This window comes from Polaromonas sp. P1_E11, assembly GCF_056405995.1.
Map to the genome: position 1 here is coordinate 1073894 of NZ_JBFUBA010000002.1, position 56721 is coordinate 1130614.

Genomic DNA, 56721 nt, shown 5'->3' on the forward strand with positions numbered 1-56721 from the left:
AAGCGCGCCGGCTCCGCACAGGACACCGTCCAGAGGTCCAGGCCGCTCCCCGCGAGCGACTCCTTCAGTTCTGCACCCTTGGCGTCGTCAATATTGATGACCGCCGCCTTGAGACCCGGGCAGCCGAACAGCGCGGCCTTGGCCTCCCAGTAGGCTTGCATGGAAGCGTGGTAGTCGAGGTGGTCCTGCGTGAAATTGGTAAAAATCGCAACTTCAATGGCGGTCGCGTCCAGGCGGTGTTCGACCACGCCGATGGAGGAGGCCTCCAGCGCGCAGGCGACAAAGCCCTGGTCAACGAAGCGCCGAAGCTCCTGTTGCAACAGCACCGGGTCGGGCGTCGTCAGGCCGTTGGAAACCATGGCACCAGGCTCACCTATGCCCAGCGTGCCAATGACGCCGCATTTGTGACCCAGCCGGCCCAGAGCCTGCGCCAGCCACCAGGCGGTGGAGGTCTTGCCGTTAGTGCCGGTCACAGCGGAAACCCGCAACTGCCGGCTAGGTTGGTTGAAGTAGACGGCGGCGATAGGCCCGGTCGCGGCCTTGAGACCGGCGTATTCGGCAATCTTTTCGTCATGGAAACCGAAGGCGGCCGCGCCTTCCTGCTCGACCAGACAGGCAGCAGCACCCGCATTCAATGCGCTGCCCACAAACTTGCGCCCGTCGGTCGCGGCACCGGGCCAGGCGATAAAGCCGTCGCCCGGAGTCAGCCTGCGGCTGTCCGTGTGCAAGCTGCCGCTCACGCGCTCACGCAGCCAGCCGGCGGCTTGTTCAGGGGTGTGGAGCTGTGCGCTCAAAACGACTCCTCCACGGCCTGGGTGGTGATTTGGGGCTTGACGCTCATGTCAGGCTGCACGCCCATCATGCGAAGCGTTTGCTGCACCACCTCGCTGAAGACAGGTGCAGCGGCCACGCCACCAAAGTAATTGCCGTCACTGGGCTCATCGATCATTACGCCAACGATGATGCGCGGGGCCTCGATAGGCGCCATGCCTGTAAACCATGCGCGGTATTTGTTGGTGGCATAACCTTTGCCGACCTGCTTGTGCGCCGTTCCCGATTTGCCGCCTACCGAATAACCCACCGTTTGCGCCAACGGGCCAGTACCACCGGGTGCGGCGGCCATTTGCAGCATCCGGCGAACGGCATGCGCGTTCTCTGCGGAAAAGACCTGTACACCCACGGCGGGCTCGCTGCTTTTGAGCATGGTGGCGGGAATGATCTGGCCGTCATGCGCGAAGGCAGTGTAGGAGTGCGCCATCTGGAACAGCGAGGCCGACAGCCCGTAACCATAGGCCATGGTCGCCTGCTCGACAGGTCGCCAGGTCTTCCAGGGCCGCACACGTCCGGTAACCGCGCCTGGGAACTGGATCTGCGGCTTTTGCCCATAACCCAGTGCCATGTAGGTCTCCCACATTTCCTGCGGACTCATCTTTTGTGCGATCTTCAGCGCGCCGACGTTGCTGGATTTCTGGATGACGCCTTCAACCGTCAGCGTGCCGTAGTTGTGCGTATCGCTGATGGTGAAGCCGCCAATGTTGTAGCGGCCGGGCCCGGTTTCGATGATGGTTTGCGGCTTGATGCGTCCGGCCTCGAGCGCCATGGCGACCGTGATCGGCTTCATGGTGGAGCCGGGCTCGAATGTGTCGGTCAGGGCACGGTTGCGCAGCTGTTCACCGGTCAGGTTTTTCCGCTTGTCGGGCACGTAGCTGGGATAGTTCGCCAGGGCCAACACCTCGCCGGTCGTAGAGTCCAGCACAACGACGCTGCCGGCCTTCGCCTTGCGCGCGATGACCGCGTCACGCAACTTCTGGTACGCGAAGAATTGCACCTTGCTGTCAATACTGAGCTGAATGTCTTTGCCTTCGACCGGATGCACCTGCTCGCCGACATCTTCGACGACGCGGCCCAGGCGGTCCTTGATCACGCGGCGTGATCCCGCCTTTCCGGCCAGGTCCTTGTTGAAGGTCAGCTCAATGCCTTCCTGGCCACGATCCTCGACATTGGTAAAACCCACCACATGGGCCACAGTTTCACCTTCCGGATACTGGCGCTTGTATTCCTTGCGTTGGTAAATTCCCTTAATGCCCAACGCGTGAATTTTTTGCGCAACAGGCTCATCAACCTGGCGCTTGATCCAGACAAAGGTCTTGTCCTCTTCGCCCAACTTTTTGTTGAGTTCAGCCAATGGCATTTCCAGCAGTCTGGCCAGTTCCGCCAGTTGCGTCTTGCTCGCCTCGACATCTTCCGGAATGGCCCAGATGCTGGGCGCCGGCACGCTGGAAGCGAGGATCAATCCGTTGCGGTCAAGGATGCGGCCGCGATTGGCAGGCAGCTCCAGCGTACGCGCAAATCGCACTTCGCCCTGGCGCTGGAAAAACTCATTGCCGAAAATCTGGATGTAAGCAGCCCGCCCCGCCAGCCCGGCAAAAGCCAGCGCTACGCCGGCCACAATGAATTTACTGCGCCAGACGGGCGTTTTGCTGGCCAGCAAAGGGCTCGACGAGTAAAGCACGCTGCGGCTCATGGCTTGACACCCCCCGGTGCCGACGCCGGTGCCACAGGCTCGTCCTTGTAGGTCACGTATTGCGTGATGGCAGGCGTCACCGTGCGCATCTGCAGGCGCTCTTTGGCCAGCTTCTCCACTTTCAGGGGGGTAGCCTGCGCGCGCTTTTCCACCTGCAGGCGCTCGTTGTCTGTTTCGATTTTCCGGCTCTCCGCTGCCGCTTTTTCAAGCTCGACATAAAGGCGGCGCGATTCGTATTGGGTGCGTACAAGATATAGCGCGCTGGCCAACACTGCGAGCAGCAGCACAATGTTCAGTCTGGCCATGATATGACCCCCACGCTTGTCGCTTCGCGTACTGCGCTGCCCCCCGAGGGGGCCGCTGCGCCTGCGGCCCGGCAAAGCCGGTTCCGCGGCCCCGGCTGGCATGAAATGCCTGTCGCCCTTTGTAGGCCCCCCACGTTTGTCGCTTCGCGTACTACGGGGTTCATGCCGTCACCTCGGTGCGCTCAGCCACGCGCATCACGGCGCTGCGCGAGCGTGGGTTGCCGTCGACCTCTTCTGCGCTGGGCTTGGTGCGGCCAAGCGCCTTGAGCTGCATGGCCTTGGGTTCGGCGAAAGGCGCGCGACGGTCGAACACCTCGCGCGAATGTGCGGCGATGAACTGCTTGACGATGCGGTCTTCGAGCGAATGAAAACTGATCACCACCAGACGGCCTCCCGGTTGGAGAACTTTCAGCGACGCAGCTAGCGCCTGTTGCAGCTCTTCAAGCTCGGCGTTGATGAAAATCCGAAGAGCCTGAAATGTGCGCGTTGCAGGGTCCTTGCCCGGCTCGCGGGTTTTGACCGCGCCAGCCACGACTTCGGCCAGCTCAGCGGTGGTTCGAAGAGGGCCCCGTTCCTGTCGGCGACGATCAATCGCCTTTGCAATCTGTTGAGCAAACCGTTCTTCGCCATATTCACGAATCACCTCCGCCATGGTTTCTATGGATGCATCCAACAGCCACTCGGCCACGCTCTGGCCACGCGTGGTGTCCATGCGCATGTCCAAAGGCCCCTCTTGCCGAAAAGAAAAACCGCGCACCGGGTTGTCGATCTGCGGTGAACTCACACCCAGATCCATCAGCACGCCAGCCGCGCTGGCGACGGGCAACTGACCCAAATGCATGAAACCCTCGTGACGGATGGAAAACCGCGGGTCGGTGATGGTGTGCGCCTCGGCAATGGCGTCGAGATCCTTGTCGAAGGCGGTAAGCCGTCCTTGGGGTGAGAGCTGCGACAGCAACAACCGCGAATGCCCGCCGCGCCCGAAGGTCGCGTCGACGTAGTGGCCGTCCGGGTTGACAAGAAGCGCCGCTATGGCTTCGTTCAACAAGACGGTGCGGTGTGTCCATGTGCCGTTCACCGTCTTCTTTCAGAACGAAAAGTCTCTGAAGACATCGGGCATCTCGCCCTTCATTTGCTCGGCCTCCTGGGCTGCATAGGTGGCGGCGTCCCAAAGCTCAAAATAACCACCCATGCCCAGCAGCACCGTATCTTTGCTGATGCCGGCAGCCACGCGCAATTCGGGCGACACCAGCACACGGCCGGTGGCGTCCATGTCGACGTCCATCGCGTTGCCGAGGAAGATGCGCTTCCACCATTGCGCCTGCATCGGCAACGAAGCGATGCGGTCACGGAATTTTTCCCACTCGTTGCGGGGAAAAATCATGAGACACCCGTGCGGATGTTTGGTGATGGTGAGTTGGCCGGAAGCGGTGGCGCTCAGCACGTCACGATGCCTGGTAGGCACGGAGAGCCTACCCTTGGTATCGAGAACTAACGATGAAGCGCCTTGAAACACTGCTACAAATCCTTGAAAAACACTTTTCACCACTAAATTGCACTTTTCCCCACTTTAGCAGGAAACCATTTGCAAACAAGGGATTTGAAACAAATTTTTTCAATGAAATCAAGGACTTAGGAGTATCTTCGGATCTAGCGCCTATATTAAAAAGTGTTCTAAATTAAGCACTTAGGCGGCGCACTGAAAGTATTGCTTTAAGCGCCGGCAACTGAGCGCCCGTCAAAACGGGAAAAGTGGGACTATTTCCATCCATTCGAACGCTCAGCGACCTGTTTTTACACAGTGCAAGCATGGCATGGCTATAAAAAATATAGCAGGTAACGGCCCCCACATAACAAGAATGGGCGTGACCGCAGGAATGGCGTGTTTTTTGAAGGATACGGTGCAGAAAGTACAGGGGAAGACCTGGCGGGCCAATCCCGGCATAGACGCCGAATGGCATGACAACACTACCCAAATCGGCCAGTAGAAAGGCCGCGAGGTCAGTCGATGCGGACGGTGACCCTTGCGTGCTCAGTGATGCCGATCACATTGAAGAACGCTGCAACGAGGCGGTTGACTTCCGTGAATTGCACTGACCGGTTTTCTTCTTCGCGGGCTGACACCCAGTTCAGCAGCGTTCCCGCGGCCGAAAAATCCACGCGAATGAGCTTGGCACAGGAGATCAGCATCATGTCTGCGCCCATAAGCTTGACTTCCAGTTTGTCCAGCACCGCTATCGCATCACCCTGGATCTGGCCTGACAGTTCGACCGACAGCACATTGCTCATCTGTGAACTCGGTGCATCCATTTGGGTGTCTCCATCAATGGCGCTCAGACTGGAGGACACGGAATCACGGTACACGTCGCCAATGATGGCCGACCCATCCGTGACGCCGCCCTGCGCATCGATCGGTTTGTATTCGCAACGTGCACTGTCCCAGGCTGGCGGGGAGACCTCGTAGGTGACGCAAAAGTCGAGTGCGGCCAATTCAAAGTCGTCGGGGCGATGCGTTACACGCAGCGCCTCCATGCGCAAAAGCCACCATTGCTGGGCGGTATCGCGGCTGCCTGAAGGGGTGGCGTTCTGCAGCACCTTCTGCAACTGCGTATCACCCATGAAACGCAGCTGAACAGGCTGGGTCGCCCACCCGCTGAAGACTTTGTACAAAGGCTCGACAGCATCAGGCTCGATGGTTTTGAGGTTGTTCCAGTTCAGGCGCCATGGCATGGGCGCCTTGGCGGTGGCCGCCTTGAGGGCTGCCACGGTCTGTATACCCAATACAGAGGGACAGACCCAATCAACAGCGGGGCCATTGGCATTGGTGGCAGCCTTGCCCGGCGCAGGAACGCTGAGCATTTTCACCATGTCAGGCATGGAGAACCACTGCGGTGCCGAACGGTCAAACCGCTCGACAAACTGGATGGCTGCCGTTTCAAACTTATCCTGCTGGGCCGTGGCCCGGTACAGGTCAAACAAGGTCAGCCAGGTATCCGGGTGGCCCGCGCGTACGGCGCCGGGCGCAAGAATTTCCAGCAGGCCGGCTTCGGCACCCGCATCGTCGCCATTGGCAAACCGGATAGCGGCCTCCTCCAGCTCTGCGTCATGGGCAACCACTTCCTCCACGTCCACCGCAGTGAGCTTGGAAGGAGAAAAGCCGGATGAACCGCCGCCGCTATCGTAACTGCCGCCGATACCCGCCAGGCCGCCAATGGCAGGAGGTTTGGCAGGAGGTTGGGGAGGAGGCGCAGACCGGGCTGCAGCCAGCGCAACAGACAGGGAATCGGGCTGGGTCTGGGAGGGCTCGTGAGCGGCTTCCCGGGCCGCCTGCTGCTCGGCTGCCAACCTGGCGGCGTTCAACTGCTGCAAACCTGCCGGCGCCGTGGCCCTGTATGCGGTGGGCAATGCATTGTCCAGCATGGGGGGCGCCTGAGTGGAAGGGCTTTGCAAGGGCGCGTGCACCGAGTTGTCCGGCATGCCGCCATTCTTGGTTTTCCACCACTGCATGGACATCTGCGCTTCGATCTCGTCGATCTTCTTGAGCGTGGTGGCCCTGTCGTCGGGCTTGGAAGGCATGCTGCTCTGGAAGAAGGAGGGCCGGCCACCGGGGTCCTGGCCCACACCCACCATGGCTTCACGCTTGCGCATCTTGCGCAGCATGTCGAATTCGCGCTTGCGCACGAAGTCGTTTTGCCGCTTGCGCTCAATCATTTCCTTGAGCAATTGCTTGCTCATGGCTTCGTCGCGGTCTGTTTGCGCGCCGTCCAGATCCGACCAGTTCGTGGCCGGATTCCGGACGAACTTCACCATCTTGGAGAGCAAGCCTGAAGCGGTATCTTCTTTGGACATGGCAGGACGATTAAATAAACTTCAACCGGTAATCTGGGATCAATCGCCAAACATCTTCTGTTTGAGTTCCCGGCGTTGCTGCGCTTCCAGGGACAAATTGGCCGTGGGGCGGGCGATCAGCCTGCCTACTCCGATGGGTTCGCCGGTTTCATCGCAATAACCGTAGTCGCCGGAGTCGATGCGGGCAATCGACTGTTCGATCTTCTTGAGCAGCTTGCGTTCCCGGTCACGGGTGCGCAATTCAAGGGCGTGTTCTTCTTCAATCGTAGCGCGGTCCGCCGGGTCGGGCACCACAACGGTGTCTTCCCGCAGATGCTCGGTGGTTTCACCGGCGCTGTTGTGGATGTCCTGCTTGAGCACCGACAGCTTGTGGCGAAAGAAAGCCAGCTGCTTTTCGTTCATGTACTCGGAGTCCGGCATCGCCTTGACTTCGTCGTCGGTCAGTTGCTCGGCGGATTTGGTCTTCCAGTTGTTGGCGAGCTTGGGGTCTTTTTTGGCCGCCGCCTGGGGTGGCGGCGCGATCACGCGTTCGGTCATTGTGGAGTAACTGGCTTTGGCTGCGTCAGGCGCATGGGTTGGCACCATGGGTGCGGGAGGGGGTGACTGGGTGGCTACGCGGGCGGAGCTGCGCCTGCCGGGTTTCAGTGGAGGCGGGGCTATCAGCCCGGCCCTGACCGGTGCCGGGGCGGGTACCACCACGGCGGCGGGGGCCGGCTTGGTGCTGCCTGCAGGTTTTACGGCCGGTTTTGCAACGGGCTTGGCAGCTGATTTTGCAACAGGCTTTGCCGCAGGTTTTGGGGGAGATTTGAGCACGGGCTTGACGGGTTTGGCGACGGCCTTTGCTTTGGGCAAGGGCTTGGCAGCGGTTTTCTTGACAGCTGCGGTGGCAGGCTTTTTCGTGGAAGCAGCCTTGACAGCCGGCTTGGCGGCTTTTTTGGCAACGGGTTTGGGTGCCGGCTTGGCTTTGACAACAGGTTTGGCCGCTTTCTTCACAGCTTTGGCGGCGGGCTTTGGCGCCGGCTTGGCTTTCGATGCGGGCTTGGCGGCCGGTTTGGCAGGTGTCTTGGTCTTTTTTGCTTGGGCGTTCACAATGTGTCTCCTCTGGGAAGCAGCCCCGGAATGGCCCATGGCCCCCCGCGGCGGCTTCCTGGCCAAACCGCTACAGCGCAGTTCAACCCTACCTGTTGCCAGATTTCCTGGTTTGTCTGCCGCCTGCCAGCCTCGAAAACCACAACTGGGTGGGTTTCAATCCGCTTTGTAGCCGATTTTGTGCCTGGCTGGCCTCCCGAATTGATTTTCCGGGTATTTTGGTCGGCGCGCGATTGTAGCGGCTGCGCAGCCTGCCGTAGCACCCTTGGAACAAATCGTTGGAGAATCGAGACAAACATGGAGCCCTCCGCCTTTTACAGGCCACAGGCGGACAGCCTACCTCAAACCAGGCATTGCTCCAGGCCCTGCAGAAAAATATCTTTGGGCAAATCGATGCCGATGAAGACCATCTTGCTGTTTTTCTTCTCGCCCTCGGCCCAGGCGGGTCCAAGGTCGCTGCCCATGAGCTGGTGCACTCCCTGGAAAATCACCTTGCGGTCGGTGCCTTCCATATTCAGCACGCCCTTGTAGCGCAACATGCGCGGGCCGTAAATGTTGACGACCGCACCCAGGAAGTCCTCCAGCTTGGCGGGGCTGAAGGGCTTGTCGGACCGGAACACAAAGCTCTTGACGTCATCGTCGTGGTGGTGATGGTGGCCATGGCCCTCATGCCCGTCTTTGGCGTCGTGGGCATGTGAGGGGTGATCACAGTGCTCCCCGTGCTCATGGTCATGATCGTGGTCATGCCCGGCATGGTCATCCTCCTTGAGGAAGTCGGGGTCGATGTCCAGCTTGGCATTGAGGTTGAAGCCGCGCAGGTCAAACACGTCCTTGATGGCAACTTCCCCGAAATGCACCGCTTTCTGGGGCGCGCGCGGATTCATGTGCTTCAGGCGGTGCATCAGCGCGTCCACTTCGTCCTTGGCCACCAGGTCCGTTTTGCTGATGAATATCTGGTCGGCAAACCCGACCTGGCGGCGCGCCTCCTGGCGGTCGTTGAGCTGGATCGCGGCATGTTTGGCGTCGACCAGGGTCAGGATCGAGTCGAGCAGGTACTGCTCGGCAATTTCCTCGTCCATGAAAAACGTCTGCGCCACCGGCCCCGGGTCGGCCAGCCCGGTGGTTTCAATGACCACGCGCTCAAAGTCCAGCAGGCCCTTGCGCTTTTTGGCGGCCAGCAACTGCAGTGTTTCGCGCAGGTCTTCGCGGATCGAGCAGCAGATGCAGCCGTTGTTCATCTGGATGATGTTTTCTTCGGTGTCATTGACCAGGATTTCGTTGTCGATGTTTTCTTCACCGAACTCGTTCTCGATAACAGCGATTTTCTGGCCGTGCGCCTCGGTCAGCACGCGCTTGAGCAGCGTGGTTTTGCCGGAGCCCAGGAAGCCGGTGAGGATGGTGACGGGGATCAAGCTCATGGTGTTACCTAAAAACAGGAATTGCAGGGGTAGCGCGAAGGGCGAAGCAGGTCGCAGCCACACAGGTGGGGGAGTTTAGCGGCGGGTTCAAGCCGGCCGCGCCGCCGGACTGAATACCACCTTGGCCAGCAGTTACTTTACAGGTTGTGTCAAGCAGAGGGGCCCAAAACCCAGCGCAGGCCGGTAATTTCCGCCCCGTATTTGCTATCTTTTTAGTAGCTTCTTGCGCCCGTCTTTATTGGCCTGCAGCCACTATTTATACAAAAAAATCAACCACCCACCCGTTTCACCAGCACGAGCCCCTTCAGGTACTCGCCTTCCGGGAAGGCCACCGTCATGGGATGGTCGGGTGCGCCGCCCATGCGCTCGGAAATGAAAGCGTCCACCCCTGCATCGATGCCGGCCGAGGCCACGATCTTGTGGAACAGATCGGCGCTGACCCCACCCGAACACGAGTAGGTAAACAGCACGCCGCCGGGCGCCAGAATCGACAACGCCAGCCGGTTGATGTCCTTGTAGGCACGGGCGGCACGCTCGGCATGCGTCACCGTGGGCGCGAATTTGGGCGGGTCCAGCACGATGGCGTCGAACATCCGGCCTTCCTTCTGGTACTGGCGCAGCGAGGCATTGACATCGGCATCCAGCAAGGTAGTGCGGCTGGCGTCAAAGCCGTTCAGTGCCACATTGGCCCGGGCCCGCTCGATCGCCGGGCCGGACGAATCGATGGACGTGACGTGCCCGGCACCGCCGGCCAGCGCGGCCACGGTGAAGCCGCCGGTATAGCAATAACAGTTGAGCACCTGGCCGAACTGCAGGCGGCGCGTGTAGGCGGCAAACTTCTGCCGGCTGTCGCGCTGGTCCAGGTAAAAGCCGGTTTTGTGGCCTTCGGCCACGTCCAGGCTGAGCTTCCAGTCGTGTTCAATGATGGTGATGCCGGTTTCGCCCGAGCCGGCCAGCCAGCCGGTCACTTCGGGCAAACCTTCCAGGGCCCGCGAACTCGCATCGGAGCGCTCATAAAGGCGCGTGAGGCCGGTTTGGGCCAGCAGGGCTTCGACAATCACGCTTTTCCATTTTTCCGCGCCGCAGCTGGAAAACTGCGCCACCAGCGTGTCTGCATAGCGGTCCACCACCAGGCCGGGCAGGCCGTCGGATTCGCCGTGAATGAGCCGCCGCCCGTCGCTCTGGATGTCAAACAGCTCCCGTGCCTTCAGGGCCTGGGCGATGCGCGCTGAAAAGAAGGCCGCGTCGATGCGCTGGGCTTCGTCAAAGCTCCAGACCCGGGCCCGGATCCTGGAGGCCGGGCTGAACGCCGCCCAGCCCAAAAATTCGCCGGCATGGCTTTCCACCCGCACAGTCTCGCCCGCGTCACCGCCCCCCTTGGCGATGGCGCCGTCAAAAATCCAGGGATGGCGCCGCAGCAATGAGCGCTCCTTGCCGTCCCGCAGTCGAATTATTTTCATGGCGCTATTGTCGCGGCTGATGGTATCGCCCCCTCCTGAGCACCGGACGTCCACCCGGGCAAATGACCCGACTGACAGCGATTTGACAGCTCGGTGTAATTTTCGTGAAAGTTTTGCGACAATCGCAGGTTAATGTTTTTGACCTCATTTTCGCGGCGATGGAAGAAACACGGGCCGCTGGCAAGCCCGGCGATTCGCACGCCCATTGCGGCCCGTGCCCTGTTGCTGGGGCTGGTTATCAGCCTGTTCATGGGCTCGCTGCTGGCGCTGACCAGCCTGGATGCACGGTCGCGCACCATACTGGATCTGGACACCCAGACAGAACCTGTCGCACTGCAGGACTGGGGCGACTACTGGATAGACACGACCGGCCAGTTCACTCCCGAGCAGGTTGCCGCCACCCCCGACCTCCCCTGGAAGCCAACACACGGCAATGCGATCTACCCGGTGACCAGCGGTCAGGCCATGTGGGTGCGCTTTAACGTGCCACCGGCGCCGGACGCAGAGCGCTGGTACCTTGAGGTTCCGTACCCGTCCATCGACCGGGCTTCGCTGTATACCCTGGACGGTGTCGGCCGCTGGAACGAGCAGCGCGCCGGCGACCTGGTGGCGGTAGACAAATGGCCGGTGCCGCACCGCCATCCCCTGCTACCCATCGCGCTGTCGGCCGAGGTACCCACCCATTACCTTTTGCGCCTGGAGAACGGCCATGCGTTCAGCGCGCCGCTGCAGTTCATCAGCGAAGGGCACCTGAGCCACTCAGAACAACGTGTTTCCCTGATCCTGGGCATCTTCTTCGGGCTGACGGGGCTGGCGGCGCTGATCTCGGCGCTGGGCGCCATTTCACTGCGCGACACCGCGTACGGTTACTACGCCCTCTGCGTGACCTTGATGGGCCTGACACAGGCGACCGTCACCGGCATCGCGGGCTTGCACCTGTGGCCGGCGTGGCCGGGGTGGAGCGACATTTCGACATCCGTGCTGCCCATGCTGGCGGTGTCGGCCACCCTGCTGTTCATTTCCGCGGTGGTGGCCCTGCCCGAACGCTCATTGCGCCTGCATTGGCTGATGGTGGGCCAGGCCGCGCTGGGCGTGCTGGCGGCTGTGGTGCTGGCGCTGGTGCCCTCTGCATCGCGCATGGGGCTGTTCATCCCCATCGTGCTGCTGCTGGAATTCAGCAGCGTGCTGGTCATGGGCTGGGCCTGGCGCCGCGGCGACCGGTTTGCGCCCTGGCTGATACTGGCGTATGTGCCGGTGCTGGCCGCCGCCGGATGGACCATGGCCCGCAATGCCGAACTGGTGCCCATCGGTTTTCTGACGCAGCACGGCATGCAGCTGGGCGTGGCGCTGCATTTGCCCATCGCCATGCTGGTATTGATGCTGCGCAGCCAGCACCGGCGCGAAAACATCCGCCGCATCCAGGGCCTGGACCGGGTAGACCCGGCCACCGGCCTGATCAACGGCCACGTGTTTGCCGAGCGCCTGATCCGCATGATTGCGCGTTCCGAACGGCTGCGCCACCAAAGCGCGGTGATGATCATCGACCTGGTCAACTCCGAGCAGATCCAGCGCGACTTCGGGCGCAAGGCCGCCGAAGAATTGCCGCTGCACGTGGCTGAGCGCCTTTTGTCCACCGCACGCGAGATCGACAGCGCCGCGCGGCTGTCGGAGCGGCGCTTCGGCATGCTGGTCGAAGGCCCCTTCAATGCCGAAGACGCCGGCACGCTCGGGCCGCGCATCGTGGCGCGCTGCCTCATGCCCTACAAAGGCCTGCACGTGGACTGCGTCGCACAGGTGCATGTCGCGTACGCCCTGGTGCCCTACCAGGGCTCCAACGCCCAGGGCCTGCTGACCCAGCTTGAAGAGCGCCTGGCCGCTGCCCCGGCCGACAGCAAGCGGGCCGTATTCATGCTCGGGGACGTGCCGCCGGCACGTCCGGCAAGGCGCGACCGCCCCAGTCCGGCCTGAGCACCGCCTGGGCACCAAGTGCTGGTGCCATGCTCAGGCTTTGTCTTTAGCGTCTTTGTCCGCCTTCACCAGGCTTCCTGGCGACGCCGGCGCGCCCGCGCCGGCCTTTCCGGCTTTCGACAGGGCCCGCGGGTGCGCCGCGTCATACACCTTGGCCAGGTGCTGGAAATCCAGCCGGGTATAGACCTGCGTGGTCGTGATGTTGGCATGGCCCAGCAGCTCCTGAACCGCACGCAAATCACCGCTGGACTGCAGCACATGGCTGGCAAAGGAGTGGCGCAGCATGTGCGGGTGCACCGGCGTGGCCAGCCCCGCTTTGAGCGAGCGCTGCTTCAGCCGCACCCGTATGTGCTGTGGCGTCAGGCGGGTGCCGCGCTGGTTGATAAAAAGCGCATGGTCTTCACGCGCCCAGCCGGCCCGCGCGGCAAGCCACTGCTGCAGCGATTGCAGCGCAGCCCGGCCGACCGGCACGCTGCGCCTTTTGGACCCCTTGCCCAGCACATAAGCTTCGGCCGCATCCGTGTCGATCCAGCCGCGCGCGTGCGCACTGGCCTTCACATCCAGGCCCACCAGCTCGCCGATACGCAGGCCGCAGCCGTACAGCAGTTCGGTGATGCATTGGTCGCGCAGCTCCAGCAGCGGGTCGCCATCGGCGGCGTCGGCCTGGTAGCCCGCCAGCTGCACGGCCTCATCCACGCTCAATGCCTTGGGCAAGGGCTTGGCGGCTTTGGGCGCCCGCACGTCCTGCACGGGGTTGCCGCTGATCAGGCCTTCGCGGCCCAGCCAGGTGTAAAAGCCGCGCCAGCCTGAGAGGATCAGAGCAATGCCCCGGCCGCTGCGCCCCGCACCATGCATTTGCGCCACCCAGCGCCGCATGTGAACGTTTTGTACCGCCACAAGCGCCACCCTGGCCTGGTGCGCATTGGCTTCAAGCTTTTGCAGGTCGAGCGCGTAGAGCTCCACGGTGCGCTGGGCCAGGCGCTTTTCCACCCGCACATGCTCCAGGTAACGCTCGACCAGCGGATCGGAAGGCGGCGGCACCGGCTGCCCACTGCCGGATTCAGAAGCGGAAGGCGGCGTTTGTGGTGTTTGCGTCATGGCCGTGGTGCATGGCCCCGGTGCCTATTCGGTCGTGACCGGCTGGGGCCGCAACCGCGTCAGCGCCGCGCCGGCCAGCTCACCCAGGCGCTCCAGGAAATCCGTGCCCATGCCGCTGTGAAAGCGTTCCGGGTCGGGCGAGGCCAGCACGAGCAGGCCCGAGACTTCCGCGCCCGCTGCGGCGCGCAGCGGTATCAGCGCGATCGACAACGCCACTGCGGGCTCGGGCAGCCAGTTGACCGCTTCGAAGCCCGAATTGACGCCGCAGTAGGGTGCGCTCAATGACGATGCAAAGGTTTTGGCGTCCTCGCTCACATCGGTCGCAAAGCTTTCATCCGAAAAAATCCCGTTCACGTCCCAGACCTTGATGGCGGCCTGCGGGATCAGGAATTCGCCGGTGATGCCCTCGACGATGGCGCCCGGCAGGTCGCGCGCCTGGGTCGCCTGCAGCAGCTTGCGTGTCCAGCGCTGCATCTTGTCGGCAATGGCCACGTTGTCCTGCCCGTGGCGGATCATGTCGACCATCCGGGTTTCGAGCCCCTTGATCTTTTCGCGCAGCATCAAGGCCTGGCGTTCCTGCAGGCTGACGGCACGGTTGCCATGTCCGCTGGACAGTTGCACCGAAGCCAGCAGTTCGGCGTGGCGCTCGAAGAAGTCGGGCGTGTTGGCCAGGAAGTTGGCGATGTCGTCTTCGGTGATGGGGTGTTCGGTTGGATTCATGCAGGCATTGTCCTCAGTTTTGTGGCGGGCGCAAAGGCGCAGGGTGCCCGCGTTACATCCGCTTTCGTCGAAAGGCGGTTTTCAAATCCCGTCAGGGATTTCGATTTCGGACTCGAATACAGTCGTAGCCGGGCCGGTCATCATGACAGGCGCATCCAGTTGGCCCGGCCATTCAATGGTGAGCTGTCCGCCCCGCGTCATCACATCGACCCGCGCATCCAGCAGGCCCCAGCGTATGCCCGCCACCACTGCCGCGCAGGCGCCCGTGCCGCAGGCCAGCGTCTCGCCCGCGCCGCGCTCAAAGACCCGCAGGCGGATCTGGCTGCGCGAGACCACCTGCATGAAGCCGGCGTTCACACGGCGCGGAAAACGCACGTGGTTTTCAATCAGCGGACCGGTTTGCAGCACCGGCGCAGCGTCCACGTCGTCCACCAGTTGCACCGCATGCGGGTTGCCCATCGACAAGGCCGCTATCAAAAGAGGAGCTGCTTGCGCCCGTCCATCAAGCGCTAGCGGCCATTTTTGCCATGAGCCCTGGACCACGGGCGTGAGGCCCGACGCATCAAAAGGAATCCGTACGGGGTCAAACACCGGTGCACCCATGTCGACCGTGACACGCCCATCGGCCTGCATGCGCGGCTCGATGATGCCGCTCAGGGTCTTGACCCTCACGACGTCCTTTGTCGTCAGCCCCTTCTCGCGCACAAAGCGCACAAAGCAGCGCGCCCCGTTGCCGCACTGCTCAACTTCGCCGCCGTCGGCGTTGTGGATCACGTACTCGAAGTCGATGCCCTCCCCCGCATTCGCAGGCGGCGGCCGCACCGAGAGAATCTGGTCGGCGCCCACGCCGAAGTGGCGGTCGGCCAGGAAACGGTATTGCGCGGTGGAAAGGCCCAGCGGGGCGCGGGTTTCGTCGAGCATGACAAAGTCATTGCCCGCGCCCTGCATTTTGGTGAATCGGATTCGCATGGGGGAATTATCTGCGGTGCGAAGCCGGCGCTTAAAGAGGTGAATCGGCCATTTCGCACCCACCGGCCGTTGTTTTGAAGGAATTCGGGGCAATACGCTTGGTTTGCCCTGGCATTGCAGAGCAGAAAACCCTCCAAAGCCCGCCGGCAACGCCCGCGCAGCCCCGAAGCCATAATTTGCGGATGCCACGTCCTTCCCAACTGCTCCATCCTTCGCGCGAACCCGCGCCTGTACGCCCGGCGGCCACCGTGCTGTTGCTGCGCGACACCCCGCACGGCATCGAAGTCCTGATGACACGGCGCTCCATGACCGCCAGTTTTGCGCCGGGGGCCTATGTTTTCCCCGGCGGCGGCATCGACCCGGCCGATGCCCTGGCGCAGGCACAGTCCACGCGGCGGGCCACGCAAAGCGACTTGCACCTGACACAGGCCATCGCGGCCATCCGCGAAAGTTTTGAGGAACTCGGCGTGCTGCTGGCACGCCATGCCGACGGCAGTTATGCCACGACCGCCGACATCGCTTCGCTGGACCGCAAGGCGCCCTTTGCCGCGCAATGCCGGGAGCGCGGCTTGACGCTGGCGGGCGACGAGGTGTTTGTGCTGGCGCACTGGGTCACCGACCGCGACCTGCCGCGGCGTTTTGACGTGCCCTTCCTGGTCGCGCGCATGCCCGAGGGCCAGAGCCCGGTGGCCGACGAGGCAGAGCAGTTTGAGCCGGTCTGGGTGCGGCCGGCCGAGGCGCTGGCGCGGCACGCGGCGGGAGGATTTTTCATCATCTTCCCCACCATACGCACGCTGGAAAGGCTGCAGCACTACCCCGACGTGGCCTCGGTGCTGGCGGCCTGCGCGTCCGAAGTCCCGCTCTGGACCTCCTGCCCGCGTGCCGGGCTGCTGGCCGGCAGGGAGGCACGCTATATGGAACACGAAGCGCCCTATGGTGAGCTGGCGCTGACCTGCCCGGACGGGCAGATCGTGCACGCACTCGACTGGCAGACATCACAGCCCGTGGCGCTGCTCCACAACGTGATGCGCCTGACGGCGCCCAACCCCGGCGTGATGACCGGGCCGGGCACCAACAGCTACCTGGTCGGCGACCCAGGCAGCGGCTACATCGCCATCGACCCCGGCCCGGCCGATCACGAGCACCTGCAACGCCTCTGGCGGGCGGCCGGCGGCGACATCCGCATGATTGTGTGCACCCACTCGCACCCCGACCATTCACCCGGCGCCAAACCGCTGCAGGCCATGTGCAGCGTTGCGCCGCCGATTCTGGGCCTGCCCTCGGCACCCACGGCGCGCGCCGCCAGCGCCTTCTCGCCAGACCGGTCGCTATCAAATCAGGAGCTGCTCGCGCTCGCCAGCAAAGGGCTGGAAGGAGAAATTACCCATACCCTGAAGGTGCTGCACACACCCGGCCATGCCGCCAACCATGTGTGCCTGGTGCTGGTAGAAGACGGCCTGCTGTTCAGCGGCGACCACATCCTCAACGGCAGCACCACGGTCATTGACCCGCCCGACGGCGACATGAGTGCCTACCTGGATTCACTGGATGCGCTGAGCGCCGCCTGCGATGAACACCAGATCGGCTTCATTGCCCCGGCGCATGGTTACGTACTGGCGGACGCAAAGAATGCGATTGCCCGGCTCAAGGCGCATCGCCTGCAGCGCGAAGCCAAGATCATGCGCGTGATGCAGGCCCACCCGGAAGGCACGATCGACGACTGGGTCGCAGGCGCCTACGACGACGTGGACCCGCGTATCTGGCCGGTGGCCAAACGCTCGCTGCTGGCGCATGTGGACCGCGTGCGTGAGCTGGGCCTTGTCCATTAACGATTTCTGCACACGCGCCGGGCATCGCTATTGATTTGCAGCCCACCACTGAGTACCCGCACTACTGTGGCGTGAAAGTTGCTAAACCTTGGACCGTACGTAAGGGTATATACCGGCGTCAAGGCCATGAACAGTCACCAAGGCTACTGAAAGGGGCTGTTTGACCCAGGGCCGCGGTTTATACTTTTTGTTCGTATGCCGGAGGCCGTGCCTGACCGCATGGCTTGACGGGCATCACCATCATTTCAACCTTTTTGAGGGACTTCATGTCTTCCTACTCCATCTCAACGCGACGTTTCCTGCAAACCGCCGGCACCCTGGTCGCCGGTATCGTTCTGGCCGCCTGCAGCAAGACCGAGCCGCCGGCACCCGCAGCCAGCGCACCCGCTCCTGCCGCCTCGGCACCCGCACCCGCAGCCAAGGTGTACGTCGTCGGCACGGACGCCGCGTATGTACCTTTTGAATCCCAGAACGACAAAGGCGAGATCGTCGGTTTCGACATCGAAGTCGTCAAGGCCGTGGCACAGAAGGCCGGCATCGAAGTCAAGTTCCTGAACACGCCATGGGAAGGCATCTTTAACTCCCTGAACCAGGGCGACCGCGACCTGCTGGTCTCGGCCATCACGATCACGGCCGAGCGCAAGCAGACCATGGATTTTTCGTCCCCTTACTTTGACGCGCAGCAACTGATCGCCGTGAAGAAGGATTCGAAGATCGCCAAGTTCAATGACCTCAAGAAACTCAAGGTTGGCGTTCAGAACGGCACGACGGGTGACGAAGTCATCACCAAGCTGCAAGGCAAGGACAGCGCCAACATCAAGCGCTTTGAGGCAACACCACTGGCACTGAAAGAGCTGGAAGCCGGCGGCGTGGACGCCGTGGTCGCCGACAACGGCGTGGTGGAACACTACGTCAACAACAACACCGGCTCGAAGTTCAAGACCATCGCCGACGCCAGCTTTGCACCCGAGCAATACGGCCTGGCCGTGAAAAAGGGCAACGCCGAGCTGCTCGCAAAACTGAACAAGGGCCTGGCAGATATCAAGGCCGACGGCACCTACGACAAGATTTTCGCCCAGTACTTCGGTAAGGCGCCAGCCGCGGCTGCAGGCACCGCACCGGCACCGGCTGCCGCCGCGTCTCCCGCCAAATAAGGCAGTGCACGCAGGGCCGGCAAGGCCCAAAGACAAAGCCCCGTTCATCACTGAACGGGGCTTTTTTTATAAGTGTGAAGCCCGCCGATAAGCCGGATTCTGTGCACCGGGCCCCTTGGAGAAAGCCCGGCGTGACCGCCATTAATCTGGGCCGGGGGTCGCCCCCGCGGCTCAATGCTACCTACCCGCCAGCTCTGCGGAACCACATCAACGCTGGCCTACTTGGTATTGCTGCGCGTAGAGATTGCCCGTTTCACCCGGCCCGGGGTTGCCCCAGGGCCGACTCGTCTCTGTTGCTCTGATCCTCACCTCACGGTGGAGAGGTGTTACCTCCTACGCTGTCCTGTGCAGTCCGGACGTTCCTCCAGTGCCTGGTTTCCCAGATTGCACCAGCGGCGGTCTGGCGTGCTTCACGGGGCCCATTATCCGCCAGGCCTTTAAAATGCGGGTTGCTTGATCAACACGAGCCCCTTTTCATGATTCGCCTGACCGAACTCAAGCTTCCGCTGGACCACGCGGAAAGCGCCCTGCCCGCCCTGGTGGCCCAGACACTGGGCGTTGCCGCAGCCGCCCTGCAGAACGTCCACATCCACAAGCGCAGCTTTGACGCCCGCAAGGCAGAGCTGCTCAAGGTCTACATCGTCGATGTCACGCTGGCCGATGCAGCCCAGGAAGGCGCGCTGCTGGCGAAATTTTCCGGCAACCCGCACATCTTTCCCACGCCCGACATGGCCTACCGCACCGTAGGCCAGGCGCCTGCGGCCCTTCCGCTGCGACCGGTCGTCGTCGGCTTCGGCCCCTGCGGCATGTTCGCAGCCTTGCTGCTGGCGCAGATGGGCTTCAAGCCCATCGTGCTGGAGCGCGGCAAGACGGTGCGCCAGCGCACCCGCGACACCTGGGGCCTGTGGCGCAAGAACGTGCTCAACCCGGAATCGAACGTGCAGTTCGGCGAAGGCGGCGCCGGCACTTTTTCCGACGGCAAACTCTACAGCCAGATCAAGGACCCGCGCCACCTGGGCCGCAAGGTGATGAACGAATTCGTGAAAGCCGGCGCGCCCGCCGACATCCTGTTCGAAGCGCATCCGCACATCGGCACCTTCAAGCTGGTGAAGGTGGTCGAGAACATGCGCGCGCAGATCGTCGCCCTGGGCGGCGAGATCCGCTTCGAGCAGCGCGTGACCGACGTGCTCATCGAGGACGGCCCGCAAGGCAAACAGCTGCGCGGCCTCACGGTGCTGGACCAGGCCACGGGCCAGAGCCACGAGATGCGTGCCGACCAGGTGGTGATGGCGCTGGGCCACAGCTCGCGCGACACCTTTGCCATGCTGTATGCGCGCGGTGTGTACATCGAAGCAAAACCGTTTTCCATCGGCTTTCGGGTCGAGCATCCGCAGGGCATCATCGACCGTGCGCGCTGGGGCCGCCATGCTGGCCACCCCTCACTGGGCGCGGCGGAATACAAGCTGGTGCACCACGCCAGCAACGGCCGCTCGGTCTACAGTTTTTGCATGTGCCCGGGCGGCACGGTGGTAGCCGCCACCTCGGAGCCCGGTCGCGTGGTGACCAACGGCATGAGCCAGTATTCACGCAACGAGCGCAACGCCAATGCCGGCATCGTGGTGGGCATAGACCCGCGCGACTACCCCGGTTTCGAGGCGGGCGACGCGCTGGCCGGTATCGCGCTGCAGCGCCAGCTTGAATCGCACGCGTTTGTGCTGGGCGGCAGCAATTACCAGGCGCCGGCGCAGCTGGTGGGCGACTTCGTGGCGGGCCGCCCCTCGACCGCGCTGGGCAGCATCACTCCGTCCTACAAGCCGGGCGTGACCATCGGCGACCTGTCGTCTGCCCTGCCTGCGTATGCGATCGAGGCCATGCGCGAAGCCTTTCCAGTATTCGGCAAAAAGATCAAGGGCTTTGACACCCACGATGCGGTGTTGACCGGCGTGGAAACGCGCACTTCCTCACCGATCCGCATCAGCCGTGGGGAAGACCTGCAAAGTGTTAACGTGCGCGGCCTCTACCCGGCCGGCGAAGGCGCCAGCTACGCCGGCGGCATTTTGTCGGCCGGCGTGGATGGCATCAAGGTTGCGGAGGCCCTGGCGCGCAGCGTGCTGCAGGATACCGAACAACAGCGGATGGCCGCGTGATGGGCCAGGACTTTCACTACTACGAGCCCGCCAAAGGCCATGGCCTGCCGCACGATCCCTTCAACGCCATGGTGGGGCCACGCCCCATTGGCTGGATTTCGTCGCAGGACGCGAAGGGGCAGCTCAACCTGGCGCCCTACAGTTTTTTCAATGCCTTCAACTACACGCCGCCCATCATCGGTTTCGCCAGCATTGGCGCCAAAGACAGCCTGCACAACATCCGCGAGACCGGCGAGTTCGGCTGGAACCTGGCGACGCGGCCGCTGGCCGAGGCCATGAACCGCTCCTGCGCGATGGTGCCGCCCGAGGTCAACGAGTTCGAACTGGCCGGCCTCACGCCCGCGGCCTCGCAACGCATTGCCGTGCCGCGCGTACAGGAAAGCCCGGTTTCTTTTGAGTGCAAGTTGACCCAAATCCTGCAGCTGCAAGGCGCCAATGGCGTGCCGGTGTCCACGTGGCTGGTCCTGGGCGAAGTCGTCGGCGTGTACATTGCAAGGCATCTGCTCAAAGACGGCATTTACGACACGGCGGCTGCCGAGCCGATTCTTCGCGGCGGTGGCCCGGCCGATTATTTCGCCGTCACCCCCGACAACCTCTTTCGCATGTTCAGGCCCCGCTGAGCTTTATGAACACCCCGCCACACCCTCTTTTTTACCCACACACATGACCGAAACCACCACACCCTCCCCGCGCGCCAAACGCCCCCGCCCTCCGCAGCGCCCGGCCAGCCCGCAGCAGCAGCGCCCACGCGAAGTCCATCCCGTGCTGGAAAAGCTGTTCGAGCTCTACCCAAAAATGTTCGGCGCACAGTTCCTGCCGCTCAAGCTGGGCGCTTTCCAGGACTTGCTTGCGGAAAACCCCGAAGCTTTCAAGCGCGACGAACTGAAAGTGGCGCTGGGCCTGCATGCCCGTTCCACGCGTTACCTCGAATGCGTGGCGGCCGGCCACCCGCGCCACAACCTGCAGGGCGAGCCCGTCGAGCCTGTAGCGCCCGAGCATGTGCACCACGCGATCATGGAGGTGTTCCGGCGGCGCCAGGCGCGTTCAAAGGAAGACCTGCGTCCCACAGTGCGTATGCGCCTCATCGAGGCCATTGAAGCATCCGGCTTGAGCCGCGAAGAGTACGCAGAACGCACCCGCACGCAGGATGAGGTGTCGAACACCTTGCTGGACGAGGCTTTTGCGGAGATGGCGGTGCAAACCGCCAAACGTGAGGCACTGATGCGTGCCTTTGAGGCCAGCGGGAAAACGGCGGCAGAATTTGCCGAGATGTACGGCCTGGACCCGTCGGAAGTAGCACAAGCCATGGAGCGGGTACAGCGAAGCCGCCAGGCCTGAGACTCCCCGCTGCAGCCTCAGTCGATCAGCAGATCAATAGAGCGAGCGGCCAAAACGCTCAAATCGGGGTTGCCACTTCTCCAGGATGTCCGCCGACACCAGGATCCGTTCCGCACGCCCGATCAGCAGGTTGCGCGGCACCAGCCCGATGTAGCGCGAATCTGCGCTGTTGTCGCGGTTGTCACCCAGCATCAGGTACTGGTCGGGCGGAATCGTCATGGGGCCCCAGTTGTCCCTGGCCGCCACACCGGTGAGCCACTGGATCTGGTGCTGCCCGGCGGGGGTGCCCGCAGGCGCCGTTTCCCTGACATGGGTTGCCAGCAGGACACCTGCCGGGCCGACCGGCTCCAGCACGCTGTCAAGCGGCTCATAACGCGCGGCCTGCCCGTTGATCACAAGGGCCTTGGCCTTCATTTCCACCACGTCACCCGGCAGCGCCACCAGGCGTTTGATCAGGCGCACACCATCGACTGGGGATGAAAAAGTGACAATGTCGCCGCGCTTCGGATCGGCGGTTTGCGCCAGCACGGTGTCCGTCAGCGGAACCTTGACGTTGTAGGCCAGGCGGTTGACGAAGACGACGTCGCCTTCAAGCAGGTTGGGCCGCATGGAGCCCGAGGGAATGGGGTTCCAGTCCGCGATCGCGGTGCGAAACAAGCCAAACAACAACAGTAACACCAGAAAACTGCGGTTCTGCCTGATCCAGTCTTTCATGCCTGCACTCCTGTGAAGAAAACGTGAAGAAAAAAGGGCGCCCTGTGCGGGGCGCCCTTTGATATTTCAAGCCTGGCTGTTCTGCAATGCTGCGATGCGCTCTTCTATCGGTGGGTGCGTGGCAAACAGCTTGCCGATGCTGCCGGTGATGCCCATGGCTTCCACGGCCTTGGGCAATTCGCCGGGCTGCATGCCGCCCAGGCGGGCCAGCGCGTTCATCATGGGCTGGCGGCGGCCCATCAGCTGTGCGGCGCCGGCATCGGCACGGAACTCGCGCTGGCGCGAGAACCAGGCCACGACAATGGCGGCGGCAAAACCGAGCACGATGTCCAGCACGATGGTGCTGACGTAGTAGCCGATACCGGGGCCGGAATTGCTGTCGCTGCCGCGGCGCAAAAAGCTGTCGACGGCGTAGCCGATCACACGCGAGAGGAAAACCACAAAGGTGTTCATCACGCCCTGGATCAGCGTCATGGTGACCATGTCGCCATTGGCCACGTGGGCGATCTCGTGGCCCAGCACGGCTTCGATTTCTTCCTTGGTCATGCCCTGCAGCAGGCCGGTGGACACGGCCACCAGCGACGAGTTCTTGAACGCGCCGGTGGCAAAGGCATTGGGTGCGCCTTCAAAAATGCCGACTTCGGGCATGCCGATCTGGGCCTTGTCGGCCAGCTTGCGCACGGTCTCGACGATCCAGGCCTCGTCGGCATTTTGGGGCGACTCAATCACCCGCACCCCGGCGCTCCATTTGGCGACGGGTTTGCTGATCAGCAGCGAGATAAAGGCGCCGCCGAAGCCCATGATCAGCGCAAAGCCGAGCAGCGCGGTCAGGTTCAGCCCGTTGGCCGTGAGGAAGCGGTTGACGCCAAGCAGGCTGGCGACAATGCCCAGCACCACCACAACAGCGAGGTTGGTCAGGACAAACAGAAAAATACGTTTCATGGGTTCTCCGTGGGGTCGGTGAAAAAGCCCGCCTTGCGCAGGATATGAGGGCTTGCCAGCGCAGTTCAAGCTGTGCCGCAAGCCCGTGGCTGATTTCTATCTGTTGTTTTGCAGCCGTGGCGGTCGGAATACAAGGGAGTCATCATAAAAGGAAAAGTTCTCGTTCCCGGGCCACCAGCCGGGCACGCCCAGCACCGGCAAAGGAAAAAACGGCTTGCCGGCCAGCTTGCCTGCACTCAGGTCGGCAGCAATCCAGCGGTCCAGATTCGCTATTGAATTGATAACTGGTTGCGCCCGGTACACATGGGCTGTGATCGGTTTTCGTGGATAAATCAGTTTCTCCAGCAGCGCATGGCCAAACAGCACCAGCCGGGCTTGCTGCCAGAGTGGGCGCAAACCCACAAAGAGCTGCTGCCAGTCCCGCGCCGCCAGCGCGTCCCACAAGGGTTGCGGCGCCGACAGGAAAGCAGCGTTCTCGTCAAAGAGCGTCAGCGCGTCGCGGACCGGGCCGCGCACCTGTTGCACGCCGGCCTGCGCGATTTCCGCAGCCTGCAATTGGTTGAGCTTCTTTTTTGTTTCGGGGAACTGCATCCAGCACAGGCCATTGAAGAAATCATGTGGGCCTTCGCGGGTCGGGCATTGACCTGTCCTGAAAATAAAGCTCTCGTAGGCCTCACCGGCGGGCAATGCGCTTTGGGGAACAAAGCGCACCGGGGCACGCTGCCCGGCATTCAGGGCCTCGTGCAGCGCAGTGCCCGCCGCCACGATCTGGACCACACGTTCGCCGGGCTCCTGCCAGGGTTCAAGCCAGGGCTGGTTCCATGCCAGCATCGGCATGGCCGGCGCTGGCTGCAGGGCTGCAGCGACTCGCACCTGCAGGTTCCCCTAGGCCCGGGCCGACTTGTTGAGTCGCTTGTCGCGCACTGCGACGGTCGACTTGCCTTCGTCGGCGATGTCAAACAGCTGGGTGGCCACCAGCAGCTTGGTCAGCGTGGCATAGCCGTAGTTGCGATGGTCAAACGAGGCCTGGTTGGCGATTTGCGTTCCCACAGCACCCACGCGCGCCCAACCCTCGTCGTCGGCTGCGGCCTGAACGGCATTGCGCAGCAGCATGACCAGCTTGGCGTCCTGCTTGAGCTGGGCCGGTGTGGCCCTGAGGGGCGCGGCGGCAACCGCCTCGCCATCGTCACGGCTGTCTCCGTGGGCACCGCCCGCCGCATCACTGACGGCGATGGGGCGCAGCTTGTCGAGGAACAGGAATCTCGAACACGCATTGACAAAAGGCTCCGGCGTTTTCTGCGCGCCAAAGCCGTAGACCGCCGCGCCCTTGGCGCGCAGGTGCATGACCAGCGGCGTGAAGTCTGCGTCCGACGAAACGATGCCAAAGGCGTCGGGCCGGTCGGTATAGAGCAGTTCCAGCGCGTCGATCACCATGGCCATGTCGCTGGCGTTCTTGCCTTTGGTGTAGTCGAACTGCTGCATGGGGCGGATGGCATGCTCATGCAACACCTCTTCCCACCCCTTGAGTTCATTCTTTTTCCAGTTGCCGTAAGCGCGGCGGATGTTCGTTTCACCGAAGGTCGACAACTCGTTGAGGATCAGGTCGATCTTGGACGCCGGCGAGTTGTCGGCGTCAATGAGCAGGGCAACGCGCGGCTTGTGGTCCATCAGGGGCTTTCTGAAGTGTGCAGTTTCCAGGGCAGGTTTTCACCCGAGCGCAAAGGCTTGAGCTCGGCCTCGCCGAAAGCAAAGCTCTCGGGCGGGTGCCAGCTTTCCTTCTTGAGCGTGATCCGGCCGGTATTGCGCGGCAAGCCGTAAAAATCCGCACCGTTAAAGCTGGCAAAGGCCTCAAGCTTGTCCAGTGCGCCGGCCGCATCAAAGGCTTCGGCGTAAAGCTCCATGGCGGCGTGGGCGGTGTAGCAGCCTGCGCAGCCCGTTGCGTGCTCCTTGAGGTGCGCAGGGTGCGGTGCACTGTCAGTACCCAGGAAAAAGCGGTTGTTGCCGCTGGTGGCGGCTTCTACCAATGCCAGACGATGCGTCTCACGCTTGAGCACCGGCAGGCAGTAGTAGTGCGGGCGAATGCCACCCGTGAAAATGGCATTGCGGTTGTAAAGCAGGTGGTGCGCCGTGACGGTCGCACCCGTGAACTGGCCGGCATCGCGCACGTAATGGGCGGCTTCGCGGGTGGTGATGTGCTCAAACACGATCTTGAGCTCAGGGAAATCGCGGCGCAGCGGAATCAACTGGGTGTCAATGAATACCGCTTCCCGGTCGAACAGGTCGATGTCGGAGGACGTCACCTCGCCATGCACCAGCAGCAGCAACCCTTCCTTTTGCATGGCCTCGAGTGTCTTGTAAGTCTTGCGCAGGTCGGTCACACCGGCATCGCTGTTGGTGGTGGCGCCGGCCGGGTATAGCTTGAGCGCCACAACGCCGGCGTCCTTCGCGCGCTTGATCTCATCGGGCGGCAGGTTGTCGGTGAGGTAAAGCGTCATCAATGGCTCGAACTGCACGCCGGCCGGCACAGCGGCCTGGATGCGTTCCCGATACGCTGCCGCCTGGGCAGCCGTGGTCACCGGCGGGCGCAGGTTGGGCATGATGATGGCGCGGCCAAACTGTGCGGCCGTGTGCGGCACCACGGTGTGCAGGGCCTCGCCGTCGCGCACATGCAGGTGCCAATCGTCGGGCCGGGTAATTGTCAGAGCGGAGGTCAGGCTGGAGGCGGGTGTGCGGGTGGCTGAAGTCATGGCCTGAATTGTCGCACTGGTCACACCACCCGCCTATCATGAGCCGCCATGAAAAAAGCCCCGGGATTCGGGGCTTTTTTCCGGGGGGGGCATGGCTTTCAGTGCGCCAGGATCTTGTTGAGGAAATCCTTGGTGCGCGCCTGGCGGTTTTCAGGGTGGCTGAAAAACTCGTCCTTCGAGCAGTCTTCCAGAATCTTGCCGCCGACATCCATGAAAATCACGCGGCTGCCCACTTTTTTGGCAAAGCCCATTTCGTGGGTCACCACCATCATGGTCATGCCCTCGACGGCCAGGCCCATCATGCAGTCCAGCACCTCGCCCACCATTTCCGGGTCCAGCGCGGAAGTGGGTTCGTCAAACAGCATGGCGATCGGGTCCATGCTGAGCGCGCGGGCAATCGCCACACGCTGCTGCTGGCCACCGGAGAGCTGGCCGGGAAACTTGTCCTTGTGCGCCATCAGGCCCACGCGATCCAGGTATTTCAAGCCGTGTTTTTTGGCTTCGTCGGGCTTGCGGCCCAGTACCTTGACCTGCGCCAGCGTCAGGTTTTCGGTCACGCTCAGGTGCGGAAACAGCTCGAAATTCTGGAACACCATGCCGACGCGGCTGCGCAGTTTCGGCAGATCGGTCTTGGGGTCATGCACAGCCTTGCCGTCGACAAAAATCTGGCCCTTCTGGAAAGGCTCCAGCGCGTTGATGGTTTTGATGAGTGTTGACTTGCCCGAACCCGATGGGCCGCAGACCACAACAACTTCACCCTTCTTGATGCTGGTGGTGCAGTTATTGAGAACCTGCACTTCACCGTACCATTTGGAAACTTCTTTCAACTCAATCATCTTCTTCTCCAGTGTTCTATGAGGTTCGCTTGCCTTGAGAGCGGCGGCTTCAGCGAATGATGGCGATTCTGCTGTTCAGGCGCTTGACCATGAAGGAGAGCCCGAAGCAGATCACGAAATAAACCACGGCGGCCAGCAGGTAGGCCTCTTCGGGGCGGCCGAAGATCTTGCCGGCGGTGCTGAAGCCCTTGAGCAGGTCATAGGCGCCGATGGCGTAAACCAGCGAAGTATCCTGGAACAGGATGATGGTCTGGGTCAGCAGGATGGGCACCATGTTGCGGAAAGCCTGCGGCAGGATGATCAGCTTCATGTTCTGCGCGTAGGTCATGCCCAGGGCACGGCCCGCATTGACCTGACCGCGCGAGATCGACTGGATGCCCGCACGCATGATTTCGCTGAAGTACGCGGCCTCGAAGGCCACGAAGGTGATGATGGCCGAAATCTCGGCGCGGTAGTTGGCCCCCCAGGCGCCGAAGGTCGTGTAGAACGACGCGGGCACCAGCAGGAAGAACCACAGGATCACCATGACCAGCGGAACGGAACGCATGCCGTTGACATAGATGGTCGCAGGAACCGTCAGGATTTTTTTGCCCGACAGGCGCATCAGCGCAAGCACGGTGCCGAAAATAATGCCGCCTATGGTGGCGATGACGGTCAGCTCGATGCTGAAAATAAAGCCCTTGACGACGAACTGGGAAATCATCTCCCAGTTCAGGAAGCTCATGTCGAGTCCAAGCATGTCAGTGCCCTCCGCCCGTTGAGCCGGCTACAACGAAGCCGGGGATCTGGACCTTCTTTTCAACAAAGGCCATGACCCGGTTGACCGCGAAGGCAGAGACTGCATAAAGGGCCGTCACCGCAAGGTAGATCTCAATGCCGCGCGAAGTTTCTTCCTGCGCCTGCATGGCGAACATGGTGAGCTCGGCGATCGACACCGCGAAAGCCACGGAGGAATTTTTCAAGAGGTTCATCGACTCGCTGGTGAGCGGCGGAATGATGATGCGAAAGGCCATCGGCAGGATCACGTAGCGGTACGTCTGCACGGTGGTAAAGCCCATGGCCATACCGGCATAACGCTGGCCGCGCGGCAAGGCCTGCACGCCGGCCCTGACCTGCTCGGCAATACGCGCCGAGGTGAAAAACCCGAGGGCAAACACCACCAGGATGAAGCTTGGCAGCTCCTTCATGGCGGGGAAAATTTTGGGAACCACAAAGTACCAGATGAAAATCTGGACCAGCAAGGGAACGTTGCGAAACAGCTCGACCCAGGCATTGGCAAAGCGGACCAGCCACGGGCTGTTCGGCAAGGTGCGCAGCGTGCCGACCAGCGCGCCAAACAACATGGCGATCACCCATGACGCACCGGCGACGGACAGCGTCCAGCCCCATGCGTCAAACATCCACTGCAAGTAGGTTCGGCCACTACCGTCGTCATTTAGAAATACCTGCCAATCCCAAGTCATCACGGCTCCAGCAAAGGGTTGTTGTGTTGTTTTTCCATGCCACGGTAAACGAGAAACCCCGCCAGAGCACGTTGTCCGGCGGGGTTCTTCAATTTACCTGACCCGAATTACTTCTGGGCGTACTCTTCCATGGGCTTGTCGTTCGGATTGTCCCAGGCAGCCTTGGTGCTGGCGCTCAATGCCAGGCCCACCTTGGTGTTCTTCGGAGGAATCGGCGACAGGAACCATTTGGTCCACAGCTTGTTCATTTCGCCCGACTTGATCATGCCCTTGACCGTGTCGTCGGCCAGGCGCTTGAGCAGCGGGTCATCCTTGCGGATCATGATGGCGATGGGCTCGACGCTCAACACTTCACCGACGATCTTGAAGTCCGAAGGCTTCTTGGCGGTGGCGATGTTGCCGGCCAGGATGGAACCGTCCATGACGAACGCATCGGCGCGGCCCGATTCGAGCAGCAGGAAGCTGTCGGAGTGGTCCTTGCCGAAGATTTCCTTGAACTCGACGCCGGTGGCGCGCTTGTTCTTGCGCAGCGTCTGCACGGAAGTAGTACCCGTGGTGGTGGCCACGGTCTTGCCGCTGAGCTGGGCAACGGAGGTGATGCCGGAGGTGGCCTTCACCGCGATGCGGACTTCTTCGACGAAGGTGGTGACGACGAAAGCCACGTCTTTCTGGCGGGTCGCGTTGTTGGTGGTGGAGCCGCACTCGATGTCGACCGTGCCGTTTTGCACGAGGGGAATGCGGTTTTGCGAGGTCACGGGCTGGTATTTGACTTCCAGCTTGCGCTCGGCGGCTTTTTCGAGGCCGGCCAGGATGCGCTGGCAGATTTCGACGTGGTAGCCGGTGTATTTGCCGTCACCGAGGGTATAGGACAGTGCACCGGAGGAGTCACGCACGCCCATGGTCACAACGCCTGAAGCCTTGACTTTGGAAAGGGTGTCGGCAAATACGCCACCGGTGGCGAGCAATGCAACAGACAGAGCGACTAGCTTGAGTTTCATGGAATCTCCTGTAATGAATGAAACGATTAGCGAACTATTCTAGAGAGTTGGTTCCCGGGCTACGCCTAGGTTTACCCGGCCTCTAAAAATGGAGGAAAGCGGACGGCGTGAAAGGGTTGATGGTTTTGCAAACCCGCAGCATTAACGGCAATTTCTGGGGTTTTCCAAAATGGTGCACGCATTAAAAGTCCGGAACTATACGGCAGATGTAAGCAGTCTTTGTGCCAGCGGACCGTCAGGCCGCCCGCACACCTGGCCGTACAGGCTGGGCGATCACCCGAATGGCGCGGTGCCTGGCACAGATCAATGCCGCACAAAGGGCGGCAAGGAAGGCAACACAGACAGCAAATGAATCAACAAGCACGGGCAAGCACCAAAATTTGAACGTCACGAACTGTAAATTTGGAGGTGTCAAAACACCAATGCTGTTTCGTCGATCTTCCATGCATTTTTCTTATAACCACTTAGGGTTACTACTAGTCGTCAGTCTGATGCCAGCATTTGACCGCAAGGCCAGCCCGCTTCGGCAACGACCGGTCGGCTAGCGCGATGCCGGTGTCGCCGCGCCGCGGCCGCCAGCTTTTTCCTTGCCGCCGGTCTGTGCCTGCAGGTAAGTCCACAAGGCCTGGGCATGGGTTTTGGCCGACTCCTTGGAGGTGGGCCGCTCGCGGTACACGCGCACATCCATGGTCATTTCCAGGTTGCCGCCGGCGCTGACCAGTTTTTTGGCGCGCAATTCCTTCTTGACGGCGCTGAGCGGCAAAAACGCGATGCCGTGGCCCTCCAGGGCCATGGCCTTGAGGCCCTCGGCCATGTCGGTTTCATAGACCCGGTCCAGATGGATGGCCGTGCTGGACTGCTTGAGGATCATGTCGACCATGCGGCCCAGGTAGGCGCCCGGCGCATAGCCCAGATAAGGCAAAGGCTGCCCGGCGCGGCCCGGCAGGCTGAACTCGGGCTCGCCCGCGGAATTGGCCCTGACAAAAGGCGCCAGCACCTCCTGGCCCAGCGACACCATTTCATAGCGGTCCGGATCCAGCTGAAAGGGCTGGGAGTCGTGGTGGTAGGCAATCAGCAGGTCGCAACTGCCTTCAACCAGTCGCAATACGGCATCGTGCACGTTCAGCGCGATCAAGCGGCTCTTGATGGGGCCGAACTTCTCGCGCAGGCTGCTGACCCAGGCCGGAAAGAAGGTGAACGCCAGGGTGTGCGGCACCGCAAACTCGATGACATCCTGCCCGGCCGAGGTGTGGCCGCGCAGCATGGCGCGGGTCGACTGCAGGCCCTGCAGCATCTCCAGCGACTGGCTGTACAGGGTTTCTCCGGCCGGCGTGAGCCGCGTAGGGTATGAGCTGCGGTCCACCAGGTCGGTACCGGCCCAGGCTTCCAGCGCCTGGATACGCCGTGAAAACGCGGGCTGGGTGACATGACGCAATTGGGCGGAGCGGCTGAAACTGCGGGTTTCAGCCAGGCTCACAAAATCTTCCAGCCATTTGGTTTCCATGACCTAGCGACCCCGGTTGAACGCGCCCGAGTGGGCCGTCATGGCGTGCGCGGGCAAGACGCGACGAGGCAGCAGGCACCTGCCTGCAAGGAGGAGCAACGCCGCCAGCGTGCGCCAGGATGGCTCAATCGGGCGTGTAGCGCTTTCAAACCCGCAGCTGCGGTGTTCAAAGTCACTGGCGTGAATGCTCATGCAGGCTCCAATAAAGCAATCAAGCGGTCAACCGTGGCCGCTAGGTCCTCAATTATGCGAGGGCCTGAAGCATTTCGACCTACGGGGAATCCCATGGCTGCAAAGAAACTGCAAATTCCGGTTGCCACAGCCCACGCCAGGTCGCTATTAATTTTATAGCTGCTTGCGCCCGTTCGTTATGGCTAAAACCGAGATTTCACTTAAATCTCAAGCCTCTGCCGAACTCTGCTGCAGCGCCCACATGCGCGCATATGCGCCTTCCAGGCTCAGCAGCTGCGCGTGTGTGCCGCGCTCGACGATGCGCCCGGCGTCCATCACCAGAATCTCATGCGCATCTACCACGGTAGACAACCGGTGCGCAATCACCAGCGTGGTCTTGTTTTGCGCGGCGGTGCGCAGCTCGGCCTGGATGGCGCGCTCATTGGCCGAATCCAGCGCCGAGGTGGCTTCATCAAAAATCACCACCGGCGGGTTTTTCAGCAAGGTGCGGGCAATAGCCACGCGCTGTTTTTCGCCGCCCGACAGCTTCAGGCCGCGCTCGCCCACCATGGTCTGGTATCCCAGCGGCGTCGAGGCAATAAAACCGTGGATGCGGGCCGCGCGCGCGGCTTCTTCGACCTCGGCATGGGTGGCGCCCGGCTTGCCGTAGGCGATGTTGTATTCCACCGTGTCGTTGAACAGCACGGTGTCCTGCGGCACGATGCCGATGGACTGGCGCACGCTGGACTGCGTGACCTGCTTGATGTCCTGCCCGGCAATGGTGATGCGGCCCTGCTGGACATCGTAAAAGCGGTAGAGCAGGCGCGCCAGCGTGGACTTGCCGGCGCCCGAAGAGCCCACCACCGCGACGGTCTTGCCCGGCGGAATTTCAAAGCTCACGTTGTGCAGGATGGGCCGCGCCGGGTCGTAAGCGAAGTTCACATTCTCAAAACGTACCGCCGGCGTACCGTCTATGACGATGGGCTGGGCGCCCGGCACGTCGGCGATTTCACGCTCGCGCTCCATCAGCACAAACATCTTGTCCAGGTCGGTCAGGCTTTGCTTGATCTCGCGGTAGATCACACCCAGGAAACCGAGCGGAATGTAGAGCTGAATCATGAAGGCATTGACCATCACCAGGTCGCCCAGCGTCATGCGGCCGTCCACCACGCCCTGGGTCGCGCGCCAGAGCATGGCCACCAGCCCGATGGCAATGATGAGCTGCTGCCCGGTGTTGAGCAGGCTCAGCGTGTTCTGGCTCTTGATGGCGGCACGCCGGTAGCGCTGCAGGTTTTCGTCGTAGCGTGCGGCTTCAAACTCTTCGTTGTTGAAGTACTTGACGGTTTCGTAGTTCAGCAGCGAGTCGATGGCGCGGCTGTGGGCCGACGAGTCGAGCTCATTCATGGCCTTGCGGAACTGTGTGCGCCATTCAGTCACCGTGACGGTGAAGAAAATGTAGAACACCAGCGCGATGCCCGTGATGCCGGCAAACCAGACGTCGAACTTGACGGCCAGCAGCGTCAGCACCAGCGTCACCTCAATCAGCGTCGGGATGATGCTGTAAAGCGAATATGAGATCAGCGAATGCACGCCGCGTGTGCCGCGCTCGATGTCGCGCGTCATGCCGCCGGTTTGCCGTTCCAGGTGAAAGCGCAGGCTGAGCGCATGCAGGTGCCTGAACACTTCCAGCGAAATCCGCCGCGCCGCGCCTTCGGTGGCTTTGGCAAACACCAGTTCGCGCAGTTCGGTAAAAAGCGTCGTCGACAGGCGCAGCAGGCCGTAGGCCAGCAGCAGCGCCACGGGCACCACCAGCACCGCCTGTGCGTCGCCCGGCTTGAAGTTCATGGCGTCGACCAGGTTCTTCAGCAAGAGCGGCACGCCCACGTTGGCCATCTTGGCGCCCACCATGAAGCTCAGGGCCGCCAGCACGCGCCATTTGTAATCCCACAGGTAGGGAAAAAGGCGTTTGAGGGTGCCAAGGTCCGAGCGCTGGGGCGCGAGCGCCTTGCCGGCGCCCGGCGCCGACGCGGCGGCAGGCACAGCCAGGGAAGAATCGACAGCGGAAGCTCGGGAGCGCATGAGGGACAATCGTGTGGGTTGTTGTAATAACTTTTTCAGATTGTGCCTATGTCTACCGAATCAAGCACCCACACGGACATTCACGCCGAAGATGCCCTGAACGTCCAGTTGCCCACCGACAAGGAGCTGGTGCTCAAGGTCATTCCCATGCCGGCCGACTGCAATGCCAACGGCGACATCTTCGGCGGCTGGGTCATGGCGCAAGTCGACCTGGCCGGCTCGGTGGTACCGGCCCGCCACGTGGACGGGCGCATGGCAACCGTGGCTGTCAACCAGTTCATCTTCAAGCAGCCCGTGCGGGTCGGCGACATCCTGTCGTTTTTCTCCTGCGTCACGCGTATCGGCACCACGTCCATCACGGTCCAGGTTGAGGTCTACGCCGAGCGCTTTCGCGCCCAGGGCCGCTACATCAAGGTCACGGAAGCCAGCCTGACTTACGTGGCCATTGACGATTTCGGCAAGCCCCGCAAGATTCCCAAGGCCTGACGCCCGGGTGCCAGGTACCTTCGCCGGCCACCTGGATGCTATTTATTTGATAGCTGCTTGCGCCCGATACAAAAGGTGTACAGGCCTTTTTTTCTTAAATTTTCACGCAATCCCCGTCAGGCACCCCACCAGCCCACACGAGGGGCCGCCTGTGCTTCTTCCAGCTCGGCCTCGCTGATTTCGATCTCCATGCGCAGCAGCGCCGCCGCCATGGCCTTGCCCAGGTTGTCCATGCGCAGGTTGCGCGCGCCACCGCCTTGCAGCGCGCCCTGCAATACCAGCTTGAGGGCCAGGATATTGGGCAAGCGCCAGCATTGCACCGCGCCCGGCAGCCAGGGCGCAAAGTGCGCCTGCACGCGTTCGGCCGTCACCTCGCGCTCCATGAGCCGGTAGCCCGCCTCGTTCCAGGCAAAAAGGCCAAAGTCCACCCAGTCGGCCTTGTCGCCGCTGCGCGCATGCGCGAGCTTCACCAATAGCACCCTCATGACGGCAACACCTCCACACGCACCGCCGCCTCAACCGCCTGCCGGTCCATCAGCGCAGGCCAGATGCCCAACAACTCACTGCTGCTGTTCAGGCCGTGAAAGCCGCAGGTATAGGCCGGCCCGCTCAAGGCCATCCACGGAAAGAGCCGGCCAAAACCTTCGGCCACCGCTTTGTCCTGCGTCCTGATCGCCATACGAACCCAGACCTCGTTGAGCTCCGCCAGCACTGCAGGCGCAGGCAGTGGCGCCAGTGGGCCATGTGCCGAGTTGAGCCCCGGGAATTCGACAAAGAGTTCGTCATGCGCCATGCGCTTGTCCGCCAGCTGCGCTTTCACCATCTCCACGGCTGCCAGTACCTTGTCGTAGGCATCGGGCCAGCTAAAGCCCCAGGTGACCTCAGCCTTGTAGCCGTCGCGAAACCCACCCACCACCTTCAGCTGCGCGGGCCGCGCGCGGCCGCGCACGCCCATCATGCGCACGGCATCGTGGCCCAGGTCTTCCAGCCGCACCGCTGACAAATCCATCACCACATCGGGCGAGGCATAGTGTCCCGGGTCGTGCACCTCATACAGCAGCTGCTGGCGCACCGTATCGAAATTGATGCGGCCGCCGGTGCCCGGCGCCTTGGTGATGAGCGCGCTGCCGTCTTCGCTCACTTCGGCGATCGGGTAGCCGATATGGGCGAGATCGGGAATGGCCTTCCAGGCAGCCTGGCTGCCGAAGTTGCCGCCGCTGCCCTGGCCCGAGCATTCGAGCAAGTGCCCCACCGCCAGCCCTTGCGCCAGCCGATCCAGCTCGGCCGGCGTTTTTGCGTCCTCCAGCTTCCAGTTGAATTCATGCACCAGCGGCGCCAGGAACAGCGCCGCATCGGCGACGCGCCCTGTCACCACAATATCGGCGCCCTGCTGCAGCGCGGACACAATAGGCCGCGCGCCCACATAGGCATTGGCAAACACCATGCGCTCGCGCACGGACTCAAACGCCTGGCCGTTGAACATATGCGGCGGCGCGAGCTCTGCGAGCTGCGGCAACACTTCGTCACCGGTGACCACCGCGATGCGCGCTTTCCAGCCCTTTGCCGCAAACGCTGCGCGCAAGGCAGCGCCGGCGCCCGCAGGATTGAGCCCGCCCGCGTTGCAGATGAACTTCACACCGCGCGCCTGCATCAACGGCCACAGCTTCATCAGCATGGGGACCACATCGCGTGCATAGCCCAGCGCCGGATCACGCTGCCGATCTTTCTGCAAGATGGCCAGCGTCAGCTCGGCCAGATGGTCGCTTGCGATGTAGTGAACACCACCACGCTCAATGCTCGCAGCCACGGGCTCCCACGCGTCACCATAAAAACCCAGGCCTGCGCCTATACGAACATTTCCTCTCATGTAAGGGATTACGCTTGATCGCGTATGCGACACGTATTCGGAACAACCCCTAGCGACAGACCAATAGGCGACAGCTATAACCAAAGCTAATTACAGGGAGACCGCGACGTGCAATTCCTGCAGCTGCTCATCAGCGGTATTGCCCAAGGCTGCATCTACGGGCTGATCGCGCTGGGCTTTGTACTCATCTACAAAGCCACCGAGACGGTCAGCTTCGCGCAGGGCGAACTGATGATGCTGGGCGCGTTCGGCGGCCTGGCCTGCATGACCTTGCTGGGCTTTCCCTTCTGGCTGGCAGTAATCAGCGCGATTGCCGGCATGGCGCTCTTTGGCATGGTGCTGGAGCGCCTCGTGATACGCCCCATCCTCGGCCAGCCCGCGTTCTCCATCGTCATGCTCACCATCGGCGTGGGCTACACGGCGCGCGGCCTCATCACCATGATCCCCGGCATAGGCACCGAAACCTATGTGCTGCCCGTGCCCTACAAAGACCAGATCTGGAGCCTGGGCACGCTGGTCATCAACGTCGAGCAGGTCGCCATCATCGTCACCACCGCAGCGCTGTGCCTCGTCCTGTTTGCGATGTTCAAGTACAGCAAGCTGGGCGTCGCCATGCAGGCGTCTTCACAAAACCAGCTGGCCGCGTACTACATGGGCATCCCCGTGAAACGCCTTAACGGCCTCGTGTGGGCGCTGGCCTCGGCCGTCGCGGCGATTGCCGGGCTCCTGCTCGCGCCCATCACCTTTGTGCATGCCAACATGGGTTTCATCGGGCTCAAGGCTTTCCCGGCCGCAGTCGTGGGCGGCTTCGGCAGCCTGCCCGGCGCGATTGTGGGCGGCCTCGTGATAGGCCTGGTCGAATCGTTCTCGGGCTTTTATCTGCCTGACGGCTTCAAGGACATCGCCGCCTATGTAGTGGTGCTCATCATGCTGATGGTCAAGCCCAGCGGCCTGTTCGGCGAGAAGCTGAGAAAAAAGGTCTAAAACATGGCCTCCACGCTTTTCACTTCGTGTAATGCGCTGCCCCCCGAGGGGGCTGTGCTTGCTCGGGGCGGCCCTTCGCGGCGCACGTTCTCCCGCTGGAAGGCCTGACATGAGGTTCATCTTCAAAACCGATTACGGCCAGGACATCAAACTGGCCAAGCATGCAGGCCACGTGTTCTGGTACGGCGCTCTGATGTTGCTGCTGCTCGCCGCACCGTGGCTGTTCCCCGAGTACTGGCTCGCACAACTCACCTTCGTGATGATCTACGCCATCGCCGGGCTGGGCCTGATGTTGCTGGCGGGTTTCACCGGCCTCTTCTCTTTGGGGCACGCAGCCTTTCTGGGCGTCGGCGCTTACACGCAGGCGGTGATGACCAATGCAGGCCTGCCCTTTCCCGTCGCCTTGTTATGCGCTGCCGGGCTGTCAGCCGCCGTGGGCCTGGTCGTGGGCCTGCCAGCGCTGCGCGTGAAGGGCATTTACCTCGGCATGGCGACGCTGTCTTTTGGCTTCATTGTTGAAGAGGTGTTTGCGCGCTGGGAAAGCGTTACCGGCGGCAATGCCGGCATCCATATCAAGGTGCCCGACATGTTCGGCTGGAAGCTGGCCAGCGGTGAGTCGTTTTATTTCCTCTGCCTCATCATCACCGTGGCGGCCACACTGGGCATCCTCAACCTCCTGCGCTCGCCCACGGGGCGGGCCTTTGTCGCGATCCGCGATTCCGAGATTTCGGCGCAGAGCATGGGTATCCACCTGGCGCGCTACAAGACACTGTCGTTTGCGCTGTCGGCCGCGCTTGCCGGTGTAGCCGGCGCGCTCTACGCGCACAAGCTGCAGTTCATCTCGCCCGACCAGTTCAACATCCTGCAGTCCATCGACCTGCTCTTGATGATCGTGATCGGCGGCGTGGGGTCGGTACACGGTGCTTTTCTGGGCGCCATCTTCCTTATCTCCATGCCGCAAGTCATTGGCCTCACCAAAGACTATTTGCCCGCCACCATCGGCCAGGCGCCGGGCCTGCAGGCAGCGGTTTACGGCATTGTGCTGATCGCCTTTGTGCTGTTTGAGCCGATGGGGCTGTATGGCCGCTGGCTGAAGATTCGCACCTATTTGCAGCTCTTCCCGTTCTATCGCAAGGGCCTGTTCAAGCGACAGAAATCATTCCAGAAGTCAGATCGCCTGAAATGATGATCACACTCCCCCCCCGATGCGGCCTGCGGCCGCCTCCCCCTCAAGGGGGCGCCATTGGCGGCCCGGCAAAGCCGGTTCCGCTATGGCCGCTTGAAGGAGCGCAGCCGGCTATGAGCCCCATCCTTCTCTCCGCCAAAAACCTCAGCGTACGCTTCGGCGGCGTGCTGGCGGTCAACAACGTGAGCTTTGACGTCAAGCAGGGCGAAGTCTTCACGCTCATCGGCCCCAACGGCGCGGGCAAGACCACGGTATTCAACCTGATCAGCCGCATCTACACGCCCACCACCGGCGAGATTGAATACCGCGGCGAAAAGCTCACCCACCAGCCGCCCCACAAGATCGCCTCGCTGGGCATTGCGCGCACCTTCCAGAACATCGAGCTGTTTGAGCACGCCACGGTGCTGCATAACCTGCTGATTGGCCGGCATATACACCGGCAAACCGGCTTGCTGCACGACATCTTATTTACCGCCAAGGCGCGAGAGGCCGAACTGCTGGCGCGCGAAAAAGCCGAGCAGGTCATTGACTTCCTGGACCTGCAACATCACCGCGATTCGATGGTCGCAGGCCTGCCCTACGGCGTGCGCAAGGTGGTCGAGCTGGCGCGGGCGCTGTGCACCGAGCCGCAACTGCTGCTGCTTGACGAACCCTCTTCCGGCCTCAATGTGGAGGAAACCGGCGACATGGCCTTCTGGATCCAGGACATCCAGCATGAGCTGGGCATCACGGTACTGATGGTCGAGCACGACATGTCGCTGGTCTCACGCGTGTCTGACCGGGTTCTTGCCATGAACCAGGGCGAGGTCCTGGCCATGGGCACGCCGCGCGAAGTGCAGAACGATCCCGGTGTGATTGAGGCTTATCTTGGTTCGGTGGATGAGGTCACGTCTTTAAGGAGAACGGCATGAGCGCGGTTCCCCCACCGGTGAGTGACCAACCCGTCCTGAAGCTCCTCAACGTCGAGAGTTCGTATGGCCCCATCAAGGCCATACGCGGCATCAGCCTGCAGGTGCGCCGCAGCGAAATTGCCACGGTGCTGGGCTCCAACGGCGCGGGCAAATCCACCATCCTGAAAACCATCTCGGGCATTCTCGATCCGCGCAAGGGCTCCATCGACTTCAAGGGCGAGGACATCACGGCGCAGGACCCGGCCCATATCGTGCAGCAAGGCCTGTCGCATGTGCCTGAGGGACGCGAGGTATTCCCTTTGCTCAGCGTGCGCGACAACCTCCTGATGGGGGCCTACACCCGCAAGGACCACGACGGTGTGGCGCTCGACATGGAGGCGGTGTACGGCTACTTCCCCATCCTGAAAGAGCGGGCCCTGCAAGACGCCGGGCTGCTGTCGGGCGGGCAGCAGCAGATGCTGGCGATCTCGCGCGCGCTCATGGCTTCGCCCGACCTGATCCTTCTCGACGAACCCAGCCTGGGGCTTTCACCCAAACTCACCAAGGAAATTTTCGAGATCGTGGTGCGCATCAACCGCGAACGCGGCACCACCATCCTGCTGGTCGAGCAGAACGCCAACATGGCGCTCAACGCGTCGGACTACGGCTATGTGCTGGAAAACGGCCGCATCGTGATGGAAGACACCTGCGCCCGCCTGCGCGAGAAGGAGGACATCAAGGAGTTCTACCTCGGCATGAAGGAAGACGGCGTGCGCGGTGAGCGGCGCTGGAAAAAGAAAAAAACCTGGAGATGAAAAAGACGCCCCCTGAATCGGCCTTCGGCCTCCTCCCCCCACTGGGGGGCGATGCTGGCGGCCCGGCTAAGCCGTATCGTTGGACGCCCCCTGTGCGGCCTTCGGCCACTCCCCCCACTGGGGGGCGATGCTTGCGACCTGGCGGAGCCAGCTCCGCGGCATCCTCGTCTTGGCTCGGTGGAATCGCGCAATGGAGGTTTGAATGAGCAATCTTTGGGATCTGAGCCACATTCAGCCCGAGCATGCCGTCGTCATGCCGGGCGAAACCATTCCCGCCGTGTTCTGGAATGCAGTGGAGCAGCGCGCCAACAAAACCTGGATGCGGCAGAAAAAGCTCGGCATCTGGCGCAGCTGGACTTGGACACAAACCGGTGACGTGGTACGCGAAGTCGCGGCCGGCCTCATGAGCCTGGGCTTCGCGCGCGGTGAATGCGCCTCCATCCTTTCCAACACCGTGATCGAATGGGTGCTGGCCGACCTGGCCGTGCTCAGCTGCGGTGGGGTTTGCAGCGGCATCTACCCCACCGACGCCGCCTCACAGGTGCACTACCTTTGTGAAGACTCCCGCACCACCCTGCTGTTTGTCGAAGACGACGAGCAGCTCGACAAGGCGCTGGAAGTACGGCCGCAACTGCCGCTGCTGCGCAAGATCGTCGTGTTCGACACCGAAGGCCTGCGCGACCTCAACGACCCGGGTGTGCTGGGCCTGGACGAGCTGCGCGCGCTGGGCCGCAGCTACCTGACCGACCATCCCGATGCGGTGAAAGACAGCGCCGCTGCCTGCAGACCCGAGGACCTGGCCATCCTGGTCTACACCTCTGGCACCACCGGCAAACCCAAGGGCGCCATGCACAGCCAGCGCGGGCTGGTGTTTACCGCGCGCGGCTACAACACGCTGGTGGCGCAAAACGAAGACGACGAGCGCATGTGCTTTTTGCCGCTGTGCCATATCGCCGAGCGCATGGGCGGCGAATATTTTGCGATGTATGCGGGCGCCAAGCTCAACTTTGTCGAGAACCCCGAAACCATTCCCGAGAACGTGCGTGAGATCGCGCCCACGGTGTTCACCGCCGTCCCGCGCGTGTGGGAAAAGTTTTACTCCGGCGTGATGATCGCGCTGAAGGAAGCCAGCTGGCTGCAGCAGGCCGCCTATGCCTGGAGCATTGGCGTGGGCATGCGCATTGCCGACACCGTGCTGGCCGGTCAGCCGGTCAGCATATCGCTCAAAGCCCGGTTCACGCTGGCGAGATGGCTGGCGCTCAACAACACGCGCAAGCTCATCGGCATCCACAAGGCGCGGTTTTGCGTCACGGGTGCGGCGCCCATTTCGCCCGACCTGGTGAAGTGGTACATGGCGCTGGGGGTTCCCATGCTGGAGGTCTGGGGCATGACGGAGACCTGCGGCGCGGCCAGCGGCGTGCCGGCCAGTTGCATGAAGCCCGGCTCCATCGGCCCGGCCGCCGGCTACAACGAGATGCGGCTGGACCCGGCCACCGGCGAAATCCTGGTGCGAGGCACCAATGTCTTTATGGGTTACCTGAACCAGCCCGGGAAAACCGCCGAGACGCTGGACGCCGAAGGCTGGCTGCACACCGGCGACGTGGGCGTGATGGACGAGCAAGGGTTTTTCCGTATCACCGACCGGATGAAGGACATCATCATCACCGCCGGCGGCAAGAATGTGACGCCCAGCGAGCTGGAAAACGAACTCAAGTTCTCGCCCTACATCACCGACGCCGTGGTCATCGGCGACAAGCGCGCCTACCTCACGGTCATCATCATGATTGACCAGGAAAACGTCGAGAAATTCGCCCAGGATGCGGACATACCCTTCAGTAATTACGCCAGCTTGACGCGGGCAACTGAAGTGCAAGAATTGATTCAGTCGGAGATCGACCGGGTCAACAAGAAGTTTGCGCGGGTCGAGCAGATCAAGAAATTCTTCCTGCTCGACACGCAGCTCACGGCGGAGGACGAAGAGCTCACGCCGACCATGAAGCTCAAGCGCAAGCTCGTAGAACAAAAATACGCCCCGCAAATAGAGGCCATGTACTGAGCCCTGCGCCGACACCGTGTATCGAGTGAACCAGAAACAAGAACCATTAAGGAGACAAAACCATGAAACTTAAATCAACCGCCGTTCTTTCCGCGCTGGCCTGTGCAGCTTTCCTGCCCCTCGCCCAGGCGCAGAGCCAGGGCGTCAGCAAAACCGAGATCACGCTCGGCTCCATCCAGGACTTGTCGGGACCGCTCGCGGGCTTCGGCAAACAGATCCGCAACGGCATGACGCTGCGGGTGGACGAACTTAACGAACAAGGCGGCATCAACGGCCGCAAGGTCAAGCTGATCGTCGAGGACTCGAGCTACGATCCGAAGAAGGCGGTGCTGGCGGCGCAAAAGCTGGTCAACCAGGACAAGATTTTCGCCATGGTGGGCCACCTGGGCACGGCGCAAAACCTGGCCGCCATGCCGGTGCAGTTCGAAAAAAACGTCATCAACTTCTTCCCGGTGACGGCCGCACGCGAAATGTATGAGCCCTTCCACAAGCTCAAGTATTCCTTCGCCGCCACTTACTACGACCAGATGAAGTCGGCCGTGCCCAAGCTGGTGAAAGAAAAGAACGCCAAAAAGGTCTGCTCGATGTACCAGGACGATGAGTTCGGCCTCGAAGTGCAGCGCGGCGCCGATGACGGCCTGAAGACCCTCGGCATGACCATGGTCGAGAAAACGTCCTTCAAACGCGGCGCCACTGATTTCTCGTCGCAGATCGCCAAGCTCAAGGCCTCTGAATGCGACCTGGTGGTGCTGGGCACCATCATCCGCGAAACCATTGGCGGCATCGGCACCGCGCGCAAGCTGGGCTACAACCCGGTTTTCCTCGGCTCCAGCGCCGCCTACACCGACCTGATCCACAAGCTGGGCGGCAAGGCCATGGACGGCCTCTACGCCACCATGACGGTGCAAAACCCCTACCTGGACGAAGCCTCGCAGCCCATCCGCTTCTGGGCCAACAAGTACAAGACAGCCTTCAATGAAGACCCCACGGTGTTCTCGGTCTACGGCTATACAGTGGTCGACAGCTTTATACGCGCTTCGCAAAAGGCCGGCACCAACCTGACTACCGACAGCTTCATCAAGGCCATGGACACCATGGTGATCCCGGCCGACATCTTCGGCAGCTCTGAAGGAAAGTTTGGCCCGCAAAAACGCCTGGGCAACAACCAGTCGCGCCTGTCGATGTTGCAGGACGCGCGCTGGAAAGTGGTGTCTGACTACATCACGCAGTAAAGCCAGACGCGACTGCGAGCCGCGACTCCGAAAACCACCTCCGGGTGGTTTTTTTATGCGAAAAGTGTCCAGAACCCTTTAAATACGGGCGCGAGTAGCTCCTGAATTAATAGCACTCACCTCCACCTATCGCCCCCGTGGCTTGCCCCGAACCCCGGGCGTCACGCAAAATGCGTCATGCCCACCTCCGCCAAACCCGCTTCCAAAACGCCTGCCAGGACTCCCGCCGCCCCGCTTGCCACCGTGCGCTGCAAAGACACCCAGGCCTTCACCAAGTGGTTGACCAAACACCACGCAAGCAGCACCGGTGTCTGGCTGCAGATCGCGAAGAAGGATTCAGGCATAGCCTCCATCACCCACGCCCAAGCCCTGGAAGCCGCGCTCTGCCACGGCTGGATAGACGGCCAGAGGAATTCCATGGACGCGCAATATTTTTTGCAAAAGTTCACCCCGCGGCGTGCCCGCAGCACCTGGTCCAAGGTCAACTGCGCCAAGGCCCTGGCACTGATTGAATCCGGCGACATGCAGCCGGCGGGACTGGCCGAGGTTGAACGCGCCAAAGCCGACGGCCGCTGGGATGCGGCCTACGACGCGCAGAGCAAGATGGCGGTGCCTGGCGACCTGGCGGCGTTGCTCGCAAAGAGCGCCAAAGCCAAGGCCTTCTTCGAAACACTGGACTCACGCAATCGCTTCGCCATTTTGTTCAGGCTGCAAACCGCCAAGAAAGCCGAGACACGCGAGCGCCGGCTGGTGAAGTTCGCCGACATGCTCAAGCGGGGCGAAAAAATCCATCCCTGACGGTGGACAGGGCTTTTTCGGTGACGCCGTACGGCAGACGCGCTACAGTCAATCGGGCGAGCCCATCCCTCAACCGAAACCGTAAAAAGGAGTCCGCATGGCGTCCACCTGGTGGCAGCAAGTCGGTGAAACCATCGCCTCGGAGTTTTCAGATTTGCCCGATGCCGAGCAGGCCACGCGCGTCATGGTTCGCCTCACGCTGGCGGCGTTGCTGGGCGGCCTGCTGGGCATAGAGCGCGAGCAAAAAGGCAAGGCCGCCGGCGTGCGCACGCACATGCTGGTGGCCATGGGTTCCGCGATGTTCGTGCTGGTGTCGCAGCAGTCCGGCATGATCACCGCCGACTTGAGCCGGGTGATTCAGGGCGTGATTGCCGGCATCGGCTTTCTGGGCGCGGGCACCATACTCAAGGGCCACATCAAGGGCAACCCCGACGAAGAGCAGGTCAAGGGCCTGACCACCGCCGCCGGCATCTGGCTGACGGCGGCCATTGGCGTGGCGGCCGGCATGGGACGTGAAAGCACTGCGGTCCTCAGCACCCTGCTGGCGCTCGGCATCCTGGCGCTGGTGCCGCGCCTGGTGCGTTTTCTGGAAAAACCCGAACCGCTGCTCAAGCCTGACGGCGACAAGCGCGGGGACGGTTCATAAGCTCGTCCAGGGGCGCCGTGATGGTTTAATTTTTCGTGCGCTGCGAGACGAACTCGCCTTCATAGCCCTTGGCCAGCGACAGCTTTTCGGCCTCGGTCAACACTTTGCCTGCCAGCTGGAACACACCCTGCTCCTCGTCTTCAAGGTGGTGATAGATCTTGTGGTGCAGCTCTTTGGCCGTGGCCAGCCAGGCGGGCGAGCTGAAATCGGTTTCTTCCAGCGTTTCCACCAGCTTGTCCATTTGGTGGTGCTCGGCAATGCCGTGGCGTGAGGGTTCCTGCGTCATGTCGTGCGCGATCAGCGGCACATAAAAAAAGCGCTCTTCCGCCGCGGCATGCGCCGCGAGTTCGAGCTTGAGTTCCTTGAACAGCGTGGCTCTTTCCTTGCTGTCGCCCTGCGTTTTGATGAGGTTGTCCGCCAGGGCGCGCTGGGTGACATGGCTTGTTCGCAGTGCTTCAAAAATATTCATTCAAGCATTATGGGGACGGCGCAGACCCTGGCGTGTAGGTCAAGAGCGAATCCTGCAGGGTCAAAAATCGCTATTGATTTGATAGCTGCTCACGCACATCCAGCAAGACCTGGAGGCATGAATGACCAAAGAATGGGCCAGCAGGGCGCAAGGCCCGGTAAAAGCGCTAAATTAGGGGTTATGAAAAAAATCCTTCTTCTTGGCGGAACCGGCTTTGTCGGCGCGCACGTCTGTGAAAAACTGGCGCGGCTGCAATGCCGCGTCACCGTGGTCACACGCCGGCAGGCCAGCGCCCGCCACCTGCAAATGCTGCCGCTGGTCGATGTGATCGAGGCCGACGCCCACGATGCCTCCTCGCTGGCACCGCTGCTGGCCGGCCACGACGCCGTGGTCAACCTGATTGCCATCCTTCACGGCACAGAGGCCGCGTTCGACAAGGCGCATGTGCAACTGCCGCTGGAGCTGGCCCGGGCCTGTGAAGCCAGCGGTCTCAGGCGCATCGTTCACATCAGCGCCCTGGGCGCTTCACCCGGTTCGGCATCGATGTACCAACGCAGCAAGGCACGCGGTGAAGCCGTGTTGCTCAGCACCGGGCTGGATGTGACCGTGCTGCGGCCCAGCGTGATCTTTGGCGCTGAAGACAAATTCCTCAACACCTTTGCCCGGCTCCAGCAGATCTTTCCGGTGGTTCCGCTTGCAGCCGCCGATGCGCGCTTTCAGCCCGTCTGGGTGGAAGACGTCGCCGACGCCATCGTGCACTGCCTGCAAGACCCCGACACCGCCGGCCAGATCTATGAAGTTTGCGGGCCCGACGTGTTCACGCTGCGCCAGCTTGTCGGGCTGGCCGGCCGCTACGCCGGTATCAACGGTGGCAAAGGCCGACCGGTAATCAGCCTGCCGGATTCCCTGGGGCGCCTGCAGGCGCGCCTCATGGAGCTCGCGCCCGGAGAGCCGCTGCTGAGCCGCGACAACCTCGACGCCATGGCCACCGACAACGTGGCCACCGGCAAGCTGCCCGGCCTGCAGGCACTGGGTGTCCACCCTGCCGCGCTGGATGCGGTGGGGCCTACTTATCTGGGAGCGCAAGGCTTGCGCAGCGGGCTGACGGCCAAGCGTAAAACCGCCGGAAGGTTTTAGGCCCCCACGGTGGAATAGGGCCCCCACGGTCGCTCACTTCGTGTAGCTCCCTGCCCCCCGAGGGGGCCGCTGCGCCTGCGGCCCGGCAAAGCCGGTTCCGCGGCCCCGGCTGGCCTGAAGAGGAAATCCACCCATCTTATTCGGCGCGGGTGTAGCATTAATTTCAAGGATTTTTTGCATCAATAGCGCACTGGTGCGGCGGTAGCATCGCAAGTCGTTTTACTTTGACTTCTTTCCTTCATCGTCAGCAGAACAGGGACACCATGCTCAAGCTCTACATCGGCAATAAAAACTACTCCTCCTGGTCCATGCGCCCCTGGGTGCTGCTCAAGCAGGCCGGCATTCCCTTTGAAGAAATCAAGCTGCGCTTTGACTCGTTTGATGCCAACTCGAGTTTCAAGGAAAAAATCGGCGGCGTGAACCCGACTGGCCGGGTGCCGGCGCTGGACGACGGCGGTTTTGTCGTGTGGGACACGCTGGCAATTGCCGAATACCTCGCGGAACGCTTTCCCGAGAAGAAACTCTGGCCGCAGGACGTGAAGGCGCGCGCCCGGGCGCGCAGCGTATGTGCTGAAATGCACAGCGGCTTTGGCGCGCTGCGCTCGGCCTGCCCCATGAACATTGAGGCCGACCTGTCGGACATGGGCCAGCTGATCTGGCGCGACAAACCGGCGGTACGCGCCGATGTGCAGCGCATTGTCGAGATGTGGGCCGAGCTGCTGGAGCAGCACAAAGGTCCCATGCTTTTTGGAGAGTTCGGCATTGCCGATGCCTTCTTTGCGCCTGTGTGTATGCGCCTGAGCCGCTACGCCCTGCCGGTGCCTGCGGAAATCAGCGCCTATATCCAGCGCGTCAGCGCGCTGCCCGGTGTCAAAGCCTGGATCGACGACGCTCTGGCCGAAAACGATTTCCGCGAATTCGAAGAGCCCTACCGCGTCAAGCGCTGAACGGGAGACATCATGGTCACGATCTATCTCCGTTACGTGCTCAACACCGCCAAACTCAAGGAGTTCGAGCATTACGGCAAGCTGTGGATTCCGCTGGTCGAGAAATTCGGCGGCACGCACCACGGCTACTTCATGCCCAGCGAAGGCGCCAACAACATTGCATTGGCCTTGTTCACCTTTGAGAGCCTGGCGGCCTACGAGATTTACCGCCAGAACTCCTTTTCCGACCAGGAATGCCTGGCGGCTTTCAAATACGCCGAAACCACCGGTTGCATCATCAGCTACGAGCGCAGTTTCTTCCGGCCGGTGTTTTCCTGAACCGAAAATCCGGCGCCGACCGGGCTTTTGGGGCTGGCGCGAACCGCTAAACTGACCTGATGGAAATATTCATGGTTGGTGGCGCGGTGCGCGATGCCTTGTTGGGCCTGCCTGTGCAGGACCACGACTGGGTCGTCGTGGGCGCCACCCCCGAAGCGCTGGTGGCACAAGGCTATCTGCCGGTCGGCAAGGATTTTCCGGTGTTCCTGCACCCGGACACCCGTGAGGAATACGCCCTGGCCCGCACCGAACGCAAAACCGCGCCGGGCTACCGCGGGTTTGTGGTGCACGCCGAGCCCGACGTCACGCTGGAGCAGGACCTGGCGCGGCGCGATCTCACTATCAATTCGATAGCTGCTCCCGCCCGTCCAGAAACAGTTTCAGCCAATTTTGACCCCGACTTTTCGGCGTTGATCGACCCGTTCGGCGGACAGCAGGACATCAGGAACAAGGTATTGCGCCACGTGACGGAGGCCTTCCGCGAGGACCCCGTCCGCATCCTTCGCCTGGCCCGCTTTGCCGCGCGCTTTCCGGATTTCTCCGTGGCGCCCGAAACCATGATGCTGATGCGGGACATGGTGGCCGAAGGCGAAGCCGATGCGCTGGTACCCGAACGCGTGTGGCAGGAGTTCGCACGCGGGCTGATGGAGGGCAAGCCTTCACGCATGTTCGAGGTACTGCGCGAATGCGGCGCGCTGCAAAAGTTGCTGCCCGAGGTTGCGCGCCTCTGGGGCGTACCCCAGCCCGCCAGCCACCACCCCGAAGTCGACACCGGCGTTCACCTGATGATGGTGCTCGACATGTCGGCGCAGCTTGAAGGCTCTCTGGCGGTGCGCTTTGCCTGCCTGTGCCACGACCTTGGCAAGGGCACGACACCGGCCGATGTTTTGCCGCGGCACATCGGTCACGAAGAACGCAGCGCCCGGCTGCTGAAAGACGTCTGCGAGCGCCTGCGCGTGCCGGTGGACTGCCGCGAGATTGCCGACGTGGTGGCCCGCGAGCACGGCAACGTGCACCGCAGCGAAAGCCTGGGCGCCGCGGCCCTGGTGCGGCTGCTGGAGCGCTGCGATGCGTTTCGCAAGCCCCAGCGTTTCGCCGATATTTTGCTGGCCTGCGAATGCGACGCCCGCGGGCGCCTGGGCCTGCAGGATTCACCCTACCCGCAACGCCCGCGCCTGCTGGATGTCCTGGCCGCGGCCCAGGCGGTACAGACGCAGCCGCTGGCACTGGAGGCCCAGGCGGCGGGACGCGGCGGCAAGCAGATTGGCGAGGCCATCCACAGGGCACGCGTCAAAGCGGTGCAGGACAGCCTCCCCGGCACCGCTACAGGGCAGCCGCCACCGGCTGAAACGTGAAAAAAGGCGAAACCGGCCTACAGTGATTCAACAGGGGCTCTGCTAAGGTGAATGGCGATGCATTTATCACCTTCTTCATCGCCGCCCCAGCCCTCTTCACACGCACTTCCTCCCGGGCCTTTCGGGTCATTGCCGGTCATCAATGCGCAGACCGCCCTCTTTCTGGACTTTGACGGAACATTGGCCGACCTGGCGCCTGAACCCGACGCAGTCCAGCTGGTTTCTGGCGTGATTCCAGCCCTGGCGAGGCTTTCAACGCAGTTGGGCGGCGCGCTGGCGATTGTGTCGGGCCGCAGGCTGGCCGACCTCGACGGCTTTCTCGCGCCTTTGCGGCTACCGCTGGCCACCGAGCATGGCGCGCAGCGCCGGGATACCCAAGGCCGCGTCGTCAGCCTGGCAGAACCAGACCTGCAGGAGCTCACCCGATGCGTTACCGACCTGGCCGCTCACCATGACGGGCTGCGCGTGGAAATCAAGCTGGCGGCCGTTGCCCTGCACTATCGCCACGCACCCGAACTGGAATCTCTGTGCCTGCAGGTCATGCAGGAGGCGGCCGACCGCACGCCCGGTGTCGAGCTGCTGCACGGCAAGTGTGTGTTTGAGGTCAAACCGGCCAATGTCAGCAAGGGTTCGGCCATCAAGGCTTTTATGGCCGAGCCGCCGTTTGCCGGCCGCCTGCCCCTGTTCGCCGGCGACGACACTACCGATGAAGCCGGCTTTGCGGCCGTGCAGTTGCTGGGCGGTGAAGGCATCAAGGTCGGCGAAGGCGCGACCCAGGCGCACCACCGCTGCGCATCGCCCGAGGCGCTGCACCAATGGCTGCATGCGGCGTTCGGCGGGATGGCGCGGGAGACCGACGAAACACCGGCCGCCGCGCCAGAAAGCCGCCCATGAGCGTCGCCGCCGACTCCCTGAACTTCGCGCCGCCCGCCCAACCTTCGCTGGCCATGGGCGTCATCGGCAACTGCGCCTTCAGTGCGCTGATCGACGCGCGCGGCCGCATCGTCTGGTGTTGCCTGCCGCGGTTTGACGGCGACCCTGTATTCAATGCGCTTCTCGAGCCGCGGCCCGCGCAGGACGACGCGACCGCCCCGGGCATCCAGGACTCGCAGTCCAGCGCCTTCGCCATCGAGATCGAGGATTTCGCCGAAGCCAAGCAGTGGTACGAGCCCAATACGGCTGTGCTGCGCACCCAGTTGTTTGACACACGCGGCCAGGGCATCGAGATCACCGACTTCGCGCCGCGTTTTTTCAGCCGTTCGCGCTTTTTCAGGCCCATGACGCTGGTGCGCCGCGTCAAGCCCATCAACGGCGCACCGCGCATCCGCGTATCGCTGGACATCCGCTTCGACTGGGGCCGGCGCAAGCCGCTGATCACCCAGGGCAGCAACCACCTGCGCTATGTGGGCGACGAGCTGACGCTGCGCCTGAACACCGACGTGTCGATTTCGCACCTGCTGTCGAAACAGCCTTTTGTGCTGACACGTGAGCATAATTTTTTGCTCGGCGCCGACGAGTCGCTGCCCGATGGCATTGCCGACACGGCGCGCCTGTTTGAGCAGGAAACCATTTCCTACTGGAAGAAATGGAGCCAGCGCCTGCACATTCCGCTGGAATGGCAGGAGGCCGTGATACGCGCAGCCATCACGCTCAAGCTTTCGCTCTTTGAAGACACCGGCGCCATCGTCGCCGCCATGACTACCAGCATTCCCGAGGCACCCGGCAGCCAGCGCAACTGGGACTACCGTTATTGCTGGCTGCGCGACGCCTTTTTTGTGGTGCGCGCACTCAACAGCCTCTCGGAAGTCGGCACCATGGAAGACTACCTGCGCTGGCTCGCCAACGTGGTGGTGCAGTCCAAGGGCGGGCACATCCAGCCGCTGTATGGCATCGGACTGGAGCGCGAGCTTCCCGAATCCACCATGTTGCACCTGGGCGGATACCGCGGCATGGGACCGGTTCGCGTGGGAAACCAGGCGCAGGAGCATTTCCAGCACGACGTCTACGGCAATGTGGTGCTGGGCGCGGCCCAGGCTTTTCACGACCATCGCCTGTTGCACCGCGCCGGCATTGCCGAGTTCAAGCGGCTAGAGGAAGTTGGCGAGCAGGCCGTGCTCAGCTATGACAAGCCAGATGCCGGCATGTGGGAGCTGCGCACGCGTGCACGCATTCACACCTCATCGGCCCTGATGTGCTGGGCCGCCTGCGACCGGCTGGCCAAGATCGCGCTGGTGCTCAAGCTGCAGGATCGGGCCGACTACTGGCGCCGCCATGCGGCAGTGATGCAGGAACGTATCCTGCGCGAGTCCTGGAGCGAAGAACGCCAGGCCTTTGCTGAAAGCTTTGGCGGCCGCGACCTCGATGCCAGCGTGCTCTTGATGATTGAAGTGGGTTTTATCGACCCCAAAGACCCGCGCTTTGTCGCCACGGTGGACGCACTGGAAACCCATTTGTGCGACGGCCCCTACATGCGCCGCTATGAGGCGCCGGACGATTTCGGCAAGCCCGAAACCGCCTTCAACATCTGCACCTTCTGGCGCATCGACGCGCTGGCACGCATAGGCCGCAAGGAGCAGGCTCGCGAGATCTTCAACACCATGCTGGCCGCCCGCAACCATGTGGGCCTGCTCTCGGAAGACACGCATCCCGTGACCCGCGAGATGTGGGGGAATTTTCCGCAGACGTATTCGATGGTGGGGATCATCAATGCTGCCGTCCGCTTGTCCACCCCGTGGGAATCTCAAGTATGAGTCGGCTTGTTGTCGTCTCGAATCGCGTGGCGGATCCGCGCAAAGCGGCGGCCGGTGGGCTTGCTGTGGCACTCGGGGACGCGCTGAACGCTACCGGTGGGCTGTGGTTTGGCTGGAGCGGCACGGTGGTTGAAGGCGGTGCCGCCGGTGAAGGCGAGTTGCATGTACAGCAGGCGGGCAACATCAAGCTGGCCACGGTGGACCTGTCGGCCGAAGACCATGCGGGCTATTACCTGGGCTACAGCAACGGCGTGCTCTGGCCGGTGTTTCATTACCGGCTGGACCTGGCCCGTTTTGACGCGGGCTTCATCGAGGCCTACCGCCGCGTGAACCGGCTGTTTGCGCACAAGCTCATGAGCCTGCTGCAGCCCGACGACATCATCTGGATCCACGACTACCACCTGATTCCCATGGCGGCCGAATTGCGCGCCATGGGCTGCAACAACCGCATCGGATTTTTCCTGCACATTCCGTTGCCACCGCAGCAGGTGCTGGCGGCCATTCCCCAGCACGAATGGCTGATGCGTGCACTATTCGCCTACGACCTGGTCGGTTTCCAGAGTGAAAACGACCTGCTGCACTTCTCGCGCTATGTGCAGGCCGAAGCCGGCGCGGTGGCGCTGGGCGACAACCGCTTCAGGGCCTTTCATCGCACTGTGCGCGCCGGCGCTTTTCCCATCGGCATAGACGTGGACGAGTTCGCGGCGCTCACGCACGCGCAGGATGCGCGCGACATGTACGAGCGCATGAAGGAAGAGTATTCACGCCGCAAACTGCTGCTGGGTGTGGAGCGGCTCGACTACTCCAAGGGTTTGCCGCAGCGGCTGCGGACGTTTGAAACCTTGCTGAAAAAGTACCCGGAAAATCTCCGCAGCGCCACGCTGATCCAGATCGCCTCGCCCAGCCGTGAAGACATGGGCACCTACACCGATCTGCTGCAGGAACTGGAAAGCCTGTGCGGCGCCATCAACGGCAATTTCGGCGAGCTCGACTGGATGCCCGTTCGCTACATCCACCGCAACGTGGCGCGCAAGCGCCTGCCGGGCTTGTACCGCGTGGCGCGGGTGGCGCTGGTCACACCGCTGCGCGACGGCATGAACCTGGTGGCCAAGGAATTCATCGCCGCGCAAGACCCGGCCGACCCCGGGGTGCTGGTGCTGTCCCGCTTTGCGGGGGCTGCCGAGCAGCTCGAAGACGCGCTGCTGGTCAATCCCTACGACATCGACGGCACTGCGGATACGGTACAACGTGCGCTTCAAATGCCCCTGGAAGAACGCCAGGCCCGGCATCAGAAGCTGCTCAAGACCATCCGCGAACGCGATGTGCATTGGTGGCGCAGGGAGTTTCTCAATGCTTTGGGTTATGAGGGACCGGCTTAGCTTGTGCCTGGTCTTGCTCCGGCCTTTGCGCTCTCTGCTGAGGGTAGCTGGCCGGGGGTTGCCCGGCATGCAACTCACTTTCTTTTGCTTCGCCAAAAGAAAGTAAGCAAAGAAAAGGCGACCCTGCTGTCTGCGACCCTACGCTTCGCTTCGGGCAACCTGCGGTGCTCGGTCCAGGCGGGGTCTCGCTCGAACTCGCCTTCGGCTCAGACAATCGCGATCCCTGATCCGCCTGAACCTGCGCTCCTCGGCGCAGACAGAAGGGGCTAGCGGGAGCGGGAACCGAATACCAATACCAAAGACAAATACCAACAAGGACACGCCATGGCGTGTCCTTGTTTCTTCCGGTATTCGGGGTCTTGTCTTCGGCTGTTTGGTATTCCTGTCTCCACCCCCCTTGTGTATGCGCCGAGGAGCGCAGGGCCAGACGGATTAGGGCAAAAACTTGTTTGAGCGAAGCGAGTTGTTTTTGACCCCGGCTGGACCGAGCACCGCAGGTTGCCCGTAGCGCAGCGCAGGGACGCAGGAACCAGGGTCGCCTTTCTTTTGCTTACTTTTCTTTGGCGAAGCAAAGAAAAGTGAGTCGCTGCCGGGCGACCCCGGCCAGCAACCCTCAGCAAAGAGCGCTAAGGCCGGAGTAAGAGCCGGCCAAGAAAACTAAGAAACGATATAAGCCCCAGCCCCAGTAGAAAACAGTTTCCCGTCAGCCCCCAGAAACTCCATCCTCGTACTCGCCACCCGAGACCCCAGCCGCATCACCTCAGCCCGCAACTCAAAAAACTCACTGATGCCAGGCCGCAAATAATCCACCCGCAGATCGATGGTGCCCAGTTTGGCAAAGCGGTGCAGCCGTTGCATCGGCGATTCGTCCATGTGGCGCGCGCCTATGGCCGCCATCACGGCGAGCCCGCCCATGGCGTCCAGTCCGGCGCTGATCACACCGCCGTGGATGCGGTTGTGGGCGTAGTGGCCGATCAGCTCGTTGCGCATGTCGATACGGGCAGTGACCCGCTCGGCCGTCACCGAGGTGATCTTGAGCCCCAGCAACTTGTTGAAAACGATTTTTTCCTCAAACAACTCTTTGAGGCTGGCGACAAATTCCGGCTCGAACTCAATCGCGCCGGCGGGGGTGGGCTGTGCTTTGGTCATGGTGTCAATTGTCGTGCAGCGAAATCTGTGCTGATTTTCCGGGTTCTCATGCTTTGGCCTCATCGAACCTCAGCAACACTTGCCCGGTACTTGTTTGCTGGCCTACCTCTGCCATCACAGCCGCCAGCACGGCATCGTGCGAGGCATTGACCGCGTGTTCCAGCTTCATGGACTCAATCACCAGCAGCGTGTCGCCGCGCTTCACGGCCTGCCCGGGCGCCGCATGGACCGCAATCACCTTGCCGTTGAAGGGCGCTCGCAATTCTCGCGCGGCTGCAACACCGCCGGATGCTGCCGGCTCCAACGTGGCATCTTCCAGAAACAGGTCCACAGAGCCCGTCTGCACATGCCAGCGTGCACCGGGTTGCCCGGCAGATTCCTTCAGGCGCACCGCCGATATGCGCCGCCCGGTCCGGCCCGTGCCTGCCGTCAGAGCACCACCAGGTCCCTGTGTGATCACCGCCTGCGACACCTCGCCACCCGTTTCGATTTCCAGCGCACCCCCGCCCAGCTCACGTACGCGCAGGTCCAGCAGCTGCGCGCGGTGGCGCAGCCGGACCGGTCTGGGAAACGGGCACGGCAGGCTATTTGCGGTGCTTTTTGAGTCAATATGCTGAGATAAAATGGCCACCAGGCCATACGGGACCAGCGCAAGCAGCTCCTCTTTTTGTAGCATTCCGCGTATCGCATCGCCCTGCTCCGCAAGAAAAGGAATCAGCGCATGCCCGGCGCGGAACACCGGATGGGTCAGGCAAGCCGACAAAAACTTCCGGTTGGTGGGCAGGCCCAGCACTTCGGTACGGCCCAGCGCCGCCACCAGTTGGTCTATGGCTTGCTCACGTGTCGCAGCATGGGCCACCAGCTTGCCCAACATCGAGTCGTAGTGCGGCGACACGACCTGGCCTTCGAACAGCGCGTGGTCAAAGCGCACATCGCCGGGTTCACGAAAGCGCCCGACCGTGCCCGTGTGCGGCGTGAAATTCTCGTCTTCGGCACACAGGCGCACTTCAATCGCATGACCGCTAAACCCCACCTGATCCTGCGCAAGAGACAGCGGCTCGCCTTGCGCTACGCGCAGCTGCCATTCGACGAGATCAAGGCCCGTGACTGCTTCAGTGACGGGATGCTCAACCTGCAGGCGCGTGTTCATCTCCATGAGGAAAAAATCTGCACCCTCCACCAGAAACTCCACCGTCCCTGCACCCACATAACCCGCGGCTTGCGCCAGCGCGACCGCCGCCCCACACATGCGCGCACGCAGTGCAGCATCCACCGCCGGGCTGGGCGTTTCTTCGATGATCTTCTGGTGGCGGCGCTGCACCGAGCAGTCTCGCTCTCCCAGGTGAATGCAATGGCCGTAGGCGTCGGCAAACACCTGCACCTCGACATGGCGTGGATTCAACAAAGCCCGTTCCATCAGCAGCTCCCCGCTGCCAAAGGCCGAGAGCGCTTCAGAACGGGCGCTTTGCAGCGCCGTCGAAAGGTGCGCGGCATCCCGTACCAGCCGCATGCCGCGCCCGCCGCCGCCCGCCACGGCCTTGACCATCAGCGGGTAACCGATGCCCGTGGCCTCGGCTTCAAAGCGCGCGTCGGACTGGTCATGACCCTGGTAGCCCGGCAGGCAGGGTACGCCTTGCGCCGCGGCGAGTTGCTTGGCAGCCGACTTGCTGCCAAGCTGCCGGATCGCGGCCGGCGGCGGCCCCACCCAGGTCAGCCCCGCAGCAATCACCGCGTCGGCAAAGGCGGCGTTCTCGCTGAGGAAGCCGTAGCCCGGATGCACCGCATCGGCGCCGCTGGCCTGGGCCGCAGCAACCAGTTTGTCGATGCGCAGATAGGAATCGGCCGAACTGACACCTCCCAGCGCACATGCGATGTCCGCCTCCTGCACATGCAGCGCACCGGCATCGGCGCCTGAATACACCGCCACCGTCTGCATGCCCATGGTTCGCGCGGTGCGCATGATGCGGCGGGCAATCTCCCCGCGGTTGGCCACCAGCAGGCAGCGGATTTTTTTCATGCGGATGTCCCGCCCCGTGCGCCAGGCATGGCCATGAACTCAGCCACCCTTTTTGCCGGACTTGGCCACGCCCATCATCTTGGCGATGATCCCCATCATGACTTCGTCGGCCCCGCCGCCTATGGAGCCGAGCCGGCCGTCGCGGAACATGCGCGCCACTTTGTTTTCCCAGGTATAGCCCATGCCGCCCCAGAACTGCAGGCAGGTGTCGGGCACCAGGCGGTTGAGCCGCCCGGCCTTGAGCTTGGCCATGGAGGCGAGCTCGGTTACGTCCTGGCCCTGCACATAGAGCTCGCAGGCGCGGTAAGTCATGGCGCGCAGGCTCTCGACTTCGGTCTTCATTTCGGCCAACTTGAACTGCACCCATTGCTGGTCGGCCAGCGTGGCGCCGAAAAGCTTGCGCTCGTGCGCCCACTCGACCGTCCATTCAATACAGTTGGACAGCGACTGGATGCAGCTGGCCGCGCACCACAGTCGCTCTTCCTGGAACTGCATCATCTGGTAGACAAAGCCCGAGCCTTCGCTGCCGATCAAATAGCGCTGCGGCACACGCACTTCGTCAAAGTAGATCAGGCCGGTGTCGGATGAGTTCATGCCGATTTTTTTGATCTTTCTGGCCGCTTCAATGCCTTTACGCAGCTTGCCCTTGTCGCGCATGGGCACCATGACCAGGCTCTTGTTTTTGTGCACAGGGCCTTCGCCGGTGTTGACCAGCATGCACATCCAATCGGCCTGCAGGCTGTTGGTGATCCACATCTTCTGGCCGCTGATGATGTAGTCGCCGCCGTCCTTACGGGCATGGCTCTTGATGGAGGCGACATCGCTGCCCGCACCCGGCTCGCTCACACCGACGCAGCCGACGGCATCGCCGGCAATCGCTGGAGCGAGGAATTCGCGCTTGAGCTCGTCGCTGCCGAA

The 56721-nt window shown here is 62.3% G+C and carries 52 protein-coding genes and 1 other RNA gene (2 of these 53 only partly in view); 22 read left to right on the forward strand and 31 right to left on the reverse strand.

Going from position 1 to position 56721, the window contains the following annotated elements:
• The 9 genes from AC1D11_RS12590 to AC1D11_RS12630 form a co-directional block, all read right to left on the reverse strand.
• Positions 1-794: the 5' portion of a UDP-N-acetylmuramoyl-L-alanyl-D-glutamate--2,6-diaminopimelate ligase gene (locus tag AC1D11_RS12590; RefSeq protein WP_477648674.1), read on the reverse strand. It extends 700 nt beyond the left edge of the window; 794 of the gene's 1494 nt are visible here — the first part of the coding sequence; it begins with the start codon at positions 792-794; the stop codon falls past the left edge of the window.
• A complete protein-coding gene (locus AC1D11_RS12595) occupies positions 791-2524 on the reverse strand; it encodes a peptidoglycan D,D-transpeptidase FtsI family protein (RefSeq protein ID WP_477648673.1) in 1734 nt (577 codons plus the stop codon). Before AC1D11_RS12595 ends, AC1D11_RS12590 begins: the two co-directional genes overlap by 4 nt.
• A complete protein-coding gene (gene ftsL / locus AC1D11_RS12600) occupies positions 2521-2829 on the reverse strand; it encodes a cell division protein FtsL (protein WP_477648672.1) in 309 nt (102 codons plus the stop codon). Before ftsL ends, AC1D11_RS12595 begins: the two co-directional genes overlap by 4 nt.
• 160 nt (positions 2830-2989) lie before the next feature.
• On the reverse strand, positions 2990-3907 hold the full coding sequence (gene rsmH / locus AC1D11_RS12605; RefSeq protein ID WP_477648671.1) for a 16S rRNA (cytosine(1402)-N(4))-methyltransferase RsmH: 918 nt from the start codon (positions 3905-3907) through the stop codon (positions 2990-2992).
• 9 nt (positions 3908-3916) lie between these two features.
• On the reverse strand, positions 3917-4345 hold the full coding sequence (mraZ, locus tag AC1D11_RS12610) for a division/cell wall cluster transcriptional repressor MraZ (RefSeq protein WP_477648691.1): 429 nt from the start codon (positions 4343-4345) through the stop codon (positions 3917-3919).
• Between the two features lie 485 nt (positions 4346-4830).
• A complete protein-coding gene (locus AC1D11_RS12615) occupies positions 4831-6678 on the reverse strand; it encodes an STAS domain-containing protein (protein WP_477648670.1) in 1848 nt (615 codons plus the stop codon).
• Between the two features lie 39 nt (positions 6679-6717).
• Positions 6718-7767, reverse strand: a complete 1050-nt coding sequence (gene dksA / locus AC1D11_RS12620; RefSeq protein WP_477648669.1) for an RNA polymerase-binding protein DksA — start codon at positions 7765-7767, stop codon at positions 6718-6720.
• 341 nt (positions 7768-8108) lie between these two features.
• Complete coding sequence (locus AC1D11_RS12625; protein ID WP_477648668.1) at positions 8109-9185, reverse strand: CobW family GTP-binding protein; 1077 nt, start codon at positions 9183-9185, stop codon at positions 8109-8111.
• A gap of 269 nt (positions 9186-9454) precedes the next feature.
• Entirely contained in the window at positions 9455-10645 is a 1191-nt protein-coding gene (locus tag AC1D11_RS12630) for a class I SAM-dependent rRNA methyltransferase (protein WP_477648667.1), read from the reverse strand.
• A 138-nt stretch (positions 10646-10783) separates the two neighbouring features.
• Here AC1D11_RS12630 and AC1D11_RS12635 point away from each other — a divergent pair, with 138 nt between their 5' ends.
• Positions 10784-12613: a sensor domain-containing diguanylate cyclase gene (locus tag AC1D11_RS12635; RefSeq protein WP_477651449.1), complete on the forward strand. Its 1830-nt coding sequence runs from the start codon at positions 10784-10786 to the stop codon at positions 12611-12613.
• A gap of 33 nt (positions 12614-12646) precedes the next feature.
• Here AC1D11_RS12635 and AC1D11_RS12640 read toward each other — a convergent pair whose 3' ends face one another.
• The 3 genes from AC1D11_RS12640 to dapF all read right to left on the reverse strand — a co-directional run bounded on the left by AC1D11_RS12640 (position 12647) and on the right by dapF (position 15400).
• Positions 12647-13711, reverse strand: a complete 1065-nt coding sequence (locus AC1D11_RS12640) for a tyrosine recombinase XerC (protein WP_477648665.1) — start codon at positions 13709-13711, stop codon at positions 12647-12649.
• A gap of 24 nt (positions 13712-13735) precedes the next feature.
• A complete protein-coding gene (locus tag AC1D11_RS12645) occupies positions 13736-14431 on the reverse strand; it encodes a DUF484 family protein (protein ID WP_477648664.1) in 696 nt (231 codons plus the stop codon).
• Positions 14432-14512: 81 nt separating this feature from the next.
• Positions 14513-15400, reverse strand: a complete 888-nt coding sequence (gene dapF / locus AC1D11_RS12650) for a diaminopimelate epimerase (protein ID WP_477648663.1) — start codon at positions 15398-15400, stop codon at positions 14513-14515.
• Positions 15401-15582: 182 nt separating this feature from the next.
• On the opposite strand from dapF, the gene AC1D11_RS12655 reads away from it, so the two are divergent.
• Both AC1D11_RS12655 and AC1D11_RS12660 read left to right on the forward strand, forming a co-directional pair.
• Complete coding sequence (locus AC1D11_RS12655) at positions 15583-17229, forward strand: MBL fold metallo-hydrolase (protein WP_477648662.1); 1647 nt, start codon at positions 15583-15585, stop codon at positions 17227-17229.
• A 266-nt stretch (positions 17230-17495) separates the two neighbouring features.
• Positions 17496-18383: a basic amino acid ABC transporter substrate-binding protein gene (locus AC1D11_RS12660; protein WP_477648661.1), complete on the forward strand. Its 888-nt coding sequence runs from the start codon at positions 17496-17498 to the stop codon at positions 18381-18383.
• 72 nt (positions 18384-18455) lie between these two features.
• Here AC1D11_RS12660 and rnpB read toward each other — a convergent pair.
• Positions 18456-18795, reverse strand: an RNA gene (gene rnpB / locus AC1D11_RS12665) — RNase P RNA component class A.
• A gap of 64 nt (positions 18796-18859) precedes the next feature.
• Between rnpB and AC1D11_RS12670 the strand changes: the two genes are divergently transcribed.
• From AC1D11_RS12670 to AC1D11_RS12680, 3 genes are read left to right on the forward strand one after another with little or no spacing between them, the layout of a single operon-like run.
• Positions 18860-20530, forward strand: coding sequence for an NAD(P)/FAD-dependent oxidoreductase (locus AC1D11_RS12670; RefSeq protein ID WP_477648660.1), 1671 nt, complete (start codon positions 18860-18862; stop codon positions 20528-20530).
• Positions 20530-21150 (forward strand): flavin reductase family protein, encoded by a 621-nt coding sequence (locus tag AC1D11_RS12675; RefSeq protein ID WP_477648690.1) that lies wholly within the window; start codon positions 20530-20532, stop codon positions 21148-21150. Before AC1D11_RS12670 ends, AC1D11_RS12675 begins: the two co-directional genes overlap by 1 nt.
• Before the next feature lie 43 nt (positions 21151-21193).
• Positions 21194-21868, forward strand: coding sequence for a ProQ/FINO family protein (locus AC1D11_RS12680; RefSeq protein WP_477648659.1), 675 nt, complete (start codon positions 21194-21196; stop codon positions 21866-21868).
• Between the two features lie 33 nt (positions 21869-21901).
• Here AC1D11_RS12680 and lepB read toward each other — a convergent pair whose 3' ends face one another.
• The 12 genes from lepB to AC1D11_RS12740 form a co-directional block, all read right to left on the reverse strand.
• Positions 21902-22582 (reverse strand): signal peptidase I, encoded by a 681-nt coding sequence (gene lepB, locus AC1D11_RS12685; RefSeq protein WP_477648658.1) that lies wholly within the window; start codon positions 22580-22582, stop codon positions 21902-21904.
• 66 nt (positions 22583-22648) lie between these two features.
• Positions 22649-23524: a protease HtpX gene (gene htpX, locus AC1D11_RS12690; RefSeq protein ID WP_477651241.1), complete on the reverse strand. Its 876-nt coding sequence runs from the start codon at positions 23522-23524 to the stop codon at positions 22649-22651.
• 96 nt (positions 23525-23620) lie between these two features.
• Positions 23621-24361 carry a DUF3025 domain-containing protein gene (locus AC1D11_RS12695; RefSeq protein ID WP_477648689.1) on the reverse strand — a complete coding sequence of 247 codons (741 nt, stop codon included), beginning with the start codon at positions 24359-24361 and terminating at the stop codon, positions 23621-23623.
• A 48-nt stretch (positions 24362-24409) separates the two neighbouring features.
• A complete protein-coding gene (locus AC1D11_RS12700; RefSeq protein ID WP_457281123.1) occupies positions 24410-25192 on the reverse strand; it encodes an NYN domain-containing protein in 783 nt (260 codons plus the stop codon).
• Entirely contained in the window at positions 25192-26271 is a 1080-nt protein-coding gene (gene pyrC / locus AC1D11_RS12705; protein WP_477648656.1) for a dihydroorotase, read from the reverse strand. Before pyrC ends, AC1D11_RS12700 begins: the two co-directional genes overlap by 1 nt.
• Positions 26272-26369: 98 nt before the next feature.
• Positions 26370-27107: an amino acid ABC transporter ATP-binding protein gene (locus tag AC1D11_RS12710; protein WP_457281125.1), complete on the reverse strand. Its 738-nt coding sequence runs from the start codon at positions 27105-27107 to the stop codon at positions 26370-26372.
• 49 nt (positions 27108-27156) lie between these two features.
• Entirely contained in the window at positions 27157-27846 is a 690-nt protein-coding gene (locus AC1D11_RS12715; protein WP_477648655.1) for an amino acid ABC transporter permease, read from the reverse strand.
• A gap of 1 nt (position 27847) precedes the next feature.
• Positions 27848-28570, reverse strand: a complete 723-nt coding sequence (locus tag AC1D11_RS12720; RefSeq protein WP_477648654.1) for an amino acid ABC transporter permease — start codon at positions 28568-28570, stop codon at positions 27848-27850.
• 107 nt (positions 28571-28677) lie between these two features.
• Entirely contained in the window at positions 28678-29568 is an 891-nt protein-coding gene (locus AC1D11_RS12725; protein ID WP_477648653.1) for a transporter substrate-binding domain-containing protein, read from the reverse strand.
• A 235-nt stretch (positions 29569-29803) separates the two neighbouring features.
• Complete coding sequence (locus AC1D11_RS12730) at positions 29804-30013, reverse strand: hypothetical protein (protein WP_477648652.1); 210 nt, start codon at positions 30011-30013, stop codon at positions 29804-29806.
• Between the two features lie 96 nt (positions 30014-30109).
• Positions 30110-31072: a LysR substrate-binding domain-containing protein gene (locus AC1D11_RS12735; protein ID WP_477648651.1), complete on the reverse strand. Its 963-nt coding sequence runs from the start codon at positions 31070-31072 to the stop codon at positions 30110-30112.
• A gap of 399 nt (positions 31073-31471) precedes the next feature.
• On the reverse strand, positions 31472-33322 hold the full coding sequence (locus tag AC1D11_RS12740) for an ABCB family ABC transporter ATP-binding protein/permease (RefSeq protein ID WP_477648650.1): 1851 nt from the start codon (positions 33320-33322) through the stop codon (positions 31472-31474).
• A gap of 48 nt (positions 33323-33370) precedes the next feature.
• On the opposite strand from AC1D11_RS12740, the gene AC1D11_RS12745 reads away from it, so the two are divergent.
• Entirely contained in the window at positions 33371-33808 is a 438-nt protein-coding gene (locus AC1D11_RS12745; protein WP_457281131.1) for an acyl-CoA thioesterase, read from the forward strand.
• 116 nt (positions 33809-33924) lie between these two features.
• Here the strand turns inward: AC1D11_RS12745 and AC1D11_RS12750 are convergent, their stop codons facing one another.
• On the reverse strand, positions 33925-34293 hold the full coding sequence (locus tag AC1D11_RS12750; protein WP_477648649.1) for an AtuA-related protein: 369 nt from the start codon (positions 34291-34293) through the stop codon (positions 33925-33927).
• Entirely contained in the window at positions 34290-35675 is a 1386-nt protein-coding gene (locus AC1D11_RS12755) for an acyclic terpene utilization AtuA family protein (RefSeq protein ID WP_477648648.1), read from the reverse strand. The genes AC1D11_RS12750 and AC1D11_RS12755 overlap by 4 nt, the downstream gene beginning before the upstream one ends.
• A 108-nt stretch (positions 35676-35783) precedes the next feature.
• Here AC1D11_RS12755 and AC1D11_RS12760 point away from each other — a divergent pair, with 108 nt between their 5' ends.
• The 8 genes from AC1D11_RS12760 to AC1D11_RS12795 all read left to right on the forward strand — a co-directional run bounded on the left by AC1D11_RS12760 (position 35784) and on the right by AC1D11_RS12795 (position 44282).
• Positions 35784-36659 (forward strand): branched-chain amino acid ABC transporter permease, encoded by an 876-nt coding sequence (locus tag AC1D11_RS12760; RefSeq protein ID WP_477648647.1) that lies wholly within the window; start codon positions 35784-35786, stop codon positions 36657-36659.
• Positions 36660-36768: 109 nt separating this feature from the next.
• A complete protein-coding gene (locus AC1D11_RS12765; RefSeq protein WP_477648646.1) occupies positions 36769-37845 on the forward strand; it encodes a branched-chain amino acid ABC transporter permease in 1077 nt (358 codons plus the stop codon).
• Positions 37846-37958: 113 nt separating this feature from the next.
• Positions 37959-38756 carry an ABC transporter ATP-binding protein gene (locus AC1D11_RS12770; protein WP_477648645.1) on the forward strand — a complete coding sequence of 266 codons (798 nt, stop codon included), beginning with the start codon at positions 37959-37961 and terminating at the stop codon, positions 38754-38756.
• A complete protein-coding gene (locus AC1D11_RS12775) occupies positions 38753-39550 on the forward strand; it encodes an ABC transporter ATP-binding protein (protein WP_477648644.1) in 798 nt (265 codons plus the stop codon). The genes AC1D11_RS12770 and AC1D11_RS12775 overlap by 4 nt, the downstream gene beginning before the upstream one ends.
• A 202-nt stretch (positions 39551-39752) precedes the next feature.
• Positions 39753-41606, forward strand: coding sequence for an AMP-dependent synthetase/ligase (locus AC1D11_RS12780; RefSeq protein ID WP_477648643.1), 1854 nt, complete (start codon positions 39753-39755; stop codon positions 41604-41606).
• 62 nt (positions 41607-41668) lie between these two features.
• Complete coding sequence (locus AC1D11_RS12785) at positions 41669-42838, forward strand: ABC transporter substrate-binding protein (protein WP_477648642.1); 1170 nt, start codon at positions 41669-41671, stop codon at positions 42836-42838.
• Between the two features lie 177 nt (positions 42839-43015).
• Positions 43016-43636 (forward strand): YdeI/OmpD-associated family protein, encoded by a 621-nt coding sequence (locus tag AC1D11_RS12790; protein ID WP_477648641.1) that lies wholly within the window; start codon positions 43016-43018, stop codon positions 43634-43636.
• 97 nt (positions 43637-43733) lie between these two features.
• Positions 43734-44282, forward strand: a complete 549-nt coding sequence (locus tag AC1D11_RS12795) for an MgtC/SapB family protein (RefSeq protein ID WP_477648640.1) — start codon at positions 43734-43736, stop codon at positions 44280-44282.
• Positions 44283-44307: 25 nt separating this feature from the next.
• Here the strand turns inward: AC1D11_RS12795 and AC1D11_RS12800 are convergent, their stop codons facing one another.
• The gene (locus AC1D11_RS12800) at positions 44308-44751 is read right to left on the reverse strand and encodes a hemerythrin domain-containing protein (RefSeq protein ID WP_457281142.1); all 444 of its coding nucleotides are present in this window, start codon (positions 44749-44751) and stop codon (positions 44308-44310) included.
• A gap of 180 nt (positions 44752-44931) precedes the next feature.
• On the opposite strand from AC1D11_RS12800, the gene AC1D11_RS12805 reads away from it, so the two are divergent.
• From AC1D11_RS12805 to otsA, 7 genes are all read left to right on the forward strand, one after another.
• Positions 44932-45888, forward strand: a complete 957-nt coding sequence (locus tag AC1D11_RS12805; protein WP_457281143.1) for a complex I NDUFA9 subunit family protein — start codon at positions 44932-44934, stop codon at positions 45886-45888.
• A 263-nt stretch (positions 45889-46151) separates the two neighbouring features.
• Complete coding sequence (locus tag AC1D11_RS12810) at positions 46152-46835, forward strand: glutathione S-transferase family protein (protein WP_477648639.1); 684 nt, start codon at positions 46152-46154, stop codon at positions 46833-46835.
• Positions 46836-46847: 12 nt separating this feature from the next.
• Positions 46848-47153 carry an NIPSNAP family protein gene (locus tag AC1D11_RS12815; RefSeq protein WP_477651240.1) on the forward strand — a complete coding sequence of 102 codons (306 nt, stop codon included), beginning with the start codon at positions 46848-46850 and terminating at the stop codon, positions 47151-47153.
• A 59-nt stretch (positions 47154-47212) separates the two neighbouring features.
• Entirely contained in the window at positions 47213-48508 is a 1296-nt protein-coding gene (locus AC1D11_RS12820) for a multifunctional CCA addition/repair protein (protein ID WP_477648637.1), read from the forward strand.
• A gap of 57 nt (positions 48509-48565) precedes the next feature.
• Positions 48566-49402, forward strand: a complete 837-nt coding sequence (otsB, locus tag AC1D11_RS12825) for a trehalose-phosphatase (RefSeq protein ID WP_477648636.1) — start codon at positions 48566-48568, stop codon at positions 49400-49402.
• A complete protein-coding gene (locus AC1D11_RS12830; protein WP_477651239.1) occupies positions 49399-51258 on the forward strand; it encodes a glycoside hydrolase family 15 protein in 1860 nt (619 codons plus the stop codon). Before otsB ends, AC1D11_RS12830 begins: the two co-directional genes overlap by 4 nt.
• Positions 51255-52637 (forward strand): alpha,alpha-trehalose-phosphate synthase (UDP-forming), encoded by a 1383-nt coding sequence (gene otsA, locus AC1D11_RS12835; RefSeq protein WP_477651238.1) that lies wholly within the window; start codon positions 51255-51257, stop codon positions 52635-52637. The genes AC1D11_RS12830 and otsA overlap by 4 nt, the downstream gene beginning before the upstream one ends.
• A 657-nt stretch (positions 52638-53294) precedes the next feature.
• Here otsA and AC1D11_RS12840 read toward each other — a convergent pair.
• The 3 genes in view from AC1D11_RS12840 to AC1D11_RS12850 are tightly spaced (at most 46 nt apart) and all read right to left on the reverse strand, a layout consistent with a single transcriptional unit that may run on beyond the window.
• The gene (locus AC1D11_RS12840) at positions 53295-53786 is read right to left on the reverse strand and encodes a thioesterase family protein (RefSeq protein WP_477651237.1); all 492 of its coding nucleotides are present in this window, start codon (positions 53784-53786) and stop codon (positions 53295-53297) included.
• A gap of 46 nt (positions 53787-53832) precedes the next feature.
• On the reverse strand, positions 53833-55803 hold the full coding sequence (locus tag AC1D11_RS12845) for an acetyl/propionyl/methylcrotonyl-CoA carboxylase subunit alpha (RefSeq protein WP_477648965.1): 1971 nt from the start codon (positions 55801-55803) through the stop codon (positions 53833-53835).
• Positions 55804-55842: 39 nt separating this feature from the next.
• Positions 55843-56721, reverse strand: the 3' portion of a protein-coding gene (locus tag AC1D11_RS12850; RefSeq protein ID WP_477648964.1) for an acyl-CoA dehydrogenase family protein. Its footprint extends 300 nt past the window's final position; only the last 879 of its 1179 coding nucleotides appear in the window; its start codon lies beyond the right edge, outside the window — the gene reads right to left on this strand; its stop codon occupies positions 55843-55845.

Bases quoted from the DNA above. Each gene is read 5' to 3' on its own strand.
- AC1D11_RS12595 (WP_477648673.1), bottom strand. From the start codon at position 2,524: ATGAGCCGCAGCGTGCTTTACTCGTCGAGCCCTTTGCTGGCCAGCAAA.
- ftsL (WP_477648672.1), bottom strand. From the start codon at position 2,829: ATGGCCAGACTGAACATTGTGCTGCTGCTCGCAGTGTTGGCCAGCGCG.
- AC1D11_RS12615 (WP_477648670.1), bottom strand. From the start codon at position 6,678: ATGTCCAAAGAAGATACCGCTTCAGGCTTGCTCTCCAAGATGGTGAAG.
- AC1D11_RS12625 (WP_477648668.1), bottom strand. From the start codon at position 9,185: ATGAGCTTGATCCCCGTCACCATCCTCACCGGCTTCCTGGGCTCCGGC.
- AC1D11_RS12630 (WP_477648667.1), bottom strand. From the start codon at position 10,645: ATGAAAATAATTCGACTGCGGGACGGCAAGGAGCGCTCATTGCTGCGG.
- AC1D11_RS12640 (WP_477648665.1), bottom strand. From the start codon at position 13,711: ATGACGCAAACACCACAAACGCCGCCTTCCGCTTCTGAATCCGGCAGT.
- AC1D11_RS12645 (WP_477648664.1), bottom strand. From the start codon at position 14,431: ATGAATCCAACCGAACACCCCATCACCGAAGACGACATCGCCAACTTC.
- dapF (WP_477648663.1), bottom strand. From the start codon at position 15,400: ATGCGAATCCGATTCACCAAAATGCAGGGCGCGGGCAATGACTTTGTC.
- AC1D11_RS12655 (WP_477648662.1), top strand. From the start codon at position 15,583: ATGCCACGTCCTTCCCAACTGCTCCATCCTTCGCGCGAACCCGCGCCT.
- AC1D11_RS12660 (WP_477648661.1), top strand. From the start codon at position 17,496: ATGTCTTCCTACTCCATCTCAACGCGACGTTTCCTGCAAACCGCCGGC.
- AC1D11_RS12670 (WP_477648660.1), top strand. From the start codon at position 18,860: ATGATTCGCCTGACCGAACTCAAGCTTCCGCTGGACCACGCGGAAAGC.
- AC1D11_RS12675 (WP_477648690.1), top strand. From the start codon at position 20,530: ATGGGCCAGGACTTTCACTACTACGAGCCCGCCAAAGGCCATGGCCTG.
- AC1D11_RS12680 (WP_477648659.1), top strand. From the start codon at position 21,194: ATGACCGAAACCACCACACCCTCCCCGCGCGCCAAACGCCCCCGCCCT.
- lepB (WP_477648658.1), bottom strand. From the start codon at position 22,582: ATGAAAGACTGGATCAGGCAGAACCGCAGTTTTCTGGTGTTACTGTTG.
- htpX (WP_477651241.1), bottom strand. From the start codon at position 23,524: ATGAAACGTATTTTTCTGTTTGTCCTGACCAACCTCGCTGTTGTGGTG.
- AC1D11_RS12695 (WP_477648689.1), bottom strand. From the start codon at position 24,361: ATGCCGATGCTGGCATGGAACCAGCCCTGGCTTGAACCCTGGCAGGAG.
- AC1D11_RS12700 (WP_457281123.1), bottom strand. From the start codon at position 25,192: ATGGACCACAAGCCGCGCGTTGCCCTGCTCATTGACGCCGACAACTCG.
- pyrC (WP_477648656.1), bottom strand. From the start codon at position 26,271: ATGACTTCAGCCACCCGCACACCCGCCTCCAGCCTGACCTCCGCTCTG.
- AC1D11_RS12710 (WP_457281125.1), bottom strand. From the start codon at position 27,107: ATGATTGAGTTGAAAGAAGTTTCCAAATGGTACGGTGAAGTGCAGGTT.
- AC1D11_RS12715 (WP_477648655.1), bottom strand. From the start codon at position 27,846: ATGCTTGGACTCGACATGAGCTTCCTGAACTGGGAGATGATTTCCCAG.
- AC1D11_RS12720 (WP_477648654.1), bottom strand. From the start codon at position 28,570: ATGACTTGGGATTGGCAGGTATTTCTAAATGACGACGGTAGTGGCCGA.
- AC1D11_RS12725 (WP_477648653.1), bottom strand. From the start codon at position 29,568: ATGAAACTCAAGCTAGTCGCTCTGTCTGTTGCATTGCTCGCCACCGGT.
- AC1D11_RS12730 (WP_477648652.1), bottom strand. From the start codon at position 30,013: ATGGAAGATCGACGAAACAGCATTGGTGTTTTGACACCTCCAAATTTA.
- AC1D11_RS12735 (WP_477648651.1), bottom strand. From the start codon at position 31,072: ATGGAAACCAAATGGCTGGAAGATTTTGTGAGCCTGGCTGAAACCCGC.
- AC1D11_RS12740 (WP_477648650.1), bottom strand. From the start codon at position 33,322: ATGCGCTCCCGAGCTTCCGCTGTCGATTCTTCCCTGGCTGTGCCTGCC.
- AC1D11_RS12745 (WP_457281131.1), top strand. From the start codon at position 33,371: ATGTCTACCGAATCAAGCACCCACACGGACATTCACGCCGAAGATGCC.
- AC1D11_RS12750 (WP_477648649.1), bottom strand. From the start codon at position 34,293: ATGAGGGTGCTATTGGTGAAGCTCGCGCATGCGCGCAGCGGCGACAAG.
- AC1D11_RS12755 (WP_477648648.1), bottom strand. From the start codon at position 35,675: ATGAGAGGAAATGTTCGTATAGGCGCAGGCCTGGGTTTTTATGGTGAC.
- AC1D11_RS12765 (WP_477648646.1), top strand. From the start codon at position 36,769: ATGAGGTTCATCTTCAAAACCGATTACGGCCAGGACATCAAACTGGCC.
- AC1D11_RS12770 (WP_477648645.1), top strand. From the start codon at position 37,959: ATGAGCCCCATCCTTCTCTCCGCCAAAAACCTCAGCGTACGCTTCGGC.
- AC1D11_RS12775 (WP_477648644.1), top strand. From the start codon at position 38,753: ATGAGCGCGGTTCCCCCACCGGTGAGTGACCAACCCGTCCTGAAGCTC.
- AC1D11_RS12780 (WP_477648643.1), top strand. From the start codon at position 39,753: ATGAGCAATCTTTGGGATCTGAGCCACATTCAGCCCGAGCATGCCGTC.
- AC1D11_RS12785 (WP_477648642.1), top strand. From the start codon at position 41,669: ATGAAACTTAAATCAACCGCCGTTCTTTCCGCGCTGGCCTGTGCAGCT.
- AC1D11_RS12790 (WP_477648641.1), top strand. From the start codon at position 43,016: ATGCCCACCTCCGCCAAACCCGCTTCCAAAACGCCTGCCAGGACTCCC.
- AC1D11_RS12795 (WP_477648640.1), top strand. From the start codon at position 43,734: ATGGCGTCCACCTGGTGGCAGCAAGTCGGTGAAACCATCGCCTCGGAG.
- AC1D11_RS12800 (WP_457281142.1), bottom strand. From the start codon at position 44,751: ATGAATATTTTTGAAGCACTGCGAACAAGCCATGTCACCCAGCGCGCC.
- AC1D11_RS12805 (WP_457281143.1), top strand. From the start codon at position 44,932: ATGAAAAAAATCCTTCTTCTTGGCGGAACCGGCTTTGTCGGCGCGCAC.
- AC1D11_RS12810 (WP_477648639.1), top strand. From the start codon at position 46,152: ATGCTCAAGCTCTACATCGGCAATAAAAACTACTCCTCCTGGTCCATG.
- AC1D11_RS12815 (WP_477651240.1), top strand. From the start codon at position 46,848: ATGGTCACGATCTATCTCCGTTACGTGCTCAACACCGCCAAACTCAAG.
- AC1D11_RS12820 (WP_477648637.1), top strand. From the start codon at position 47,213: ATGGAAATATTCATGGTTGGTGGCGCGGTGCGCGATGCCTTGTTGGGC.
- otsB (WP_477648636.1), top strand. From the start codon at position 48,566: ATGCATTTATCACCTTCTTCATCGCCGCCCCAGCCCTCTTCACACGCA.
- AC1D11_RS12830 (WP_477651239.1), top strand. From the start codon at position 49,399: ATGAGCGTCGCCGCCGACTCCCTGAACTTCGCGCCGCCCGCCCAACCT.
- otsA (WP_477651238.1), top strand. From the start codon at position 51,255: ATGAGTCGGCTTGTTGTCGTCTCGAATCGCGTGGCGGATCCGCGCAAA.
- AC1D11_RS12840 (WP_477651237.1), bottom strand. From the start codon at position 53,786: ATGACCAAAGCACAGCCCACCCCCGCCGGCGCGATTGAGTTCGAGCCG.
- AC1D11_RS12845 (WP_477648965.1), bottom strand. From the start codon at position 55,803: ATGAAAAAAATCCGCTGCCTGCTGGTGGCCAACCGCGGGGAGATTGCC.